The organism is Sorangium sp. So ce296 (assembly GCF_051529605.1).
Lineage (GTDB): Bacteria > Myxococcota_A > Polyangia > Polyangiales > Polyangiaceae > Sorangium > Sorangium cellulosum_D.
On record NZ_CP150325.1, the window covers coordinates 10,765,172 to 10,822,842 of the forward strand.

Below are 57,671 nucleotides of genomic sequence, written 5' to 3' on the forward strand. Positions count from 1 at the left end.
TCGTGTGCGGCTTCGATGACGTCGGCATTGCCCGCTTCACGAAGCCGTCGCTCACCACCGTCCATCAGCCGATCAAGCGCCTCGGGGGGATGGCCGTGAGCACGATCCTCCGCCTGATCGGCGGCGAGGCCGTCCCGGCACTGGAGCTCGCGGAGGTCGAGCTCACGCAGCGCGAGTCCTGCGGCTGCGGCTACCGCCCAGGCGACACGGTCCTCCCGCCGTCGCCGCCGGCGCAGGGCTCTCCGCGCCCGGTCTCCGACCAGCGGGCCTCTCTGGAGAGCGCGCTCAGGAGGAGCGTGGCGATCCCGATCGGCGCCCTCGACGGCTGGGCGGGCGACCTGCTGACGGCGCTGGAGGACGAGCTCGCGGGCGACCGGGGCCGCTTCCTGCGCGCGCTCCAGGCGCTCCTCGACGAGGCGAGGCGCGAGGGCGTGCTCCTCGACCAGCTCCAGGCCGTGATCTCCCTCTTGCGCGAGCGGGTCCGGCCGGCGGCCGCGGCCGGCGACGCGGCGGCCCTGGAGCCGCTCTGGCACGCCGCGCGGATCCTCATCGGGAGCGAGTCCGTGCACGTCGAGGGCGAGCAGCGGCTCCGCGTGGAGCTCGCCGCGATCGAGGTCATCTACGGCGCTCGGGGGTTCGCCGCGTGCTTGAGCCTGCCGGTCCTCAAGGGCCTGCTGGCGTCAGAGCTGCCGCGGATGCAGCTCTCGCACGTGGCGGTGTCGCTCTACGACGACGCCCAGCGCGCCTCGCTGAGGCCGCTGTTCCTGATGGATCATGGCCGCGAGGTGGAGGCGCCGCCCGTGAGCTTCCCGGCGCGCCGCCTCGCGCCGCCGGGGTTCCTCGGCGGCGCGGAGCGCAGCAGCATGATCGTCCTCCCGGTCGCGTTCGGCGACGTGGAGACGTTCGGCGTCGCGGTGCTCGACAGCCGCGCCAGCGCCATGAGCTACGACGTGCTGCGGCTCCAGCTCGGCTCCGCGGTCAAGGCCGCGGCGCTGCACCGGGAGGTCGTGCGGGAGGTGGAGCTGCGCGAGCGCTTGGAGCAGGAGCGCGTGCGCCAGGAGAGCCAGGTCGCGGCGCGCATCCAGACCGCGCTGGTGCCGAAGCAGCTCTCGATCGAAGGGCTCGAGCTCTGCGCGGTGATGCAGCCGGCGGCCGAGGTCGGCGGCGACTACTACGATGTGCTCGCGACGCCCGGGGGCGGTTGGCTGGGGATCGGCGACGTGGCCGGGCACGGGCTCGCGGCGGGCCTCATCATGCTGATGATCCAGAGCATGGTATCGGCGCTGACGAGCAACGACCCGAGCGCGAGCCCGGCGAGGGTCGTCGTCGCGCTCAACAAGGCGATTTACAAGAACGTCCGCGGCCGCCTGGACCGCGACGAGCACGCGACGCTCCTCTTGCTCCGGTACGAGCGCAGCGGGCGCGTGACGTTCGCCGGCGCGCACGACGACATGATCGTGTGTTCGGCGCGCACCCGGCGCTGCACGTGCATCGCGAGCTCCGGGGTCTGGATCGGCGCGCTGCCCGAGATCGGGGCGATGACGCGGGACGCCGAGCTCTTCCTCGAGGACGGGGACGTGCTCGTGCTCTACAGCGACGGCGTGACCGAGGCGCGCAACGCGCAGCACGAGCAGTTCGGGCTGGAGCGGCTGTGCGCCATCATCGAGGCGGTCCAGGCCGCGCCCGTCGACGTGATCCGCGACCGGATCCTCGAGGCGGTCGAGGGCTGGTGCCCGAGCCCGGACGACGACATCACGGTCGTCGTGGCGAGGCATCGCGCGCCCGAGTAGCGCGCCCGAGGCCAGCGAGCGCTCATTCGAGCTCGGGACGGCGTGCGCGAGGAGCACGCCGGTGAGCCGCTCGCGTACGGTGGCCCGCGGGTGCCGCCGGGGAAGCCGGCGCGCTCGTTACGACGCCCGCGTCGGCTTCCGCGGGGTCGGCGACTTACGCCCCTTCCGCTCCGGGACGCGCGAGCGATTCCCCGGGATCGAGCGCTGTGCCGCCCTGGCCGGTTCCGGCGCGAACACCTCGCTCACGGAGGCGGCCGTTGCGGCGCGGGCGATCCATCGATCGAGCTCCGCCGGGACTGTGCAGGCCTTGACGTGAGCGCGCTCCTCAGCCGTCAGCGACAGGCCGCGCGCGTCGAGCACGGCGAGCAGGGCCTCCTGCATGCCCTCGATCTTGCCCTCCGCCTTGCCCGCGGCTCTCCCGCGCTTTTCAAAGAAGAGCCGGAAACGCCGAGACGCTTGGGTTTCAGGGACTTTGCTCGGATCCATGGCCAGCTCCCTGAGCGAGGCGAGCATGGCGTCGCTCAGCACGGCCAGGATCGCACGCGCCTGCGCGTCTCGCAACGGCTCGTCGGTGAGGTGCTGCTCGGTGAGCTCCAAGGCGCGCGCCACGATCCTGCGCGCAGCGGGCCCGTGGCGGTGGTGCACGGCCCAGGCGGCGAAGAGCGCGAGCTCCGGATACGCCGGATCGAGCAGCGCCTCGACGCGCCGACCCGAAAGGAGCAGCACCCGCGGCGTCAGCTCGAAACGCGTGCCGAGCTCGCCCCGAAAGCGCGCGGCCTGCTTCGCCCACGAGGCTACGCGGCGGCTGGCCGTGATCACGATCACCTCGCCCATCGCCTTCTCCTGATGGACGAGCACGCTGACCGCCAGCGGCCAGCTCCTCCGCTTGCGCTCATCGATGGAGTTCTGGATCTCGACCATCACCCACCCCGGCCGCCGGGAACGCAGGAGCAGGTCCGGACGAACCTCGATGGCCCTGGTGAAACGCACGGTGGCATCGACCGCCTCGGCCGGCGTGCCGAACGAGCTACCGGTGAGCCGCTGGAAGAGGTCGGCGAGCAGCGCTGGACGGTCCCGCAGCGCGACGATGAGCACCTCGTGCGGTGTTCCCGGCATGCGCTCCTCTCTACTCGACGCGAGAAGAGTTGGCGAGGCATCAAGTCGGGAGATCGATGCTCGTATGATGAGGCCCGCCGACCCACCGGAGCATTCGTGAGGACCTTTCTTGCTATTCCTGACCAAACACGCCTGGCGCACGTAATGAGGCGCCGAGCGCGCCAGGCGATGCCTGCCTGAGGAACCGAGAGCGGCCGTGTCGACCTGCCGCGAACCCAACGTGGGTGTGCCGGGGAAGGCGCCCGCGAGCGCCTCGGTCCCGGCGCCCCTGGCGGCCGCCACCCCCTCCGCCGCATCCGCCACCCCTGGCTGCCCGTAAGTCCCTGAAATTGCGTGTGTCCCTGCCTGGCACGCCGTTCGCGAAAGGGCTCGGACATGCAGGCCACGGCGCTCACGTTCTCGCTGCTCGGGCTCGACGCCCACCCCATCCGCGTGGAGGTCGACTCCGGCCGCGGCCCCTCGTTCTTCCAGATGGTGGGCCTCGCCGAGGCGAGCGTCCGAGAGAGCCGCGTGCGTGTCCGCGCCGCGCTCCAGCAACTCGGCGTCGAGCTCGACGAATATGTGATCACCGTGAACCTGGCCCCGGCAGACCTCAAGAAGAGCGGCGGCGCGTACGACCTCGCGATCGCCATCGCCGCGCTCGCCGCGCTCGGCAAGGTCCCGGCCGGAGGGCTCGACCAGATCGGCTTGCTCGGCGAGCTCTCGTTGAGCGGCGCGGTGCGCCCCGTGCGCGGCGTGCTGCCGGCGCTGCGCGGCGCGGCGGAGCAGGGGATCCTGCGCGCGATCGTGCCTCACGGCAACGCGCGCGAGGCGGCGAGCGTGGCCGGCGTCGACGTCTTCATCGCCGAGCACCTCGGCCAGGTCGTCGCGCATCTCCGCGGCAACAAGGCCCTCCCCGGCGCCGGCTCCGTGGCCACGGTCGTCGCCGAGCCCAGCGCCGCGGCGGTGGATCTCGCCGAGGTCCGCGGCCAGCACGGGGCGCGCCGCGCGCTCGAGATCGCGGCCGCCGGTGGACACAACCTCATCATGCTGGGCCCGCCGGGCAGCGGAAAGACCATGCTGGCTCGCCGACTGCCCACGATCATGCCGCCCATGTCCTACGAGGAGGCACTCGACATCACCGCGATCCACTCGGTCGCCGGGCTGCTCTCCCCGGACCGGGGCCTCGTCGCGGCGCGCCCCTTCCGCGCCCCGCACCACACCGTGAGCGCCGCGGGCCTCGTCGGCGGCGGCGATCCGATCCGCCCGGGCGAGGTCTCCCTGGCCCACCATGGTTGCCTGTTCCTCGACGAGCTCCTCGAGTTCCGCCGCGGCGTCCTCGAGGCCCTCCGCGAGCCCCTCGAGGAGGGCACGGTCGCCCTCTGTCGCGCGCGCGCCCGCGTCGTCTTCCCCGCGCGTCCGATCCTCGTCGCCGCCATCAACCCTTGTCCGTGCGGCTTCTACGGGGATCGCGGGAATCGCTGCGTCTGCTCCCTCGACCGCGTGCGCGCCTACCGCGCGCGGCTGAGCGGGCCGCTGCTCGATCGCATCGATCTGCACATCGCCTTGCCTCCGGTCGACGTCGCTCACCTGTGCGCGCCGCTCGGGACGGCGATGGACGACGGCCGGGCGCCCTTGCACGCGCCTGAGAGCTCGGCCGCGGTGCGGGCGCGCGTGGTCGAGGCCCGGGCCGCGCAGCGCGCGCGCTTCGAGGCGGGGGAGGTCGCGGCGACGCACAACGCCGAGCTCGGCCCGCGCGATCTCGCGCGCGTGGCCATGCCGGACGTCTCCGGGGCGCGCGTGCTCGCGTCGGCCGTGGAGCGGCTCGGCCTCTCGGCGCGGGCGTACACAAAGGTGCTGCGGGTCGCCCGGACGCTCGCCGACATGGACAGGAGCGCTGCCGTGCGCGCGGCGCACGTGGCCGAGGCGATCGGCGCGCGGCTGTTCGACCGCGAGGCCGCCTCCGGGCCTCCGCCCGTCACCGCCGCGGCGGGCGCCTGAGCCTGCCGCGCGACCCAAGATCATCGTGCCTGCAGCGACGCAGGCGCGATCGCGGCCGCCCCGACGGCCGCGTCGAATCGGCTGTTCGCGCGCTCGGGGGCGCGCACGCGAAGCACGCGACACGCAACGAAGGTACGTTGAAAGGAAGAGACCAAGATGATGACCGAGATCGCTGAGAAGCTCCGCACCGTGAAGACCGTCGTCGGCACCATCGAGAAGCAGTTCGGGAAGGGGGCGATCATGTCGTTGAACGATGAGAACGAGACCAGGGACATCGGCCTGATCCGGACCGGCTCGCTGTCGCTGGACGCGGCGCTCGGGATCGGCGGCTACCCGCGCGGGCGGATCGTGGAGATCTACGGCCCGGAGTCGTCGGGGAAGACCACGCTTACGCTCCACGCGATGCGGGAGGCGCAGCGGGCGGGCGGGGTCGCCGCGTTCATCGACGCCGAGCACGCGTTCGACGTCACGTACGCGCGCTCGATCGGCGTCGACATCGACCGGCTCCTCGTCTCGCAGCCGGACAACGGCGAGCAGGCGCTGGAGATCGTCGAGATGCTCGCGCGCTCGAGCGCGGTCGACGTGATCGTCGTCGACTCGGTGGCTGCGCTCACGCCCAAGGCCGAGATCGAGGGCGACATGGGCGAGTCGCACATGGGCCTCCAGGCGCGGCTGATGAGCCAGGCGCTGCGGAAGCTCACGGGGATATGCCACCGGACGGACACGACGCTCATCTTCATCAACCAGCTCCGGCAGAAGATCGGCGTCGTCTTCGGCAACCCCGAGGTGACGACCGGCGGCAACGCGCTCAAGTTCTACGCGAGCGTGCGGCTCGACGTGCGTCGGGTGGGGCCGGTGAAGGTGAGCGACGAGGCCATAGGATCGAGGACACGCGTCAAGGTGGTAAAGAACAAAATGGCTCCGCCCTTCCGAGAGGCCGAGTTCGACATCCGCTGGGGCGCTGGCATCGACGGCGCGGCGGACCTCATCGACTTCGCGTGCCAGCTCGGGGTGGTGGAGAAGAGCGGCGCGCACCTGTCGTTCGCGGGCGAGCACATCGGGCAGGGGAGGGAGCGCGCCCGCGAGGCGCTGATCGGCAAGCCGACGCTCGCCACGTCGCTCCGCGCGGCCGTCGACGCGGCCGCGCCGGCGCGGCCCGGCGCCAGCGCGGCGATGGATGCGTGAGCCCGAGCGGGCGGCGCGCCGGCGGCCCGGGGCTGCCGGGCGCCGCCCGCTCGGCTCGAACGACGGTTTGCTCGCGGGGAGACACCGCGCCTCGTGGAGAGAGGCGCGAGGCAGCAGGAGATCTCGATGGACGGCGCTCGAGCGATATCGAGCGACGGGTGACAGCGGAATGAGACAGCTAACGACGTAATCGACGGCAAACCACGTAATCGACAGCAAACGACGGCAAACGACGGCAAACGACGGCAAACGACGACAACGACAACAACATCACGAACTGGAGCGCATCATGAACGACGGAATGAACAAGGTGATTCTCATGGGCAATCTCGGCTCGGATCCGGAGCTGCGCTACACCGGCAACGGCACGCCGGTGCTCCAGCTGCGCATGGCGACGAACGAGTCGTTCGTCGACAAGAACAAGGAGCCCAAGGAGCGCACCGAGTGGCACAACATCGTGTTCTGGGGGCCGCGCGCCGAGGCGCTCGCGAAGGTGCTGACCAAGGGCGACGGCGTGCTCATCGAGGGCGGGCTGCGGACGTCGAGCTACGAGAAGGACGGGATCCGGCGCTACCGCACCGAGGTGATCGCGCGGGAGCTCCGCTTCACCGGGCGCCGGTCCATGGCGCAGCCGCCGCCCGGGCTGGAGGACGACGGCGAGGCGACGCAGCCCGGGGCCGCGGTGCCGGCCACCGCACGGCCCGGGAAGAACGGGGCGCGGGGGCGGCCGCCGGAGGTGCCGGCGCTGGATGAGCTGCCGTACTGAGGGACGAGGCGCGATGAGCGAGGCGGGTCGGTGGACCCGCCTCGCGGCGATGCGGCACGCCTCACCGCCCGCCTCATCTCACCCGGTGGGCGCGCGACGATGAGCGCGCCCCGCTGAGCGGGGAAGCTCCCGCGAGAGCCGGGACAGCTCCCGCGCTTGCCGCAGCCTGACCGCTGCGCGGGTCGTCAGCGACTACCTGAAGTCGTTCGGGACGAGCGGATTCGGCGGCTGCGGAGGCCTCGGTGCCCTGGAGCCGGTCGGCGCTGTCGCGCTCGCAGGGGCCGGTATCGACTCCGGCCGCGCGTCTTCCGTTCCATCCTTGCGAGGCGCTTGTGGCAGCTCGAGCTTGGTCGGATGCGCGCCGAACTCCGTCACCGCGACGTCCGCGATGATCTCCACCTCGCCCTTGAAGACGCGAACCCGCCGCATGCTGCCCAGCTCGCCCTCGAGCTCGAGGATGCCGTCCCGCATCGTCGCGGGGCGCCCGTCGATCTCCACCGAAGCGTCGGCGGGCAGCACCACCAGGTTGACGCGGCGTCTGGGCGCGGGCTGCTCGGTTATCGCTTGCGGTGACGCCTGGGAGGCGCCGCCCTGCGCGAAGCCGTTGACAGCTCGAACCACGGTGTAGGCGCCGAGGCTCCCAGCGAGCAACACGCTGACTCCGGCTGCCTGCCAGATGCGACGCCACGCCAGCCCGCTCGGTTGCGGCGCCGCGGCTGCAGCATGGGGCTCAGGGATGGTGTTGCTCGACGTGAGCGTCGTTGTATTCACGTCGCGGGCGGTCACACCGATGGTCGTCGCGATGTCGGGTCGGTCGGCCACCATCGCGCGCTCGGTCTCGGTGAGGGGAACGAGCGTGCTCTCGTCGATGGTGAGATCCCCGTCGATCAGCGGCAGGATCGCCTTGAGCATCGCGGCGGCGCTCGGGTAGCGCCGCTCCCGGTCGTGCTGGAGCGCCGTGTGCACGATCCTGGAGATCTCGGGCGAGACCCACGGCGCGAAGTCCTGCACGGGCGGGGGCGGCTCCTGCACGAGCGCGGCGATGAGCTCGACGAACGCCTCGATATGTTCATGCGGCGTGCGGCCCGCGAGGGCGCGGTAGAGGACGATCCCGAGCGACCAGATGTCGGTCCTGTGGTCCATCTCTCTGCGCCCCCGCGCCTGCTCCGGCGACATGTACCGCGGGGTCCCGAGCATGGTCCCTGTCTGGGTGAGGCCCGTCGACGGGTCCTCGGAGCCGTGGGGCCGCCTGATCTTGGCGATGCCGAAGTCGAGCAGCTTGACCGTGATCGTCGGCTCTCCCTCGCGGCGCGCGAGGAACAGGTTGGCCGGCTTGATGTCCCGGTGCATGACGCCGGCCTCGTGCGCCTTCTGCAGGCCCACGCACGTCTGCGCGACGATCCGGAGGGCGAGGGGCGGCGGCAGCGGGCCGAGCCGGCCGAGGAGCTGGCCGAGGTCTTCGCCGCGGAGCAGCTCGATGACCATGAAGGGCGCGCCGCTCTCCGCGTCCTTGCCGCTGTCGAGCACGCGCGCGATGTGGTCGGTGTCGATGCCGCCGGCGACCCTCGCCTCGCGCTCGAACCGCCCGATGGCGGAGCCGCTGCGCTCCGCGCGCTCCGGGTTGATGAGCTTCACGGCGACGCGCCGCTTCTCGGCGAGGTCCTCGGCCTCGTAGACCGCCCCCATCCCCCCCTCGCCGAGCAGCGAGCCCAGCAGGTACCTACCGTTGAGCGTTCTGGCGTTCATAACCGCAGCGTTCTCGAAGGTGCTCTACCGTGGTGCGGTCGCTCATTCTGCGCCGTACGGGCCGCAGTCGTCCCGCCAGGAAGCTTATATACCACGGGCTCGGCGCGTTCACGAGCCCTCTCACGCGGCGCGCGCGGTCGTGGAGCGCCGGCGCGCCGGCGCGCATGGCGTCTGAAAAAGACGCGTAGAGTCATCAGGTTAGCCGGTCAGTTGGACGCGTGTACCCAGCGGAGGGCGCCTGCGTCCGTGGCGCCTGAGAGCGAGCCGGAAACGGCTGCTAGGCCGCGGGTCGGCCAGCGCGCAGGGGCGGCGGCAAGGTGCCACGAGCGCTCTGCGGGGCTGCGCGGCACCCCGATGAAGCGCTGGAGGAGATGAAGGAGGTAGCCTAAAGGCGTAAGGCGCTTCCTTGCGCTGATGGGTCCGGTCGCGTCGGTGTAGTATCGTTTCGCAAGCGCCGTGATTGATCCGGCGCTGCCGCTGCACTATCGCTTTGCGCTTCACGACGGTTCCGAACGATGCTCCGCCGCTCCGTTTTCGCCTGGGCCTGCGCGGCCCTCTTGACGCTGGAGCTTGTATCGGCGCCGCTCGTCGCCCAGCCTTCCGCGCGTCGCATGGCGCCGCCGACGGTGTCGACTGCAGGCGGCGGTATCGCGGTCGCGGCGCCGAGCGCGCCGGTGCCTGCGCCAGAGGAGGCCGGCGCGAGGGAGGAGGCGGAGGGGCGTTTTCGACGGGGGCGCCGCCTCTTCCTGGAGGGCGCGTGGGAGGCCGCGCTCGCAGAGTTTCTCGAGTCGAGGCGACTCTACCCGACCTGGAGCGCGACCTCGAGCGCCGGTGCCTGCCTGATGAACCTCGGGCGCTTCGACGAGGCGCTCGAGATGCTCGAGGGGCTGCTGGCGACGTACGGGGACGCTCTCCCGGCCGCTGTCAAGACCGCAGCACAAAAGGAGGTGATCGCGCTCCGTGACCGGGTCGGGACGATCGCGCTCGTCAAGGCCGAGCCGGGCGCAGCCGTCGTGATCGACGGCCGAGCTCGCGGGGAACATCCGTCGGCCGCGCCGCTGCGCGTCGTTGCGGGTACCCACGTGGTCCGCATTTACAAGGAAGGGTTCGAGCCGTTCGAGACGGCCGCATCGGTGGCTGGCGGGCAAACGACGAGCGTGGTTGCGCGCCTCGCGCCGCTCGTCGCGTCCGGGCGGCTGCGCGTCGCGGAGCGGAGCGGCAGGGCGCTCGCCGTGATGGTGGATGGTTTCGAGGTGGGCAAGACGCCGTGGGAAGGGCCGATCGCGGTCGGCGAGCACACGGTGGTTCTGCGCGGCGAGGACAGCTTGAAGTGGGTGCTGGTTGGCGGCGTCGATATGTAGATGCCGAATATTGGTTCGCTTCGATGGATCGTTGTTCGTCTGGATTCTGTGTGTTCAGGACTCTTTGCGGCTTATGATGGATGCCATTGGGTAGGATGGGGACTTGCTCCCTGAGTATCGTGAGCAATATGTCGAAGCATTCCGAAGCCCCGAACGCTCGCGTCGACACACTCACCGGAATTGTCCACGCGATGCGGCTCGCGAGCGACGTGGCGCAGCGAGCCCCACAGGACAACCCGGAACCTCGCGCACCGGACGCGCCTCCCGAGCCCCCCTCCGCGCCGGTCACCACCGCTGCCGCGGCGGATCCGGCCGGCGCTCCGCAAGCCAGCAGCACGATCGCGGCGGGCTCCGTCATCCGCCATTACGAGCTCATCCGTGCTCTCGGCAGTGGCGGCATGGGAACGGTGTTCCTCGCCCGGGATACGCGTCTCGGCCGCCTGGTGGCCATCAAGGTCCTTCTCAAGCACAGCGGCGAGCGCGCGCAGCGTTTTCTGATCGAGGCGCGCGCCACCGCGCACATCAGCCATGAGAACATCGTCGTGATCCACGAGCTCGGCGAGCACGACGGCCGGCCCTACATGGTGCTCGAGTACATCAAGGGCAAGACGCTGAGCGAGCTCCTCAACAAACAACGCGATGGCCTGGACGGCGAGCGGGACGAGGAGGACGCCGAGGCGCCGCCCTCGGCGCCGGCCGCCGCCGGCCTGCCGCCGGGGCGCGCCGTCGAGCTGATGATCCCGGTCGTTCGCGCGCTGGTCTGCGCTCACGAGCGCGGCATCGTCCACCGCGATCTGAAGCCGTCCAACATCATGATCAGCGATACGGGCACCGTGAAGGTGCTCGATTTCGGTCTCGCCAAGCTGCTGGGCGCGCGCGACGGGGAGCGCGACGGCGCCGCCGACGTCGCGCTCGCGGAGACCTTGCTCGACGATGACGCCAACGCCCTCGTGCTGACCGGCGCCGGCGCCCGGCTCGGAACCGCGCCGTACATGTCGCCGGAGCAATGGGGCGGGGGCCCCGTGGATCACCGCACCGACATCTGGGCGGCCGGCATCCTGCTGGCGAAGCTCGTGCTCGGCCGGCATCCGCTCTCGCCGCTGTCGCTCTACGAGCTGTCCACGATCGCCCGCCTCAATGTCCCCATGCCGAGCCTCCGCGAGATGCGCCCGGACCTCGGCAAGCTGGCCTCGATCATCGATCGATGCCTGATCAAGCGGCGAGAGGACCGGCTCGGCAGCGCCCGCGAGCTGCTCGCCGAGCTCGAAGCGCTCGCGCCAGCGTGGTCGAGGCCCTCCGCGGGCGAGGAGCACAACCCCTATGCTGGCTTGGCCGCGTTCCAGGAGAGCGATGCGTCGCGTTTCTTCGGCCGCGCCCGGTCGGTCGCCGAGGTGGTCGCGCGGCTCGCCGAGCAGCCGCTCATCGCCGTGGTGGGGCCGTCGGGGGCAGGGAAGTCGTCGTTCGTGCGCGCCGGCGTGATCCCCGCGCTGGGTCGCACGGGCGAGGCCTGGGAGTCCTTCACCATCCGCCCGGGAGCTCACCCCCTGGCCGCGCTGGCCGAGCTGCTGCTGGCCCACGAATTCGAGACGTCGACGCAGGACGCCGCCCGCTCCGCGCGCGACGCGTCCGCCGCGGGAGGCAAGGACCGTGAGGGGCTCATCGCGAAGCTGCGCGCGGAGCCGGGGTTTCTGGGCGCGCAGCTCCGCGCGCGGGCTCGGCGCAAGCTCAAGCGCGCCGTGCTCTTCGTCGATCAGTTCGAGGAGCTCTACACCCTGGCGCGCGGCGGCGAGCGAGAGCGCGCCGCGTTCTATGCGTGCCTCGCCGGCGTGGCCGACGACCCGGGCTCGCCGCTCCGCGTGCTGCTCACGCTGCGCTCGGACTTCCTCGACCTCGTCGCCGAGGCGCACGCCGCCACGACCGGGCTGAACCGCGGGCTCATGCTGCTGTCGCCCATGGACCGCGAGGGGCTGCGCGAGGCGCTGCTGCGGCCGCTCGAGGCGGTGGAGCATCGGTTCGAGCCGCCGGAGCTGGTCGAGGAGATGCTCGACGAGCTGGAGCACACCGCGGGCGCGCTGCCGCTGCTCTCGTTCACCGCGGCCAAGCTGTGGGAGCAGCGCGACCGCGCGCGGCGCGCCTTGACCGAGGCGAGCTACCGGCGGATGGGCGGCGTCGCCGGGACGCTCGCCGGCCATGCCGACGCGGTGCTGGACGCCATGTCGTCCAGCGAGCGGATGCTGGCGCGGGCGGCGCTGCTCCGGCTCGTGACCCCCGAGCGGACACGGGCCCTGTGCACGCTGGGCGAGCTGTGTGAGCTCTCCGCGGTGCCGTCGGACCGGGATCGGGTCCTGAGTCGCCTCATCGACGCCCGGCTGCTGACGGTCGAGGGCGGCGGTGCGGCCGAGGCGACGGTAGAGATCGTGCACGAGTCGCTGATCGAGGCCTGGCCGACGCTGGCGCGGTGGGTGGCCGAGAGCCAGGAGGACGCGGCGTTCCTGTCGCGGCTCCGCAACGCGGCCGCGCAGTGGGAGGCGAGCGGACGATCTGAAGGTCTCCTCTGGCGCGGGCAGGCGGCGGCGGACGCGAAGCGCTGGCGCGCGCGGTACTCCGGCGAGCTCGCGCTCGGAGAGGAGCGCTACCTGAAGGCGGTGATCGCGCTGGCCCAGCGCGCGCGGCGCCGGCGCTGGAGGATCGCGATGGGCGCGATCGGAGCGCTCGCGACGGCCGCCGTGGCGGTGTCGTACCTGGCGGTGCGCGCCGATCGAGCGGCGAAATGGGCGCACGAGGAGGCCGCGATGGCCGCGCGGCAGGCTGCGCGCGCGGACCAGGAGGCGGCGCGCGCGCAGGCCGAGGCGCGGCAGGCGCGCAATGCGACGCGCATCGCGGCGGCGCGCGAGCAGCAGGCGGATCCGACGACGGCGCTCGCGTTGCTGCGCGAGGTGGAGCCGCCGGAGGTGCCGCGAGGGTGGTCCGAGCTCTCGCGCGGAGCGCTGCAGGCCGGGGTCGCCCGGGTGGTGCTCACGCATCCGGAGGCCGTCCTGGGGACGTCGTTCAGCCCCGATGGGAAGCGCATCGTCTCCGCGTGCTTCGACAACATCGCGCGCGTGTGGAACGCCGACGGCACGGGCGAGCCCCTGGCGCTCCGCGGCCACGAGGATCGGGTCTGGTCGGCGGCGTTCAGCCCAGACGGCAAACGCATCGTCACGGCGTCTTTCGACAAGACGGCGCGCGTGTGGAGCGCCGATGGTGCGGGCGAGCCCCTGGTGCTCCGTGGTCACGCCGATCGGGTCCATTCCGCGGCGTTCAGCGCCGACGGCGAGCGCATCGTGACCGCGTCCTTCGACCACACCGTGCGTGTATGGAGCGCCGATGGTGCGGGCGAGCCCCTGGTGCTTCGCGGTCACGCGGCTGGAGTCTACTCTGCGGCGTTCAGCCCGGATGGCAAGCGCATCGTCTCCTCATCGCATGACAAGACGGCGCGCGTGTGGAGCGCCGATGGTGCGGGCGAGCCGCTGGTGCTCCGCGGCCACGCCGGCGCGGTCTACTCTGCGGCGTTCAGCCCGGATGGGAGGCGTATTGTCACCGCGTCGTGGGACAAGACGGCGCGGGTGTGGAGCGCCGACGGCATGGGCGAGCCGCTGGTACTTCGCGGCCACGAGGCAGGGGTCTACTCTGCGTCGTTCAGCCCGGATGGTAAGCGTATCGTCACGACGTCATGGGACAAGACGGTGCAGCTGTGGAGCGCTGACGGTAAAGGTGATCTCCTGGTGCTCCGAGGGCACGAGGATGGTATCTATTCAGCGAAATTCAGCTCTGATGGGACGAGCATCGTCAGCGCATCATGGGACAAGACGGCACGCGTGTGGAGTGTCGATGGCACAGGCGATCTCCTCGTGCTCCGCGGTCACGGGGCCGGGGTCTATGCGGTGGCGTTCAGCGCCGACGGCAAGAGCATCGTCAGCGCGTCGGCGGACAAGACGGCGCGCGTGTGGCGCACGGGCGATACGCGTGCTTCTCTGGTTCTTCGTGGTCACGACGATCGGATCTATTCGGCGGCATTCAGCCCTGACGGCAAGCGGATCATCACCGGGTCATGGGACAAGACGGCGCGTATCTGGAGCGCCGACGCTACGGGCGAGCCGCTGGTGCTCCGCGGTCATGCGGATGGCGTCTATTCCGCAGGGTTCAGCGCTGACGGCAAGCGGGTCGTCACGGCGTCGTGGGACAAGACGGCGCGCGTGTGGAGCGCCGACGGCACGGGCGAGCCGGTGGTGCTGCGCGGTCATGAGGAACGGGTCAACTCGGCTGCGTTCAGCCCAGACGGCAAGCGGGTCGTCACGGCGGCTTGGGACAGGACGGCGCGCGTGTGGAACGCCGACGGCACGGGTGAGCCGGTGGTGCTGCGCGGTCATGAGGAACGGGTCAACTCGGCCGCGTTCAGCCCTGACGGCAAGCGGGTCGTCACGGCGGCTTGGGACAGGACGGCGTGGGTTTGGAGCGCCGACGGCACGGGTGAGCCGGTGGTGCTGCGCGGCCACGACCATTGGGTCATCTCGGCTGCGTTCAGCCCTGACGGCAAGCATATCGTCACCGCATCTCAGGACAAGACCGTGCGGGTGTGGAACGCTGACGGTACGGGTGACCCCCTGGTCCTCCGCGGCGCCGGTATGGCGTACAACCACGCGGTGTTCAGCCCGGATGGGAAGAGCATCGCCGCCGCTTCTGATGACAATAGCGTATGGATATGGGCCGACCTCGACCCACTTCGCGGCGTCGATGATCCCAGGCTGTGGACCGCGACCACCTACTGCATGTCCGTCGAGCGCAGGATCAAGATCCTCAACGTCCCCGAGGCCACCGCGCATGCTCAACAGGATGCATGCCTGCGCCGTGTCGAACAGGCTCGTGGGGCGGACTTCGTGCCTCCGGCGACGCCTTGAGGGCGAGCGTCGCCGTGTGCTTGAGAGGCCGCCCTCGGCGGGCTCTTTGCCTTCTTATTGAGCTCCAACGCGGGGGAGGCGAGCGCGGCGGGCAGCGTCCGGGGGGCGCGAGCCGGCGTCTCGACGGCGGCGCAGCCGGCGGCTTGACGCCAGTAGCCCCATGGAGAGCAGCGCGGCAAGCGACAATGAGTCGCCTACGCCGTCGCCGGGCGGCGCGGCGCTGCATCCCGGGTCGCGCCCGGCGGAGATGCTCGGCGGGGCGACGCAGGTCCCCTCGGAGCCGCAGACCCAGCCGGGCGCGCACTCGTCGACCGACGCACAGCGCTGATAGCACCAGCCCACGGTGGGGTTGCAGCGAAAGCCCTTGCAGTCGAGCACCTCGCGCGCGTCGAGGTCGCACGCGGCGCCCTCGCTCGGGCAGTACGCCAGCCCCTCGGCGCGGCCTTCGTCGATGCAGCGCCACGGGGCGCACTGCGTACCCGGGCCCGCGCCCATGCAGCGGCCCTCCGGCCCGCACGTGCTGAGGCACTCGCCTTCACGTCCGCAGTCGTGGTGGAGATCGACGCCCATCGGCTCCCGCTCGCAGAGGCCGAGGCTGCCTGGCAGCACGCAGGAGAAGCACCGATCGGTGCAGGGCATGTTGCAACACACGCCGCTGACGCAGAACTTGCCGGGCGGGCACTCTCCGGTTTCACCGCAGAAATCGATGTTGGCGGGGATGCCGGGCACGAACTTCTCGACGACGGAGCCTGCGTCGGCAGGCGGAGTGCACTCGGGCGTGACGACGATGGTGCATTTGCCGGTCCGGGGCTCGCACACGCCGTCGTGGCAGGCATCCGGCGCAGGGCAGATGATGGGATCGCCACCGACGCAGGCGCCGGCCTGGCAGGTGTCGGTCCGGGTGCAGGCGTTGTGGTCGTCGCAGGCGGGGCCGGTGAGCGGCGCACAGGTGCCGTCCGAGGGGGCGCCCGCAGCCGCGGAGCATGCGTCGCACGGGCCGGCTTCGCAGGCCGTCGTGCAGCAGACGCCGTCGACGCAGAAACCGGTCTGGCACTCGCCGGGAAGGGTGCACGGAGCGCCGAGGGGCAGGGGGCTGAAGAGCTCCGCGCTCGCGAGGACATCGTCGCCTTTCCCGCCGGCGATCAGCACCTGACCGTTTCCCAGCGGCGTCGCGGTGTGGTCGTAACGACCGGTATGCATGGATGCCGTGGGGATCCAGGTGTCTCTCGCCGGATCGTACAGCTCTGCGCTCGCAAGGTAGGACGTTGGATCCCCTGAAACGCGCAAGCCGCCCGCGATGAGCACCTGACCGTTGCTCAGCAGGTTCGCCGTGTGACCGGTGCGCGCCGTGCCCATGGAAGCGGCAGGTGTCCAGGTGTTGCTCCCTGGATCGTACAGCTCCGCTGCGCTCAGGTTCGCTCCTCCAGCGACGAGCGTTCGGCCATCGCTCAGCAGCGTTGCGGTGTGGCCATCGCGGTCGGGCACGCCCATCGGCGCCGTGGCTGCCCAGGTATTGCTGACCGGGTCGTAGAGCTCCGCGTTCGCCTGGCTGGCCGCAGAGCCGCCGACGATCAGCACCTTCCCATTCCCGAGCAGCGTCGCGGTGTGGCCCGCGCGGTTCGCGCTCATCGCGCCGGCGTTTGTCCAGGTATCATTGGCTGCGTCATACAGCTCCGCGCTCGCGCCGGCGCCTGGGCCGCGCCCGCCGGCAACGAGCACCTTCCCGTTGCCGAGCGTCGTGGCGGTGTGGTCGTAGCGGGACGTGCTCATGCCAGCGGCGCCGCTCCAGATACCGTTGTTCGGGTCGTAGAGCTGCGGGACGAGGTTGGTCAGCCCGTCGGCGCCGACGCCGCCGGCGACGAGCACCAGCCCATTGCCGAGCAGCGTGGCCGCATGATTGGTGCGGGGCTCGCCTAACGAGGCAGCGGGGAACCAGATGTTAACTTTCGGATCAAACAGCTCCGCGCTGGCGAGCACGAGTTCGTCTGCGCCTCCGGCGCCGACGCCGCCGGCGACGAGCACGTGTCCGTTTCCCAGCAGTGTCGCGGTGTGGCCGGCATAGCGAGCCGTACCCATCGACCCGGCGGCTATCCAGGCGGGATCTACCAGCGCCCGCTGGCCTCCCGCGTCCACCCACAGCTCGATCCGCTTGCCGCTCACCACGAGCCTGGCCTGGATAGGCCGGCCTCCCTCCGCATAGGCCCGCGGCGCCGTGACGCGCAGCCTGGGTGTCCCGCCCTCGTCGCAGAGCTCGGCTGCCCGGTCGCGCTGACGCAGCGCTGCGCCCTCGACTTCCCACGTCGCCGCGGGCCGATCACCCGTGGCGACGCCCTCTTCGAGCAACAGCCACTCCTCGTAGCCGCTCGCCGTGGCCGTCCAATACGATGTGCCACCTGGCCGCGCGTATGCCACGGCGCTGCCCGCAACCGCGCCCTCGCCGGAAGCGCCGAGCTCGCGCACGTGGACCTCGAAGCCGGCGGAGAGCGCCGCGCCTCGAGCACCGTCCGAGCCGTGCGCGAGCCGAAAGCGGAACACATCCTCTCCGCGTCTCGGCAACACCGCCTCGAGGCCGCCCCGTCGCTGCCAGACGGCCGTCCCGCTGCTCGGAGCCTGCATGGCGAAGCCCTCGGCCACGGCGACCAGGGTGTCACGGCGCTCGAGGATTTCCGCCGCCTGCCCTGGGAAGCGGTCGCGCAGGGCAGCAGCACCGACCGGCTCGGGTTCGGCGGCGCAGCTGGCAAGGAGGGCGCAGCTGGCGAGGAGAACGAGCTGCAGCCCGCAGCGCGACGCCCTCCGCGGGTCGAAGCGCCGGGCAGGATGCGGCGAGCGCGGCGGCGTCAGCCTCCTGCGCCTCGCTGCCGCCAAGGCCAGCAGGCCCGCCGCGAGCCATGCTGCGCCGCCCCGGCCAGGCACCTGGGCCGTCAGGCTGCACCCGGCGTCCTGCCCACGAGCCCTGTCCGGCGGCGGCACACATCGTCGATCAGCATTGCAGACCGACCCCGGCGCGCAGTCGTCCACCGAGTGGCAGCGCGAAAGGCAGGCGCCGAGCCCTGGCGAGCAGCGGTACGGCCCGCACTCAAAGGGCGCGCCCTCGTCGTCGGGGCACGGAACACCCACGCCCGGGCAGTAGGCCGGGCCCACGCCCCGGCTCAAGCCTGTGCACCGGCTCGGGGCGCACTGCGCCCCTGCGAATGCGCCGATGCACTCGCCGTCTGGCCCGCAGGTGCGCAGGCAATCCTTTTCAGCCGGGCAGCTGCCGCCCAAGTCGACACCTGGCGGCTCTGCCGTGCAGGTACCGAAGTAGCCCGGGAGCGCACAGGAGCGACAGGGCTCGGAGCACTCGGTGTCGCAGCAGACATGGTCGACGCAGAACTGACCGGATGGGCAATCTTCCTGCGCATCGCAGAGGTGAACATCTCTGGGGATGCTGTCCGGTGGCGGCACACAGTTTCCGCTGGCGTTGCAGACTGCTCCCGGCGCGCAGTCGTCCAGCGAGTCGCAACGCGAAAGGCAGGCGCCGAGCGCGGGCGAGCAGCGGTACGGCCTGCAGTCAAAGGGCACGCCATCGTCGTCGGGACATGGAACGCCCACGTCCGGGCAGTGTGCAGGGCCTACGCCCTGGCTCGCGCCGGTGCACCGGCTTGGGGCGCACTGCGCCCCTATGAATGCGCCGATGCACAAGCCGTCCGGACCGCAGGTGAGCTGGCAATTTCTTTCGGCCGAGCAGCTTCCGCCCAAGTCGACACCTGGCGGCTCCGGCGTGCAGGTACCGAAGCTGCCGGGGAGCGCACAGGAGTGACAGGGTTCGGAGCACTGGGAGTCGCAGCAGACATGGTCGACGCAGAACAGACCGGGTGGGCAATCTGCCGGCGTGTCGCAGAGGCGAGCATCTCTGGGAATGCTCGGCGCGCTGTCAGCCCCGCCCGCGAGGTCGGGATCGCAGTCGGACTTTCGCGGCGTGGTACACCGGCCGGTCCGCGGATCACACGTTCCGGCGTCGTGGCACGCATCCACTGGCCTGCAGACCCTGGGAATCCCGGTGCATATGCCGCTCTCGCAGGCGTCGCCGTTCGTGCACGCGTCGCCGTCATCGCAGGACATGCCATCGGCCTTCGCGGGAGTGATGCAGGCCCCGGAGCCCGGGTCGCATACCGCGTCATGGCAGCTGTCGGGCGCGCGGCAGACGCGGGGGTTGTCGCCGATGCAGACGCCGGCCTGGCAGAGGTCGGTCTGCGTGCAGGGATTGCCGTCATCGCAGGCGGCGCCGCTGACCGGAGAACAGGTGCCATTCGAGGAGGCGCCTGAGGCCACCGAGCATGCGTCGCATGCGCCTGCATCGCAGGCAGTCGTGCAGCAGACGCCGTCCACGCAGAAGCCGGTCTGACATTCGCCGGGAAGGGTGCATGCAACGCCAAGGGGGAGGGGACTGAAGAGCTCAGGGCTGGCGCCCTCTGCACCTCCTGTGACGAGCACCTGCCCGTTGCCCAGGAGCGTCGCTGTGTGAAAGCTGCGTTGCACGCTCATGGCCCCGGCGGGCGTCCAGGAGTTGGTCGCCGGATCGTAAAGCTCAGTGTCCGTGCTCTCTGAGCCTCCCGTGACGAGCACGTGTCCGTTTCCCAGCAGCGTCGCAGTACTGAAGGACCGAGCGTGGCGCATAGGGCCCGTGGGTGTCCAGGAGTTGGTCGCCGGGTCGTACAGCTCCGCGTCCGCGCCCCCCGTGACGAGCACGTGTCCGTTTCCCAGCAGCGTCGCAGTATGGTATGCTCGTGCGCGGCTCATAGGCCCGGCGGGGGTCCACGAGTTCGTTGCCGAGTCGTACAGCTCCGCGCTCATGAGCCTACCTACGGCGTTGTCATCGCCGCCGGCAACGAGCACGTGGCCGCTGGCCAACAGCGTCGCGGTGTGCTGCCAGCGTCCCGTGTTCATCATGCCGGCGGACGTCCAAGAGTCTGTCGCAGGATCGTACAGCTCAGCCTCGAGCGCCAGGCCACCGGGGTTAACGCCACCTGCGAGCAGTACCTGGCCGTTCGGCAGTCGCGTCATAGTGTGTAATAATCGACCCGTATGCATTGGCGCGGCGGGGGTCCAGGTATTGTTCATCGGGTCGTAGACCTCGGCGCCTTCGAACGAACCTCCCTCTCCCCCAGCGATGAGCAATTTCCCGTTCGCCAGTAGCGTGGCCGAGTGATTTATGAATGGCATGCTGATCGGTGCGGCAGGCGTCCATGCATCGAGAGCCGTGTGGTATAGCTCACTCTCTAAGATAGATCCTTCCATGGTGCTGCCGCCCGCGACAAGCACATTGCCGTTACCCAACAGCGTTGCAGTATGGGCGCTGCGAGGACGATTCATCGAAGCCGCCGCCGTCCACGCCGGGTCCACCAGCACCGCCTGGCCGCCCGCGTCCACCCACAGCTCGATCTGCGTGTCACGCACGGCGAGCCTCGCCTCGATCGGTCGACCTCCGCCGGTGTACGCTCGCGGCGCACTGACGCGCAGCTTCGAGCGCCCGTGCCCATCGCAAAGCTCCACGACCTCTCCCCGCTCCCGCAGCGCCGCCCCCTCCACCTCCCATACGGCCACCGGACGGTCGCCCGTGGCGACTCCCTCATCGAGCAACAGCCACTCCTCGTAACCGCTCTCCGTCGCGGTCCAATAGGACGTCCCACGTAGGCGCGCATACGCCACCGCGCTGCCGGCGATGACTCCGTTGCCGGACGCGTCGAGCTCGCGCACGCGGACTTCGAAATCTGCGAGGCGTCCCGCATCTCCGCCCATCCCAAAGCCTTCTGCAAAGTAAAAGCGGAGGGCGTCCTCGCCGCGTTTCGGCAGCTCGACCCTGAGGCCTCCCCGACGCCTCGATTCCGCCTCCTCGCCGCCCGTCAGCAGAACGGCAAAGCCGTCCACCACGCCCGCGAGCGCCTGGCGGCGATCGAGGATCTCCGCCGCTTGCGCGGGAAAATCCCGGCGCAGCGCCGCTGCATCGTGCGGCGCCGGTTCGGCGCCGCACCCCGGGAGCGGGCAGGCCAGCAGCAGCGCCATGGAGGCGAGAACAAAACGACGGATCTGAGGCTCGAGACACATGACAGCCCTCCACAGCGCGGTGTCCGGCCCGCGCCCGCCGCGATCAGAAGTCGTATCGAATCCCGGCGCCGGGCATCACTGCGAAGAGCACCGGATCCGTGAGCGTCTCGGCAGCAAAACTACCTTCACCATCGGTATGGGCGAAGATCCGCTGTCCTGCATCCCACCGAGCCGCCGAACCGATCAGCACGAGCACATCGACCCCCGCCGAGAGCTCCACATGGTCCCCGAGGCGCATTCCCACCCGGACCTCCGGATCCAGATAGAACCACGCACGCGGATGCACGTCGATGTACGGTCCCACCTCGTAGCGCTCGCCCCGCCTCGTCGTGAAGGTCCCCGTTCGCGTGTCGGCCACCGATCCCAGCAGGGCTCCTGCGCCAAGCCGCAAGCGCACTGGATACCGCTCGCCGAACCCGAGCCCGGCCCACGCTCCTGCGACAAACCCCCGGACCTGGATCGCGTCATCTGCCGTGCCCACGCCTGGCTCGACAATCCCACGCGCCTCGATGAAGGCACTCCGCCCGCTCGGCGACTGTTGCATCCGGACATAGCCCGTAGCGATCCCGAAGCCGAAGCTCGTCCCGAGATCGATCTCATAGCCGCCACGGAAAACGCCATGACCGCCAAAGGCGACACCGGCGCTGCACGAATCCCCGCAGCTCGCAGCGATGTCGCCGCCGAGCGACGGCGTGAGCGCGATCGCGCCGTCGAGCTCCAGCGTGAACCGCGGCGGCTTGCGCCACCGGCGAGCGCTCGGGTCGCGCGCCAGCGCGAGCGAAACGGCCGCTCGTCCTCCCCGGTCGACCTTCACCTGCCGCGCTGCCTTGACATACCCATCATCCACCGCTTCCACCGTGTGCGGCCCGGGGCGGAGACGCCCCTCCCAGACGCCGCGCCCCACGAAGAGCCCGTCGATCGCGACGCTCGCGCTGGCAGGCACCGGCACGACGCGGATCGCAGCGTCGAGCTCCTCGGCGGCCAGCGCGAGATCGACCGTCTGCTTGGGCCGAATCACCACCTGAGCCGGCAGCGTCCCGAAGTGCTCCTCGCCGCGCAGCATCACCGTGTGCTCGCCGATCGCGACCGGCCCCTCCCAGGGGGTCGTGCCCACGACATTGCCGTCGACCATCACGTCGAGCGCCTTGCCGTTGCGCTCCGAAACACGGAGGCGACCCGCCTGGATCAGCGGCCGCAGCCGCGCTGCCACGCGCGCGATCTGCCCGCCGGCGACGGTAAAGCTGGCCTCGAACGGCTCGAAACCCTCCTTGTAGACCCGGACGACATGGCTCCCCGCGAGCACGTGGTGCGGCGCTGGCGACGGGTGCTCGCCGCGGGAGCGGCCGTCGATCGTGATCGCGGCGCCCGGCTCGGCTCCGTCGAGGACGAGCGTGCCGACGCGCTGGCGCAGCGCGACGACCTCTTTCTGCGCGTACGCCTTGACGGCGGCAGGCAGGCTGCCAGCATATGCCGAGAGCAGACCCTCGAGCATATCGAGCGCCTCGTCCGAGCGCCCGAGGTTTACCAGGCATGCACCAGCGCTCGACGTCGCGCTCCAGGCCGCTGGATAGAGCCTCCTCGCCTCGAGAAACTCGGCGAGCGCCGCGTCCCACTCCTGCCGATCATACAGGCGCCGGCCTTTCTCGAAGTGAGCCGCCGCCTCCTCTCTCAGGCGCGTGTCGTCCTGCGTGCTCTGCGCCGCAGCGGCGGGATCGGTCGCTGTGGACCCGACAGCGGCAGGGTTCGACGGAGCGGCCGGCTCCGGCGGGCTCGACTCCGTAGCCTGCGCGGCGGCGACCGCCGACGCCAGGTGAAGGGCGAGCGCCACCGCACACGAACACATCAAAGGGCGAGTGCAGTGCATTGTCCTGAGCCGGCTGACCCTCTCCACTACAGCAAGGTCGGTGCAGGATCAACAGGGAACCTCGCCGCCTGCGGACGAACACAGCACTCGGCCTCCTGGCTGGTTGAGGCCGGCCTATTCAGCACATCCGGCGCAACGGCCGTCCCTGGCAGTAGCGCCGGTCCACCGAGCCCGATTTATTTCGACGGAGCCGGCCGCGCCTCCTTGTAGGCTCTTGCCGCCGGGACGAGCGCGCCGAGGACCAGATCCGCCTGCTGAGCTCGACCGGGATCCATCCCGGAGATCCCGGTAGGGAACACCGGCGCCAGCATCACCTGATCACCACGCCGGAACCCGATGAACTCGTGCATCAGCGCCGGGACGTCGACGATGAACATGCTCGACGGACTGACCCCGTGCAGCCGTGCGAGCTCCGTCTGAACCCCGTGAATGAGCTTCGCCCTGTTGGCGCCGCCGATGCGTACGGTCTTCCATCGATCCGCCTGCCTGCGCAGGAGGATCGATGACGTGGCATGCCCATCGACGGTGACGATGGCGACCGCGGTCTCCGTATCGGTGAGGACGCTGCCCACGCCGCTGTCGCCTCGATACGCGCGGAGCGCATCCAGCCGGACCATGTACACAGGCAGCAGGGGCTCCGCCCCCGCGCGGTCGAGCTCCGCGGGCGCCGAGAAGCCGAGCGCCTGGCGGATCTCCGGCCTGTCGAGCGCTCGCAGCTCGCTGAGCGAGGCCGCCGTCGCGTGGCGAGCTGCCTCCGCCCGCGATGCCGGGGCAGCGCCGGCAGCCGTGGTTGTCAACGCGAGCGAGATCGCCATCATGTTCATGAGCTTCATGGGTCACCTCCGTTCAGTCTCGAATATCGTAGACGTCCGAGCCGTGCGTGTGGACGCCGGAGACCGCCACGAACGCGTCGTAGGTCTCGATGTAGAAGTCGCCCACGTTCGGCGGCCACGGATCATGGATCACGAGAAAGTCGTCGTCGTCGAACCTCAGGTAGTCCTTCACGACGACCATGTGGCTAGAACCGCCGGTCCAATGCCTTGTGCCGGCGAAGGGCAGACCTTTGGTGAGGAGCTGGTCCTTCACCTGAGCGAGCGTGAGGGCGGTGCCCCAGGCAGTGGTCGCCGACGAGAAACCATAACTCGAGAACTGCGGCCACCCCGGCACGACGCACTGGCTCGGGGTCGGCGTGTTGCAGCAATCCGCCCTTCCAGTATATCGGTTCGCCTCGTCGCACTGAGATACCTGCGCGCCGTGATACTCCATGATCATCTCGCCGGAGGCCGCCCAGCACCACTGAGCGGTCTCCTGCGGGCGGAATGGCACGTGAAGGAAGTCCTGCCAGACCTTGTGCTCGATGGTCGAGTAGTCCGCGCCCCTCGCGACGACATCGATGCGGTCCGGCCCCCAGGAGACAGCGCTCGGCGCGCTGGTGAGGCTACCTCCCAGGTCCTCCTCCCATGACCAGCCGCCGTAATACGGATACCACTTGTGCTTCAGGTGGTTGTCCGTGCCGCGCCAGAAGACGTCGAGCCGCCCTGGCGCCCATGACGCAGCGCCCGGGGCAGACATGAGGTTGCCGCCGAGGTCCTCCTCCCACGACCAGGCGCCGTCGTGGGGGTACCACTTGTGCTTCATATGGTTGTCGGGACCTCTCCAGAAGACGTCGACCCTTCCGTCGTCCCAGGAGACGGCGGCCGGCTCTGATTGCACGTTACCTCCCAGGTCCTCCTCCCATGACCAGCCGCCGTAATAGGGATACCACTTGTGCTTCATGTGGTTGTCCGTGCCCCTCCAGAAGACGTCCAGGCGCCCGGGGCCCCACGAAGCGGCCGCAGGGCCGGATACGAGATTGCCGCCGATATCCTCTTCGGGGGACCAGTCGCCGAGATGAGGGTACCACTTGTGTTTCAGGCGATTGTCGGAGCCCTTCCAGAAGACGTCGATCCTGCCGTCGTCCCACGAGACTGCGGCAGGTGCAGACGCGAGGCTCCCCCCGAGGTCTTGCTCCCAGGACCAGTCCTCGTAATAGGGGAACCACTTGTGCTTCAGGTGATTGTCAGGTCCACGCCAGAAGGCGCTCAGGATGCCGGAGCCCCACGACGTCACCGCGGGGCTCGATTGCGATGGACCTCCGATGGTGTCCCAGCTGGGCGTCCAGATAGGCTGCGCCGTCTCGGATACGGTCTCCGTGTCGGCGCCGGATGCGGCGTCCAGTTCAGGTGGCTGCTGCAGGCAGCCGGTCGTCGTCAGCGTAAGCGTCGTCATTATCATCGAAGCAGCACGTTTCATACGGCCTCCCTTCGGTGTTGCAGCGAGCCCGAGCACGCCAGCGAGAGTCGCCCGCAGGGCGTCGTCCCGGTGCGTCAGCGATGCCCTGGTGATCTCCTCCCGAGCAGCGCGCGGCGCACGGGAGGACCGCGAGGGCGGTCCTCGAAGCATACGCACATCACCAAGATGAACAGTCATGAGGACGGGAAGAGCATCGCTCGCCGCCCGTCACGCCCGGGACCTCCTGCATCGCTGATGCCAATTCCAGGGTCCCCTTGATCCGGCATGACGACGTGTGCGCTCTCCGGGGTCCCGCTAACCGCCATCGCCCAGCGGACGACGACGATCCGGCTGCCTCTACGCTCTTCAGGAGGTCGCGCCGCTCAGGGGCGCGAGCGAGGGTGTGCGGCGATGCGCCGCGATCGACGCCCTCCTGGTCGATGCGCCCGGGTTGCAGGGGTGACACCGGCGTTGCGCTCTGCCGCTCAGCCTATTCAGCGCGACTTCTTCTGGCGCCTGACGCTCCACCCCCCGGTAACCGGAGGGTTGCGGTGTTACGCGTGGGCGTCTCCGGCTCGTGAGCTCCCCCAGGGACGCTGGCGGCGCCGCGCCATGGTTCGCAGCGGCGACACCCGCCGGGCGGTCGGCCGACCCGCGGACGCACGCCGTAATTCCCGAGCCAGCCGCGAGCGCCTCGCTCGGGCGAAGCGCCGCTGCTGCCGATGGGTGCAGGTGGGACGAGGCGTGCGAGGTTCACGTCCGGGATGGCGCGCGGCGCCGGCGGCGCAAGCGGCCGTCGGTCCTCGGGCGCGCCGCGCGCGCGGAGCCGTGAAAGCCGCCGCGGCGCTGGAAATGGCCGTTCACCCGCGCCGTGGCTTCGTGGTGGAAGCGCGCGGGTGGCTCACCGCAATCTGCCGACGACGAGGGCGTGATCCGAGGTGGGATGGTACACGGACGATGCGTCCTCGCTCCAGGTGTACCCCGCGATCTGCCCACCCTCGTCGGCGTAGAGGCGCATGACGCCCGCGCCTGCGCCGTCATGCCACGATCCGTCCGGATTTCGCCTGGTGTCGGTCTCCCCGTGGCCGGAGCTGCTCGAGTCGAGGATCTCGACCGCGTATTGTGCTGTTCCCGGCACGAGCGGCGCCGTCGGGGCGCGCTCCTCGGCCGGGCCCGCGAGGATGCCGACATGCCCTGAAGGCGCGCTCTCGTCCGGATATTTCACGGCGAGGACGTCACCGGCGGCGATCCGGCGCACGTCCCGTATCGCTCGAAACCCGATCTCCGCCGCGATCGTGTCGTGGTATCGAGCAGCGTTCGGGCTCGTGCTCCCGAACCACGCGTCGATGTCCGAGGTCGAGAAGCCATGGGCGCGTCGCAGCGTGTGCGTGACAAAGGTCCCGCACACGCTGCGGTTTCGGTACTCGTCGGCCCCGTCGACGCCCGCCCAGCGGACGTAGCTCGGGTTGCTTCCGTACTCGTTGCGCTTGGGCTCTATGTTATCCACCAGATCCCGGGCCCAAAGGACATGGCTCGGTACGGGGTCCGACCCGACGACGGGCGCCTCGGATGGCGATTCACATCCGATCAAGATGAGCGCGAGCAGGGTAAGGCGGGACTGCAGGCGCGATCGCTCGGAAAGCAGCGGCTTCACGTGACGATTCCTCCGGCTGAGCTGCGTGGTTCTCGCGGCTTCGCGCGACGCGGCCAGGGGCGAGCCATGGGCCGACTGTGCCCGCCAGGGCGAGCGCGCGATCGCCAGCGCCCGGGAGGTGAGCAATCGCCGAGCCACGCGGCTACACGCGGCGTCGGGCCAGCTGCCAGAGATTCGTGCCGCTCAGATCATCGAGGAATACGCCTGGATGTGGAGCGCGGACCCGCCATGGGGAACTTGCCCTCGCAGCAGCTTCGCGGCGGCGCGTCCGACGACTTCCCGACAGATCGACGTCGCCCAGCCAGCTCGTCCCCGTAACTCAGGCGCAACAGGCGTAACAGGCCCAACGGGGGCCGCGGGGGCGCGCGCTGAGCTCCCGGTCAGGGCAGGGGGCTGAGCGGTACGCCGTCTGTCCCGCCGGACACGTCGCGTCAGCTCAGCGATCGTCGCTCGCCCGGAAGCTGTCCGGGTCGATCCCGTACCGCTTCAGCCAGCGGTGGATCTGCATTCGCTCCTTGCCCATCGCGCGCGCCACGGCCGCGATGTTGCCCTCGTGCTGCCGCAGGAGACCCAGGAGCGTATCGCGCCTGGCGTCGTCCTCGCTGCTCCGGGCAGCGGCGGTGCCGCCGAGGGCCTCCTGCAACTTCGACGGCAGGTGATCGAGCCCGATCTCTCGCTCGGCCCTGGCGAGCAGGATCGCCGAGGATACCGCCTTGTCCAGCTCGCGGACGTTTCCAGGCCACCTGTGCTGAAGGAGCGCCCGCACCGCGCGAGGGCGGATCCGGAGCTCCCCGGCGAGCTCTGGATCGGCGCGGCGCAGGAGCGCCGCGAGCAGGAGGCCGAGGTCCTCCCGCCGGGCGCGCAGCGGCGGCAGCTCGACGCGGTGCCCGGTGAGCCGATTCAGCAGATCCGCCCGGAACCTGCCGTCCTCGACCATCCGGTCGAGCGGCTGGTGCGTCGCCGCGACCACCCGCAGATCCACGCGGAGCGCGCGCGTGGCCCCCACCGGGCGCACCTCGCGCTCCTGGAGCACCCGCAGCAGGACGGCCTGCGCCTGCGCTGGCATATCGCCGATCTCGTCAAGGAAGAGCGTCCCGCGATCGGAGGCGCGCACGAGGCCGGGGGTGTCCGCCACCGCGCTGGTAAAAGCTCCCTTGCGATGCCCGAAGAGCTCGTCCTCGATGAGCTCACGCGGCAGCGCCGCGCTGTTGACCGGGACAAACTCGCCGGTGCGGCCCGAGAGCTCGTGGATCGCCCGTGCCAGGAGCTCTTTGCCGGTCCCGTTCTCTCCCTCGACGAGCACCGGGACGGTCGACTGCGCGATCAGCGAGAGCCGCGCGAAGATCCGGCCGAGAGACGGCACCATGGTCGACAACCCGGGGACGGACGGCGGCAGGCTGGCGCCGTCGAGCAGCGAGGGCTCCCCCTCTTCGAGGGACACCGCCTCGCGGTAGATGAAGAAGGTGTAGCCGATCTCGATCACATCGCCGTCGACGAGCTCGGCGCGCGTCCGCTGGACGCCGTTGACGATACAACCGTTCCTGGAGCCGAGGTCCTCGAGCTCCCATTGCCTCGTGGACCGCCGGAGGACAGCGTGCCTCGACGACATCCGTTGATCCTCGGAGCGGACCTCGAGGATGCGGCGCGCGCCCTCGTCTCGGCGCAAGAAGGCTCGCGGCCGGCCCCGGCCGACGACCACCTCGTCGAAGCCGTGGAGAGACATGCGTGCTGGCGGTGCGAGCGGACGATGGCTCTCGAGCACGAGGTAGAGATGCGGGCTGCTCGGGCGCTCCGAGAGCTCACGGGACTCGGACGACGACGAGAGCGTGGTGCTGGTATCGCGAGCGCCGGGCACGAACCACTGCCTACCCAGTCGCGCTCACGCGGTCAATACGCGCGGGAGCATGTGCCGGGGCCGGTGCGCGGGGCGGCTGTCGCGGTCACGGAGCACCGGGCGCCAGACGGCGTATCTGCCGTCCGCCGGCTCTCGCCCGCAGCCGCGATCGCGATCTCGCCCCGCACGGACGCGAGAGGTCCCACGCGAGCGGCAACCGTCCCACTCGGGTGAGCCGTCCCGGTCCATCTCTCCCCCTGGGCCGAGCTCCGTTGCACCGGCCGCAGCGCCCCGCGCCGCTGCGAGACCGCACCGATGCCGCAGCGACACGCCTTTCACATGGCCGCGCCGCACCCCGGCCGCCCCGCCATGGTCCGCCCCCGGCGCGCCCTGGACGCGAGCCTCTCGGCCGCCTGGGGCGCGCGGCTCATCGTGAACGGCCTCTCGCCCCTCTCTCACCCTGGGCCCCACCCCATCGCAGATGCATTGAGCCCCAGCGCTCAGCGAATCGAGTGTTGCTGGATTCCAGCGGGACGAGCTTCCGAGACCGATGCCTCACGACGCCGTCCCTCGCGGTCGCTGGCGCGCAGCGTCAGCCGCGAGGTGGCTGAGTCGATGACTCGGGGTCGCCATCAACGGGTGGACACTATCCGGCGGTGCCGGCCGAAGAGCTCTTGTGTCCTACATGAGCACATGAAAATGAATCAGCGCATCGGGAAATGGTCGAAGCATGTTGACGGATGCCGTGTATTGACAGTAAACATTGGATGCTAGGCTCGACCCGACCAGGTGCGATTCTCTTGCTGTACACGATCGACCTCCTCAACCGAATCTGCTCGGCCTGCGGAACGGCAACGTGGTAACCGTCAACCGAGGTACTTCATGCTCAGCAATGCTGCTCGTCTCCTGATGGTCTCTGCTGCTGCTTCTCTCGCGCTCGGCGCCGCGCCCGCCGAGGCGTGCCAGGACATCGCCGATGAGGCGCTCGCTCTCGCCGCGGCTCAGACGCCGCTCGCCAGCGGCGCATCGCTCCTCACGCTCATCCAGAAGAATATCTGGGGAGTCAACAACACGGACCTCTCCTTGCTCTGGGGGTCATCCAGCCCGAGCTCCGCCGTTTACTACGACAACGCCGTCGATCTGATCGATGTCCCGGGCACTGACCCGGGCGATGATTTCACGCCGGTCTCGAGCGTCGCGGACATCGCCCCGGGCGACGTCCTGGTGATCGACGCGACCGGCACCTACAGCGGGCACACCGCCATCGTCACGGGGCTGCCGCAGCAGATCACCGCGATCAACCCGAAGATCGGCACCTACACGCAATGGGCGTTGCCGATCGTCGACTCCACCACCTCGGTGCATGGGTGCAGCACCATCTATCCCGACGACCGCTTCACCGCCTCGGCGCCGGGCTCGTGCACCGGGACCTTCAGGGGAGGGGTGGGGACGGCCTTCATGCGTATCTACGCCGATGCGACGACGGGAGCCCTGACCGGCCACACCTGGAGCGTCACCTCGGGCGGCACCTTCTACGCGCAGAGCGGGACGACTTACCCCGTGCGCTCCTTCGTGATCGCCAGGGTGCAATCCTGCCCCCTGCTCTGATCCGCCGCTGAGCGCCGCGCCGGCGCGCGCCTGCCGAGCGCCGGCGCGCGCCTGAGATCAACGAGCGCTCTCGTCGCTCCGCACCTCTCCAGCTCGGACGTCCCCGCCTCTCGCGGGCGCGGAGGACCTCGGGCTCACCGCATTCCCTGCTTCTGATCAGCCGCGGGCACGCGGCAGAGCTGCGCGATGCCGCGGCCGCTCAGCCTCTCGCTCGTCAGCTCGAACTGCGGCACATACATGCAGAAGCGCCCGCTCTTCTGGGTCGCGATGCTCGCCCGGCGCGAGATCATTTCCTCGAGCTCCGAGCGCGTGACGGCGGTGTCCGTCTTCAGCGTGTCCGTGACCCGGAGCTCGGGCGTGTTCGGGCAGCTCATCGAGGCGGAGACGGTGAGGTTGGGCTTCACCCTCTCCTGGCCGCCGGCCCCTGGGCCTGCCTGGCCCCCGCCCTGCGCGCTGTCCGCCTGGCCGCCTTGGGCGCCGCCGGCCTGAGCGGCTGCATGGGCCTGGCTGTCGCCCTGAGCGCCGCCGGCCTGGCTGCCGCCTGGAGCACCGCCCGCCGGAGCCTGGCTGCCGCCGGTGTCACGGCTGCGATCCTGAGCGCCGCCGGCCTGAGCCTGGCTGCCGCCGGCAGGGCCTTGCGCCGCGCCGCCGGTCTGGCCCTGCGCGCCCGCGCCGCCTCGCCCCTGAGGGCCGCCGCCCGGCTGAGCGCCCGAGGGCTGCTGCGACTTGCCCGCCGGGGCCGGGTCGATCCGGCCGTTCACGGAAGCGGTGTAGGTGCACCCTTCCTCGACTTTAAATGAGATCTGCTCCTTGAGCGTCATCGCCTTCTTCTGGCGTTGCCCCTGTTGCTGCTGCTGCTGCTGCTGTTGCTGTTGCGCGCGTTGCCCACCGCTCGCGCCAGGCTGGTCGCCCTGCTGCCGCGCGCCGCCCTGCTGCGCGCCGCCCTGCGCCGCCCCGCGGGCGCCGCCCTGGTGCGCGCTGCCGCCCTGCTGATGCGCGCCGCCCTGGGCCGCTCCCGGCGTGCCCGACTCGCGCTGCTGCGGCGGGCTGGTGCTGCCCGTCTGAGCGGCCGAGAGCGCCGGCGCGGCCGCGAGCACGCCCATGGCGAGCGCGAGATGAATGGACCGATTCGACTTCATATTACCCCCCCAGCGTAGAACCTGTTTCCGATCGTCTTCGTCACCACCTCAGGCCGACCGCCCGCCTAGGCGGCCCGCTCCCAGACCTTCCGCGACAGCGCGTCCTTGATCCACGCGAGGTGCCGCTGCTCATCGGCGTAATTGCGCTCGACGATGGCCCGCGCCTCGGTCGTGAGCGACTCGTTCAGCGCCCCCTGGTACTGCCGGTTCGTCAGCTCCTCGTTGCCGCGCATCGCGAGCAGCGCGCTCTGATCTCCCATGCTCGTGATCGCCGTGAACCCTTCGATGAGCTTGCCCTTGAGGTCGCGGCTCGCCGCCGGGGCGCCGCCGAGCGACGTCACGTGTGCGCTCAGATCCACCACGTGGCGCCCGTGATCGTCCCTGAACCTCGCGAGCATCTCCCTGGTCTGAGCGTGCTCGCACGCCTTGATGGCCTGGTCGTAAGCGGCGATCGCGTCGCGATCGAGCTGGATGAGATCGTTGAGCACCTCGATGACGTCTCTCGCCATGATCGACACTCCTTCCGGGGTCGCGCTCCGCGCGGACCCCCCCGCCGACCACCTTGGGCATTTGCGCGGGGACGCAAGCCGCGCGCGGGCTGTGCGCCGAGCCTGGCGTCGCCGTGGCCGCGCTCGGCTCGACGGCCCGCGATGAGCCGCGGCCGGCGGCGGTCGCGAGGGGCTGCCTGGCAGCCCGTTCAGCCCGGCGGCCTCGACCTGGCACGGACCGTGAACCCCGTCGGGAAACCCTGACGACCTCCGCGGACCGGCGCGGCCAGCGCCGGCCACGCGGGGAGATGGGATGTGCCTATGAAACGCTCTTTCGGCTCCTCGATCCGCGCCGCGCTCGCGCTGCTCCTCGTCGCCGCCTCCGCGGCGTGCGCCGAGGGGCTCGCGAACGCGCCGAGCATCAACCGCGAATGGACCTCGGACGACCGCGAGCACGACGCCATCGCAAACGGCCCGCGCTCGTGCCCGAGAGAAGGCCCGGATCCGCTCGCGCCCCCCGGCGAGCAACGCGAGATCTGTCCCAAGGTCTCTCCGCCGACCCTGCCCAACCTCGCTGCCACGCCCTGACCGCCCGATCGAGGCCGTGCTCGCTACGAGACGGCAGAATGTCCCGGCTGAGGCGAACTGCCTCAACCCGCAGGAACGATCCTACGGCTCCGGCGCGCCGTCCTTCGCCGTGGAACCGGCCGCGGGGGGGCGGCTCCGCGGCTCGCCGGCGGGGCACTCGCGGAGCCCGGCGTCCGCGGAGGCGGGGGTGGACCGGTCGGTCCGGCGATGCTGCGGCGCGATCGGGATCGTGACGGGCTCCTCGATGAGCTCCGGGGCGAGCGCGCCGCCTTCGGGGACGAGGCGCGGCTCGCCGGGCCTGCGATCCTCGGCCACCTTCCACGCGCGCGGCACCTCCCGCAGGCCGACGGGGTAGATGGTGAGCCCCTCTCGGTGGACGTGAATCCGCAAGAAGTTCTTGTAGTCCTCGATCTGGAGCGCCGAGAACGCCTCGTTGCCGTGGCGACGCGCCACGTTGAGCGAGATCAGGAGGTAGATGCCCATCAGCGTCGACCCGACCACGGCGCCGGTCACGCCGACGAAGAGCGTCACGCCGATGATGCTCCACATCGACTGGAGGTTCCGGACGTCGACGCCGAGCAGGGCGCCGCCGGCGTAAGCGAGCCCCAGCGCGGCCCCGAGGTGCGCGAGCGCGTGGAGCGAGCCGGCGAGGCGGCGATACCAGGTCTTGTGCGTGTCGGTGAAGACGATGAACACGAGCAGGACGACGAGGACCCACGCGACGGCGCCCGGACCGGGGCGGGGCAGCGTCAGCGACGAGAGCATGTAGACGAACGCCGCGACGGGCCAGAAGCCGAGGTTGTACCGGGCGAACAAGAGGTTGCGCCAGGTGAGGCGGCGCGACTCCGTCTCTGACGGGAATGACGCCTTCAGGGTGTAGGGGCGCTGGTCCGCGCCCGCGCCGGAGCGGACCACGGCGACCGGCTCGCCGTGGGTCGGGTGGAGGAAGGCGCCGCCGCCGCCGGCGATGATGTTCTGCCGGCCGTCCGCGGACTCGTGGCGTCGATAGTGGTGCAGATCTCCGGCGATGCGCGCGACGACCTCGATCCCGGGCCGCGCGTCGGCGAGCTGCTTCTCGAAGAAGGCGAGGTTGCTCTGGAGATCGGGGTTGTAGATGGCGCCCTTCACCCAGTCGGGCTCGGCGGTGCAGAGGACCACGCGATCCCCGTCGCGCATCTCGTGCCTCGCCAGCTTGCAGAAATACTCGATCTGCGGTTGATCGATGTCGGACTCCAGCTGGATGTCCACGCCGAGCAGCCAGAAGCCGTTGGGGAGCCTCAGCGCGAAGTAGCTCCGCGACTGGAGCGTCTTCCACGCGCCGAGCGTGCGCTTCTGGCCGAAGAGGCGCATGAAGCTCATCAGCCCGTCGTACCAGTCGTGATTGCCCGGGATCGCGAACAGGTGAGGCGGCTCCTTCACGTCCGCCTTCGGGAGCGCGGCCGCGTAGGGCTCGACGAGGCGCGTCCAGTACGCCTGCCGCGTGGCCGAGGGATACACCTGGTCCCCGCCCATGATCAGCACGTCTCCGCGCCGCGTCTCCCGGCCGCCGAGCGAGAGCGTCGGCCGGGCGAGCAGGCTCGCGATCGCATAGGTGGGGTTGAAGCCATCGCCCGTGTCCGCCACGTAGTCGATCCAGATCTCGTCGCGCGTGAGGCCGTTTCGGACGGCATAGTCGAAGGGCGGCTGCGGCCCCGCGATCGCCTCGATGAGCCGGAAATCGCCGCGCGCGCCGATCAGGCGGGAGACGGTCAGGTCGAGCGCGGCGCGGGCCAGCTGGAACGGGCTGTACCAGCCCGTCATGGTGCTCCGCTGGAGCGCCTCAAGCCGCTCGCGATCCCGGCGATCGATCATCCATTCCCTCCCGTAGCGCAACGGTATCACCGCCGGAGCGCGGCGTCGCCTCCGCGCCGCGGCGCCGGATCGTGGTCAATCCTGCGCCGCGAGCTCACCGGGGGATGCCGGACGACCCGGGAGGCCGCGCGGGGCGCGCGATCAGGCGCCGTCCTTGAGGCAGTTGGCGAGCTCGCTGAGGAGCTTGTCGGTCGCCTCCAGCCCGCTCGTGAAGACCTCGCCGTCCCTGGGGCGACGGGAGAGCCGCATGTCGGGCGAGATCCGGTAGGGCGAGCCCTTCGGCTGGACCAGCCGGAGCACCTTGGCGTGGTCGAGCGGGGTGTCCTCGCGCAGGTGCAGCGTGACCCCCTTGGCGCTCGCCTCGCACGCGAGCGCCTTCAGCCGGCGCAGCTCGGTCTTCAGCCGCATGAGGTGCACGAACCGGCGCGCCTCGATGGGCGGCGGGCCGAAGCGATCCTCCATCTCGACGGCGAGGTCCTGCACGTCCTCGGCCGAGCCGGCGCCGGCGAAGCGCTTGTAGAGGGAGAGGCGTACGCCTACGTCGGAGATGTACTCCTCGGGCAGGAGCGCATCGGCGTCGAAGGAGAGCTCGGTGTCGACGTCGTGGACCACGGGCTCGCCGCGGAGCTCGTGGACGGCCTCGTCGAGCATTTGGCAGAAGAGCTCGAAGCCGACCTGGGCGACGGTGCCGCTCTGCTCGGCGCCGAGGAGGTCGCCGGCGCCGCGCAGCTCCAGGTCGAGCGAGGCGATCTGGAAGCCGGAGCCGAGCTCGGTGTGGCGCTCGAGGGCCTCGATGCGGGCGCGGGCCTCGTCGGTCATGGCGTTCGGGGGCGGGACGATGAGGTAGCAGTAGGCCCGCTCCTTGGAGCGGCCGACGCGGCCGCGCAGCTGGTAGAGCTGCGAGAGGCCGAACATGTCGGCGCGGTCGATGAGGATGGTGTTGGCGCGGGGGATGTCGAGGCCGCTCTCGATGATGGCGGTGGCGCAGAGGACGTCGTAGCGCCCCTCGACGAAGTCGAGCATGGCCTGCTCGAGGTTTTGCTCGCTCATCTGGCCGTGCGCGACGCAGATGCGGGCGCTCGGGACGAGCTCGGCGAGGCGGGCGGCGCGCTCGTAGAGGCCCTCGACGCGGTTGTAGACGTAGAAGACCTGGCCGCCGCGGCCGAGCTCGCGGAGGACGGCCTCGCGGATGACGGCCTCGTCGTGGCGGGTAACCACGGTGCGGATGGCGCGGCGGTCGACCGGGGGGGTGGTGATGATCGACATGTCGCGGAGGCCGGAGACCGCCATCTGGAGGGTGCGGGGGATGGGGGTGGCCGAGAGCGTGAGGACGTCGACGTTGGTCTTGAGGGCCTTGATGCGCTCCTTGTGGGTGACGCCGAAGCGCTGCTCCTCGTCGACGACGAGCAGGCCGAGCCGCTTGAAGTGGATGTCCTTGGAGAGGAGGCGGTGCGTGCCGATGACGACGTCGACGCTGCCGTCGCGGAGGCCGCGGGAGACCTCGTCCTGCTCCTGCTTGGTCTGGAAGCGGGACATGGCGCGGACCTCGATGGGATAGGAGGCCATGCGGGACTTGAAGCTGAGGTAGTGCTGCTGCGCGAGCACCGTGGTTGGACAGAGGACGGCCACCTGCCTGCCGGCGTTGGCGGCGCGGAAGGCGGCGCGGATGGCAACCTCGGTCTTGCCGAAGCCGACGTCGCCGCAGACGAGGCGGTCCATGGGACGGCCGGACTCGAGGTCGGCCGCAACCTCGGTGATGGCCCGCGCCTGGTCGGGCGTCTCGTCGAAGGGGAAAGTCGCTTCGAAGGCACGGTAATCGTCGTCCGGAGACGGAATGGGCTCGGCCGTGGCCGCGCGGCGCTCGGCGTACAGGCGCAGGAGCTCGTCGGCCATCTTACGGACGCTCTTCTCGACCCGCGCCTTCGTCTTGGCAAAGGTCTGCCCGCCGAGCCGATCGAGCTTGGGGGCGCCTTCGCCGCCGCTGAATTTCTGGATCTGGTTGAGGCGGTAGACCGGCAGGTAGAGCTTGTCGCCGCCGGCGTACTCGACGGCGATGAGGTCGACCGTGGTTGCACCGACCTGCTTGTGGACGAGGCCGAGGTACCGTCCGATGCCGTGCTCTACATGGACGACGTAATCGCCGACTCCCAGGTTGCGGAGATCCTCGAGGAAGGCCTGCGCGGGCTTGGCGGCGGAGGCGGAGGCGCGAGCGGCGCGGCGGTGGGCCCGGGCTCCGAAGATCTCCTCTTCTGTGACCAGCGCTAGCCCCTCGGCCGGAGCGATGACGCCACGCGCAAGGGAGCCGGTGACGACGAGGGCGGTGTCGCGTGGGACGATCGAGCTGCTGCCGTCGAGGAACGCCGGGTCGAACGGACCGAGGTTGGCCTTCACCCGCACGTCTCGGTGGCGGAGCAGCGCAACCAGGCGCTCAACCTGGGTCTGTGCGCGCGCGGCGATTAGCACCCGCAGGCCCGCTTCTTGCCATGCGACGACGCGGCGGACGAGCGGGTCCAGAGCGCCATGCTTGCCCCGTGAAGCGCGGGCCGCCTTGATGGCACGCTCGAGGTCCGACTGGTCCCGCGTGGCGATCGAGGGGGCATCCTCGGGGACGACCTCGAAGCGCTCCAGCGAGTCCTGACTTTCCACAGCGCCTTCGACCCCGGTGCGATGTAGCGCAACCACGGTGCGGTCCCCGAGCCACGACGCGACGTGCGCCTCGTCCTCGTAGAAGGCGCCGAGCGGGAAGTGCGGTTCGCGATCCTTGTGGCTCCGGTCGGCGGCGGCGCGACCGAGCTCGTCGCGCAGGGCGGCGGTGAGGGAGGCCGGATCCTCGAGAACGACGAGCGCGTCGCCGGGCAGGTACGAGCTGAAGGCGGCGAGGTCGATGTACGCCGGCAAATAGCCCTCCGCCCCGAAGAAGGCACGGCCGCTGGCAACGTCGTCGACCAGGGCGCGCGCCTTGGTCGAGGGGAAGTCGATGGCGTCGCACGCGGCACGGACGCGCTGGCGGGCGCGCTCGACATTGCCTGGCGTGAGGATCGCCTCGCGGGCCGGCGGCAGCCAGACCTCCTTCACGTCGGCGACCGTGCGCTGATCGTCGGGGTTGAAGGTCTTGATCGAAGCGATGACGTCGCCGTAAAAATCGATGCGCACTGGCAGCTCGGCCGAGGGCGCCCAGACATCGAGGAGGGCACCGCGCACGGCGAAGGAGCCAGGGTCCTCCACGAGGGGGCTGCGCACGTAGCCAGCGGCGCCGAGGCGGGCGGAGAGCGCGTCGCGATCCATCTCCTGCTCGGCGATGACGAGCTCGGCGTGATCGGTGACCTCGTCCTTGGGAACGACCTTGCGGGCGAGCGCGGCGACGGGGCAGACGAGGACCGACCACGGCAGGTCCATGCCGAGGTGGAAGAGCGTGGCGAGGCGGGTCTGGGCGCCGCGGCGGTCCGGGTTGACGTCCGCGTAGGGGCTGGCCTCGTTGGGCACGTAGAGGAGGACGCGACCAGAGGCCGTGGAGCCGGTGGCCTCGGCGTCGTCGGCGTTTCGGTCGGCGAGCAGGAACGAGGCGTCTGCTGCCAGGGCGCGGGCACTGTCGACGTCAGGGGTGAGGGCGACCATGCGGCGGCCGGCGGCCGCTGCCACGAGGCGACGGATGACGAGCGCGCCGGCCGAGCCGGCTGAGCCCGTCACGTGGAACGTGCCAGGTGGCGCTGAGGCGAGCTCCGCGGCGAGATCGCGGGGGGTGACGATCCGGCGGTCCGAGGGGAGGTCGAACGACGGGAGCGGCTCGTGGTCGGCCGGCGTGGAGGCGGGAGGGCCGCTGGTGGAGGTGTCGTTCGAGGCGGTGTCGTCGAGGCCGCCTGAGAGCTCGCTGAGGGTAGCGGTGAGTGGGGAGCTTGCGGGGGAGAGGAGGGAGCGCTCGGAGGGCATCGGCGCAGCGCGGTCTAGCATGGGCGGCGCCATCCGACCCGACCGGGCGCTATCTGCAGCCCCGGACCGGCTCCGCGACCCTGAGCGCATCCGCGAGAACCCCGACCGCACCTGCGGATCCAGCACGGACCCGACCGCAAGCGGACCCGGGACCGCGCGGTGCTGACCGCACGCGGTCCTGACCGTGGTTGCGGCGCGCGGTCCTGACCGTGGTTGCGGCGCGCGGTCCTGACCGTGGTTGCGGCGGCGGCGGCGGACCGTGGCTGCGGCGGCGGCGGACCGTGGTTGCGGCGGCGGCGGCGGACCGTGGTTGCGGCGGCGGCGCAGCGGCGGCGCACGCGAACACGACCGTGGTTGCGCAACTGCGACCAGACCGACCCGACCGTGATTGTGCAGTCCTCGGTCCCATCCAATCGCGCGCACAGGCGCAGTCCGGTCCTCCTTGGCCGCAGTTGCGCGTCCTCCGTGGTTGCGCCGGTCCTTCATCCATAGAGTAGGTCGATACGCTCCAGCTCATGGTCGTGCGACGGGAGAGGGAGCACCCGTGACCGACGCTTCCTCCTCGTTGATGTTCAGGTATGATCACCCTGTCTATGCTTCAGCGAGCTCGCCGCGATCGACGCTAACCCCGTGGAACACACGCATCCACCATGTCCCGATGGGGAAGATTGTGTCGCGTACACCAGCTCGCCATTGTTCAAGTGATCTGCGATATGCGGTGCGGAAGGCGTACATCGCGGCGATAGCATTGTTTCGCGCATCTGTTCGTCCGCGCCCAACCGCGAATGTTGGGTTGAGGCCACGGATCGGTTCGATAGTTGTCGCGCGTTTGTAAGGGGAAATCTTGCCTGCTCGTGCACGCCCGAGGAAGCTAAGTCCCTGTTGCTTCAGGGTGGCACGAGCCTGCTTTTCCTGCAGATCGATCTGTATTGTGACCTCGCGCCTAAACCGCTCGGCGTCGCTGTCCGCGATCATGGGCGGAAGTGTGATTGGTACGGTGGCTTCTTCGGTCCACTCGGGGTTCTTCGGATTGAAGTAAATCTCAGGGCGTCGGGCGCGCAGTGTGCCGCAGCCGAGTTCGCGGACGAGCACTTTGGCGCCGGGCCATTCGTGAGCATGCTCGACGAGGCCGGCAATCACCGGATTGGCAAGTGTGTAGGCGATCTTCTCCACCAACGCATCCCTTGTTGATAAGTGTACTACGCTCGTTGCCTCATGGTCCCATATTGGACCTTCCCAGGCTCGCAGGATTTTTGCTCCGAGCGCGACAATGCGGTGGAACCGCTGGAGGAAGCGTGGAAGCTCGCCACGCGTATCTGTGACAACAAGATGAAGATGGGTGGACATCACACAGAGTGCGTGCACGAGGACTCCATAGCGTTGTGCCGAGACCGCCAGGCTATAGACCACGAGTCGTGTGATGGCGGAATCGGGTCGGAGGAGGAAGTGCCGTCGCAGGACCCGGCGCGTGAGAAGGTAGGTAGCGCCAGGGACGATCGCTCGGGGCTGACTCATGTTCGTGGGCCATACCAAGAGTCGTGCCACGCTGCGAAAGCGGCTGATTCGGACGATGTTGACGCTCCTCGGGTGGCGGCCGCCACCCTCTCCGCCACGTCTCGCCAGTGGAGCAACGATCTCGTCGATCGGTAAGTGTGATTGACCTAACAAATTTGAAAGCGGGGAGATGTGAGAGGTATTACGTTGTTTGAGGATCCAAAGGTCGAGAGATCCGAGATCCATAGATTCGTCTCAACGTGGTTCGAGGCCATCGCCGCCCGCCCGAACGGACCGTGGTTGCGATTCGGCCCGCTCCACCAACGGACCGTGGTTGCGACCGCCCCGGCGCGCGACCGCCTAACCGACCGTGGTTGCGGCCGCCCGTGGTTGCGGCCGCACGCGACCGAACCGACCGTGGTTGCGACCGAAGCGCGAGCGCGAAGCGCGTCACGCCCGGGTTCTCGTAAAGCGGACTCCGGACATACCGGTTCCGGTACGAGCGGGCCTGGCCGCCCTCGACCGCGATGCCTGGGCCATCCCATCGCCGGCGAATGCGTTGGGCGACCATCCAGTCCGCGGCTTGACCCGTTGCGACCATACCAGCCCAACAGCTCGCTCGGGATCTTTCCGAGCACCTCGCGCGGCTCCACGGTCACCTCCTCGGAGACCGGTGCGTTGTTGCCCAGCAGGTGAATGGGCGGACGGACGCCTGATGCGGTCGTCATGAGCTCTCTCCCGTGTTGCTGCGAGCAACCGACGTGCAGCCCCGACCTTTTTCCTTGTCAGGCTTGTTCTCTCGGCCCCCCTCAGCCGCCCGCCGGCGGTGCCTCGCAGCTGCGTCGCCGCCCAGGCCACCGCCTCCACGGCGCTGCAGATGCGCCAGCGACCTCGAATCTCGACCGGTCGTGACCCCTGCCAGGGACGCGTGAGCCGGACGGCGCGCAGCGCAGCGGAGGAAAGCGAGGTGCGACGGCGCCCCGCGCGTCGCGCCGTGACGAGCCCCGCGCCGCCCCGCGCTCTCTGCTACAGGCGGAGCCCGCCGCCCAGCGACGCCCCCCACACGGTGGCCCCTCGCTGCCCGGCGAGGCCGAACGGCGCATCCACGTTGACCACGCCCTGCGCGCGCACAAAGACCGCCTCGATCTCCGCGTGCGCGTACAGGGTCGCCGACCACTGCGAGAAATTGCGCCCTGCGAGGGGCGCCGACTGCGCGAGCATCTGCACCCGCAGCCCCGGCGTCACCGGCCCGAGCCGCAAGCCCGCGTGCGCGGCGGCCACGATCGCGAGCCGCGATGGAGTGGAGTTCACCGAGACGAGCACCGCAGGATCCAGCTCGGCGCCGAGCACCACGCGCGCCAAGAGCTCCGCCCGGCTGCGGAGCAGGAGCGCGATCGGGATCGCGTTCGGCGCCCACATCCAGGGGTCCGCGAACCCGCGCGCCGCGCTCGCGACCGCGTAGTTGTACTCGACCTCCGTGTTCGCCGGGATCGTCCCAGGGAACGTCGTGAGCGGCGGCGCAGCCCCGAGCCCCGCATGGATCGATCGCCCTCGCCCCTCGACCAGCGCCGCCTGCAGCGTCACGAACGGATTCCCGAACCGGAACGACGAGCGCCGCGCTTCGCCCTCCACCTGGAACGTGGTCCAGGCCGCGGTCACATCCAGGGTCGCGCTCAGCCACCGGTTCAGGCGAGCGCCCGCCGCCACCTGCGGGGCGACGTGCGCCGTCGCCTGCTCGCCGTCCTGCGGCGAGGCCGAAAAGATGCCGTAAAGCGCGACATACCCGCGGTCCTCCGGCCGCATCGGCATGTCGCCCACGCCCTGCGCCCGAGCAGGCGCCACGGCCAGCGCGCCGGCCGCGACCGCGGCGAGCGCGAGCGCCCGCCCTCGCCCCCTCACTTCGTCCTCCGGAACTTCTGCACACCGCGACCCCTCAGGCTGGTCACGTAGACGCTCCCGTCCCGGCCCACCGCGATCCCGTGCCCCCAGTCGATCTCCCCGGGGCCGTCCCCCGAGGTTCCCCACCGGTCCACGATCTCCCCACCGAGGTTGAGCCGCAGCACATGCCCCCGCGGCCGCTCCGGATCCTGGTCGCCACCGTCGACCACGTAGACATGCCGATCGGGCCCGAAGGCGATCGCCCATGGCCGCCCCAGCGCGGCGCTCTTCCACTGCGCGAGGTAGCCGCCGTCCGCGCTGAAGACCTGCACGCGCGCGTTCTCCCGGTCCGCCACATAGACCCGCCCCTCGTCGTCCGTGGCGATCCCGTGCGGCGTATCGAACTGCCCCCGCCCGAAGCCCTTCTCCCCCCACTCCGACAGGAGCTCGCCGCCCGCAGAGAAGCGCGCGATGCGAGCGTGGTTGTAGCCGTCCGCCACGTAGACGTCGCCGTCCAGGCCGAAGGCGACGTTCGTCGGCCGATCGAGCTGCTCCGGGCTCGCCGCGCACCCGAGCCCCGCGAGCGACGCCAAGAGCCACACGCCGCTCCTCTTCTTCACGGCACCTCGCCGAGGGTCATCACCACCTTCCCCTCCGCCGTCAGCTTGAACACCCGGTTCTGCTCGGAGTCCGTGACCCACACGAAGCCATCCCGGTCGACCTCGATCCCGTGCGGATAGACGAACAACCCCTCACCCCACGCGTCGAGCAGCTCCCCCGTCTCCGGATCGAAGACCAGGATGGTCGCCTCCCCGATCGGCGCGTCGTTGCCCGACGCGCGCCCGGCCGCATGGCTCACCAGCACGCGCCCGCGCCCGTCCACCGCCACGTCGAGCGCTGGCCCGAACACCATCCCCTCGGGGACGCGCGGCCACCCGTCCACCACCTCGTACGGCCCCACCGGCGCGTCGTCCGCCGCCGGCGGCCGCGACGTGCACGCCCCCGAGAGCCCGCCCGCCGCGAGCGCGAGCCCCACCGCGAGCGCGCGCCCCCCGCGGGGCGCCCCGGAAGCCACCGCCTCAGCCCAAAGCAATCCCATATCCATCCGGCATAACAGTGTTATGCTGCGCGCGTCAACGGGCGAAGCACGGACATGGCAGGATCGCGGGTATGGGTGTGACGGACGCCGATGAGCCGGTGGAGCGCGTGTTCCAGGCGCTCTGCGAGGGTCGGCTGGCGCGCGACGATCTCACCGCCCGCAAGATCGCCGCGTTCCTCGGCCAGACGACGATGGTGCTGTACCACCACTTCGGCTCGCTCGACGGGTTCCTCATCCGCGTCGACGGCGCCGGCTGGCGGCGGCTCGCGGGGCTCCTCGAGGCGCGGGCGCGCGCCGGCGCCGACGCGCGGTCGCTCGCCGTCGCGTATGTCGAGTTCGCGCTGCGCCACCCGGACCTCTACTGGCTGATGGCCGAGCGCCGCTTCGACCGCGCCCGCCTGCGCGAGGAGGGGCGCCTGCGGCTCGCGCGCCCGCTGTGGAGCGGCTTCGTCGAGCTCCTGCGCCGCTACGGCAGCGCGCGGCCGGCGGAGGACACCCACGTGCTCTTCGCGGGCCTCCACGGCATCGCGATGCTCGCGCTGAGCGGGCGTGCCAACCTCGGTGAGGCTCCCGCTCCGGACGAGGAGGTGGCGTTCGCCGCGGCGCGACGGCTCGCGGACCTCGTGCTCCCCGCCCGCCCCCCGGAGCCGCCCGCACCGCCGCCGATCGGCGACCGGGGCCCGCGGCGCAGCGCCTGATCCGGTCCACCCCAGGCGCCCGCCCGCGCCGAGGGCGCGCGCCATGCTCCGCGCGCGACGCCCGGCCCGCCCGGCTCGCCGCACGGGAAGAACAGGAAAGGGCGTCGAGGCAGGCCTTCGCGCCGGGCGCATCGGCCCCGCCGACGGGCGGCGTGCGTCGGCGTTGCCCGAGAACGACCGCAGCGCATCGGGCCGCTCCGCTGGACGGGCCGTGCCATGTGGGGGAAATCGGCACGTCCTGCGAGCTCGCGGCATCGATCTCCGTTCGGAGGTGCTTATGCGCGCGCGACGCAGGATCGCTTTGTGGCTCGGCGGGGGATTGCTCGCCGCCGGCGCGGGTTGCGGCAGCGACGAACCGGCGGCGCCCGCCGCGGCTCGGCTCGCGATCGCCGCGGGCGAGGACCGCGACGTGCATGCGCCCGACGCGCTCGGCCCCCAGAGCCAGGCGGCGATCGCCGCGAACGCGGACGCGAGCATCCTCGTCGTGACCTACACCGATCCGCGCGGCGCGCTCGCGAGCCCGATCCGCCTGTCCGGCGTCGCGCGCTCCACCGATCGGGGGAGGTCCTTCGACGAGGTGCTCGACCCGAGCGGCGAGCGCGGGCTGCCCTCGGCCCCAGGCGGACAGGTGCTCGGCGACCCCCGCGTCGTCCACGATCCGAGCCGCGACGTGTTCATCAGCGCCTCCACCTACGTTCGCCCCGCCGACGGCGTCCAGGGCCTCTGCATCCACGGCTCGAGCCCCGGCAGCGCGGCCGGGACCTCGTGGTCCGCGCCGGTGGAGGTCGCTCCCGCGTTCGTCGCGGGGGAGAGCGCCGAGCAGGCCTCCATCGACGTCGACGCGGCGACCGGGCGCCTGTCCGTCACCTGGGTCCAGCGCGGCGGCGCGTCGCCCAAGGTCCTCTACAGCCACTCCGACGATCTCGGCCAGACCTGGTCGCCCGCGGCCGTGCTCGCGCAGGCGCCGGCCGGCGGCGACCTCGACGGGCCGAACGCGCGCGTCGTCCCCGGGGCCATCGATCGAGAGTCCATCGTCTATGCCGTCTTCCGCTCCATCGAGCCGGGGACCTCGCTGCGCAACATCGGATGCCGCCGCTCGACCGACGGCGGCGCCACCTGGGAACCGCTCGTCCTCCTCGACGCGGCCGGCTACCCCCCGGAAGACCAGGTCCTCGGCGTGGACCACGCGAGGAGCTCCCCGTCGATCGACGTCGACCAGGCCACGGGCCGCGTCTACGTGGTCTATCCGCGGAGCGGCGACCGGGGGACGGGCGACATCGCCCTGCGCTCCTTCACGGAGGAGTGCGCCGCCGGCGACGCCGTCCTCCTCAACAGCGATCCTGGGCGCGACCGGGCCCAGCTCTTCCCCTTCGTCGCCGTCGACCGAACGACGGGCACCGCGCACGTCGTCTACTACGACCAGGATGTCGCCGGCACGGGCGATCTGACCGAGATCATGCACACCGCGTCGAGCGATCAAGGCGCCTCCTTCAGCCCCCCTGCGCCGATCTCGGACCACCCCTTTCACGCGGGCCACGGCAACGACGTCTCCCGCCCGAACCTCGGCGATCGCATCGGCGGCGTGGCGCTCGCCGGCGAGCTCTACAGCGTCTTCGGCATGACGGCCGAAAAGCCGCGGTTCGATGAGGGACAGCCGACGTCGACCTCCATGATCGCGCCGAACGTCCACCTCGACGCCCTCGACGAGTTCGCGCGCGTCCCGCCGCTGCGCGCCGCGGGCACCCGGATCGCGGACACGGCGTGCGGCGCGCTCGCGAACGAGCGCGTCGATCCTGGGGAGCTCATCGAGGTCGGCGTCTACCTCGAGAACTACGTCGCGAACCCGGTCTCGGGCAGCACCACCGTCTCCGGGATCACGGCCACGCTCGAGACGGAGACGCCCGCCGTGACGGTCGCGCGGGCGAGCGCGACCTACCCCGACATCGAGCCGCTCCGCGTCGCCGCGAGCGACGCGCCGTTCCTCCTCACCACGGCGCGGGACTTCACCCCTGGCGCGCCGATCGATCTGACGCTCACGGTGAGCTCCGCACAGGGCACGATCGAGCTGCCCATCCAGCTCGAAACGGGCGTGCCGGGCGACCCGGAGGTCCTCCTCGAGGAGGATTTCGACGACGCGAGCCCGCCCGCGCTCCCCTCGGGCTGGCAGTCGGTGCGCGAGGGCGGAGCGGCCTCCGCGTCGCCGTGGATCGTCGCGCAGACGCTGACGCCCGGCGACAACGCCGCGTTTCACGATGAGGAGCCGGCGACGTCGCACGTCGCGCTGGTGTCTCCCGCCGTGACGATCCCGGAGCGCTCCGGGGAATCGCACGTCACGCTCGACTTCGATCTCACCTACGAGCTGGAGGACGATCCGCAACGGCTCGTCGAGGCGTTCGACGGGCTGACCTTGCGCGTGGAGGATCTCACGGCCGGCGCCGCGCCGCGCGCGGTCCTGGCCGAGGCGTTCGCCGAGCAGATCTTGACGGGCGCGAGCCACCATTTCCCCAAGCACCTTCCCGCCAGGGACGACCCGGGATACTTCGGCGATCAGTCGGTCTGGTCGGGGAGCTCCGGCGGGAGCAAGCGCGTGTCGATCCGCTTCCCTGGCGCGGGGCTGGTCGGGCGGACCGTCCAGCTCCGGTTCGACTACACGCAGGACGATACCCTCGTCTGCACGGATATCGGGCGCCCCGGGCCGTGCGGCGTCGCGATCGACAACGTCGTGCTCGCGGCGGTGCCGGTCGCGACCGGGGCCTGCGGGGCGGATCTGGCGCTCACGCTGAACGACGCGCCGGATCCCGTGTCGCCCGGCGCGCAGTTCGTCGCGACGATCGGCGTCTCCAACCAGGGGCCGGGCGACGCGAGCGACGTGGTCGTGACGTACGTGCTGCCGCCCGGGGCGAGCTTCGTCGGCGCCTCCGGGGCCGACTGGACGTGCAGGCTGGCCACCGAGGGGCTCGTGTGCCGGCGCGCGTCGCTCGCGGCGCTGGAGACCTCGTCGATCGCGGTCACCCTGACCGCGCCCGCGCTCACGCCGCCCGCGGTCGCCCTCGAGATCGACAGCACGGCGAAGGTCACCGCGCGAGAGCACGACCCCGCGCCGGAGAACAACCAGGGCGTGGCGAAGACGAACGTCTCCGTGCCGACGCGCCTGATCGGCTACCTGACCGTGGTCAGCGAGCGCAAAGCCGGCGACGACGTCTCCTATGCGCTGCTCATCAACAACACGGGCGGTCGCGCGCAGCCCGACAACGCGGGGTTCGAGTTCGTGGATGTGCTCCCGCCGGAGCTCCTGCTCGAGGGCGCGGTCGCGGAGGAGGGCGCGATCACGTCCGATCCCGCCACCAACACGATCGGCTGGGACGGCGTCATCGCGCCCGGGGAGTGGATGTTCATCACGATAGAAGCGACGCTCCGGCCTCGCACCGAGGGGCTCGTCGTGAGGAACCAGGGGAAGCTCTTCTTCGACGCCGACTCGGATGGGGTCAACGAGTCGAGCGTGCTGACCGACGAGCCCCTGTTCGCCGGCGCGGCCGATCCGACGGTCTTCATGGTGCGGCCCGCGATCTGCGGAGACGGCGTGCTCGGGCGGGGCGAGTCGTGCGACGACGGCAACCGGCTCGACGGGGACTGCTGCTCGGCGCGGTGCACCGCCGAGCCCACGACGCTGCTCTGCCGCGTTTCGAGCTCGCCCTGCGATCCCGGGGAGTACTGCGACGGCGCAGGGCGCTGCCCGGCGGACGTGACCCTGCCGGACGGGGACCTCTGCGACGATTTCGACGTCTGCAACGGCATCGAGCGGTGCTTCCAGGGGGCTTGCGTGAGCGACATGCCCCTCGACTGCGACGATGGGGATGAAACGACCACGGACGAGTGCCACCCTCGCTTCGGCTGCCGCAATCTACCGACCTCGGATCCGGGCGCCTCCGGCGGGGGCGCCGGTGGCGGCTCGGGCGGCGGCAATGTCGGCGGTGGGCGCGACGCGGCGGGCGGCGGCGCAGGCGAGGGCGGTGACGCAGGGCAGGGGGGTGACGCGGGCGGCGGCGGCGCAGGCGAGGGCGGTGGCGCAGGCCAGGGGGGCGACGCGGGCGGCGGTGGCGCAGGAACGAGCGGCGGCGGCGGCGCAGGAGCGAGCGGCGGCGGCGGCGCAGGGCAGGGGGGCGATGCGAGCGGCGGCGGCGCAGGAACGAGCGGAGGCGGCGCAGGAGCGAGCGGCGGCGGCGGCGCAGGCGAGGGCGGCGGCGCAGGGCAGGGGGGCGATGCGAGCGGCGGGGGCGCCGTCGGCGGCGCTGGCAGCGCAGGAGAGGGGGGTGGCGGCACGGCCGCAGCCGGGGGCGAGGGGGCTGCCGGGGAGGGCGGCGCCGCGGCGAGCGGAGCGGGCGGCGGCGTCGGCGGAGGCCGGGAGGCGGCAGGCGGGGCAGGGGGAGGGGATCACGCCGGCGGAGGAGCGCCCTCAGACGAATGCAGCTGCTGCTTCAACATCAACATCAACTGCGCGGTCGCCGCCGTGGGCGGCGAGGCAGGGCGCGCGCCGGGCCCGTCCCGCGCGCTCGCGCTCTACGGTCTCCTCCTCGCGCTCGGCAGCGCGCGCCGCGCCCGCCGCCGCTGACGGCGGCGTCGGCGCGCGCCGGCCCGAGCGCGGATGTCCGATCACCGATAGAGGAAGACGCCCTTCAGGTCCTCGGTCTGCGAGATGGGCGTACCGCCCTTCTTCGAGGTGGCCCTGAACTGGTAGATCATCCCAGGCATCAGCGCCGGACCGTCGTACTCGACAGAGACGTTCTCGCTCCCCGACACCCTGGGCACCTCGAGGTTCTCCCAGAGCTTCGCCCCGAGCGCGTCGAACAGCGTCACCTCGTAGAGATCTTCGCTGGAGTCGTCCTCGAAGACGAACGTCGGTGTCCCGCTCACCTCCTCGAGCGAGCTCGCGCCGGGCGAGGCGACGGCGAGCGCGCCCGTCACCTTGAACGACTCCTGCACCGGCAGATCCTCGCCGGAGACCTTGATGCGCACGATCTCGGTCCCGCCGATCGACGTGTCGGGATCCCGCACGAGCGCGTCGTTCTCGAAGGCGGCGAGGATGACGTACTCGCCGTCGGGCACCCCGTCGATCGAGAACTCGCCGGTCACGTCGCCCTGCCGGAGCCCGCGCGGCGTCTCGCCGCGGGCGGTCATCTCGTCGAACGTATCGGCCACGACCAGGATGACCGAGGTCGCGCTCCCGCCGGGCGCGTTCACGATCTCGACCTTGCCGCTCACGACCGCCGTGGCCGCTCCGGTCTCGTGCAGATCCACGCCGGCCGTCTCCTTGCCCGCGCCGACGGTCGCGCTCGCCGTGTCGAGCGCGAGGCCGGCGCCGTAGCCTTTCACCGTGACCTCGCCCGCGGGCACGTTGAAGATCGTGTAGCTGCCGTCGAGATCGGCCGCGCCGGTGGCGCCGCCCGCGACGAGCAGCGTCCCGCCGGGCTGGTCGGCGCGGACGACCCCGGAGATGGAGCCGAGCCCGTCGCTGTCGGGCAGCGGCAACAGCGCGACCTCGGTGGCCGCCGACGCGATCCCGAGCGGCTTGCCCGACGCGGTCGAGAGGTCGATGGGCAGCGCGACCCGCGGCGCCTTCGGGAAGGTCTCGTAAGCGAGCGCGTCGGCGCGCAGCGTGACGACGGTCTCGACCGGCGCCCCGCCGGCGTCGCGCCGCGCGGGCACCGCGAGCTCGTAGCTGCCGTCGGCGCCGGTGACGGCGACCCGGGAGATCACGGCGTCGTTCGCGTCCCGGGCGAGCACGCGCGCGCCGGCGATGCCCTTGTCGTCGAGCGAGTCGTAGACGCGGCCCTTCAGGGTCACCGGATCGAAGCAGGCGGGCTCGGCGCCCTCCACCTCCTCGCACACCTGCGGCGCGGTGCACCCCGTCTGCTCGGCCACCGAGCAGCGCTTCGGCTGATCCTCGTCGTCGCCGCCACACCCCATCCCCAGCGAGGCGCAGAGCATCCCAACAGCCATCGAGCGCATCCTCATCGACTCGTCTCCTTTCAAACGATGTTTCGTCGCCGCAGACACAATGTCTCAGCTCGCGGGCGGTCAGCGCTGCGTCCCCCCCAAGCTCGTCTCCAGCTCGCACGGACGCAATACACCACGGAGGCGCTGCGGGCACAGAGGAGAGTTGTAACAAACCTCCGTGTCTTCAGCGCTCTTCAAGGCTCCCTCCCTGGCCTGGAATCCAGGGAGAGCTCGCGCTTATCGGTGCTACTTCACGATGGGCTGGCAGCAGCCCGTGATGCAGTAGTAATCGGCGGCACAAGGCTCCTGGCCGGCGAGCCCGCACGGCTGGACTCCCGGCGCGCACTGGCCGCCCGGGTCGCCGCCGCCGCTCCCTGCGGCGCCGCCGCCGGCCCCGTCGCCGCCGCTGCCGGCCGCGCCGCCGCCGGTCCCTCCGCCGCCGGCGCCCGTGCCGGCCTCGAAGCAGTCGGCGGGCAGCGTGTCCTTGCCGAGGCACAGCTCGCAGCGGCCGCAATCGTTGAGGCAGGCGTCCACGGGCGTGCACGGCTCGCAGCGGCTCGGGTCGGAGATGCCGTCGCGCGAGCACGAGCCTTGGCCGGTGCCGTCGGCGTCGGAGCCGAGCCAGACGTAGAGGCCGCTGCCCGCGGGCAGCTCGCAGCAGCCGAAGCAGTCGCAGCCGTTCGGCGTGAGCGGACCGCAGACATCGTGGCAGGCATCGGACTGCTCCATCTTGAGCTGGCTGCAGCTCCTGCCCTGGGCGCCCGGCGTCGATGCCGCAGGGTTGTACGCGCACATCGACCCGTTGATCGACTCGGGGTGATAGTCGGGCGCGACCTCGTTCGGATCGCACTGATGGTTCCAGTGGCAATCGTCGTTGCCGGACCCGGAGTCCTGGTCGAAGTAGCAATCGACGGTGCACGCCGGCCCTGCCTGCCCGGGGATCCCGCCGTAGTAGCTGTCCTCGGTGTTGTCGCACGCGCCGAGGCAGTCCGGGTCCTGCGCGTCGAGGAGCCCATCCCCGTCGTTGTCGATGAGATCCCCGCACTGGTACATCTTGCCCTGGCACGTGACGGTGGTCGTCGGGGTCGGGATGACGCCGCCGCCCGCGCCGCCGGTGCCCGCCCCGGCCCCGCCGCCGCCGCCGCTGCCCCCGCCGCTGGCGCTGCCGCCGCCGCTCGCGGCGCCGCCGCCGCTGTCGCCCGCGCCCGCGCCGCCGGACGGGGCGGCGCCATCGACGACGCCATCGCTACAGCCGGCGCCGAACGTGAGCCCGAACAGGGTGGTCAGCAACGAAAGAGAGAGCGGCAGAGCTAGGCGCATGGTGTCTCCAAAGGTGGCTCCAGACGACCCACCCGCAGCGCGGCTGCGGAGCGAGCGTGCCGGCGCGTTCAGTCGGAGCAGTTACATCGCCGCGCAGCCACGGCTCAGAAAAATGCTCAGATCGGGGAAGCGGCCGAGCCCGCCCGGAACCGGCGTGGGGTCATGACCCACCCCGTGCTTGCAGCAATTCCCAGGTAGCCACCGAGCGAGCGCTCGCGTCGTTCGCTCTTCCTGGTTGTACGATGGGGAGGACTTGGAGCCACCGAGGCACAGAGGACACAGAGTTTCTCTGTCCTCTCGTCTGTGCCTCTGTGCCTCCGTGGGTCCGTCTCTCATCCAACCGGAGACAGGATCGAACGCCAGGGTCTTTGTGGAATTCGACGTCAGCCGCCCTCATGTCCGGCTGACCGTGCTGCCGCGCGCCGGCAGCCCTCCACGGCCGCTGCGCCGAAGCTCCGCGCGGCGGCGATCACGCCGCGCGGCCGCGACGCCGGCGGGAGCCCAGGCCGAGCGCGCCCGCGAGGAACGCCGCCAGGCCGACGAGCGCGCCGCCGCCCTCGCCTCGCTGCATCGCGCAGACCAGGCCCGACGAGACCTCCGGCTCCGGGGTCTGCCCGCCGCCGCCCGTCCCGCCGCCGCCCGCGCCGTCGCCGTTTCCGTCGCAGACGTCGCCGATCCCGTCGGCATCGGCGTCCGCTTGATCCGCGTTGGCCGCCAGCGGGCAGTTGTCGTCGCCGTCCTGAACGCCGTCGTCGTCGTCGTCCTCGTCGTCGACATCGCAGGCATCGCCCTGATCGTCGCCGTCGCTGTCGGCCTGGTCGGCGTTCGGGACCGCATCGCAGTTGTCCGCCTCGTCGGGCACGCCGTCGCCGTCGTCGTCCCCGTCGCAGGCGTCGCCCTGCCCGTCGCCGTCGCTGTCGGTCTGCTCGGGATTCGGCTCCTCGTCGCAGTTGTCCGCCGCGTCGGTCAGGCCGTCGCCGTCGGTGTCCTCGCAGGCGTTGCCCGTGCCGTCATCGTCCGCGTCCGTCTGATCGGGGTTCGGGACCTCCGGGCAGTTGTCGGCCTCGTTCGGGATGCCGTCGCCGTCGGCGTCGGCGTCGGCGCCGAGGTCGCAGGCGTCGCCGCGGCCGTCGGCGTCGCTGTCGGCCTGGTCCTGGTTCGACACGAAGGGGCAGTTGTCGCGCTCGTCCGCGATGCCGTCGTTGTCGTCGTCGTCCTCGCAGGCGTCGCCGGTGCCGTCGCGGTCCGTATCTTCCTGGAAGATGTTCGACGCGAGGGGGCAGTTGTCCTCCCCGTCGAGCACGCCGTCGTCGTCGCTGTCCGGATCGCAGGCGTCCCCGAGCGCATCGCCGTCCGTGTTCGTCTGGTCCGGGTTCCGCTCCGCAGGGCAGTTGTCCTCGGCGTTGACGAGCCCGTCGCCGTCGGCGTCGACGTCGGGCTCGCAGAAGTCGCCCACGCCGTCGCCGTCGCTGTCCTCCTGGTTCGGATTCTGCGTCACGGGGCAGTTGTCGCAGACGTCGCCGAGCTTGTCGTCGTCCCGGTCCTCCTGGAGCGGGTTGACCACGCTGGGACAGTTGTCGACCTCGTTGGCTACACCGTCGCCGTCGTCGTCCGGCGCAGAGGTGTTGTCGTCGCAGAGATCTCCGATGCCGTCCCCATCGGAGTCCGTCTGATCCGGGTTTTGCAGGCTCTCGCAGTTGTCGGCATCGTTGAGGACGCCGTCACCGTCGAAGTCGTCGTCGCAGGCGTCCCCGAGCGCGTCGCCGTCGAGGTCCTCCTGATCCGGGTTCGGAACGTACACACAGTTGTCGGCGTCGTTGTCGACGCTGTCGCCGTCTAAGTCGTCGTCACACGCGTCCCCAACATCGTCGGCATCGCTGTCCTCCTGACTTTCGTTTTGCGTAAGAGGGCAGTTGTCGTCAACGTCGAGACGGCCGTCGTTGTCGTCGTCATTGTCGCAGGCGTCGCCTGCTTCGTCTCTATCGGTGTTCCGCTGGTCCGGATTGGGGACAAGGTCACAATTGTCTTCGCGGTCGTGACGACTATCGTTGTCGTCGTCCTCGTCGCAGGCATTGCCGGTGCTGTCACCATCGGTGTTCAGCTGGTCCGGGTTTACGACAAAATCACAGTTGTCAATCGCGTCCGGAATGCCATCCGAGTCGGTATCCAGCGCCTGCGCCCACCCCGCGACCGGCAGCATCACCCCGAGCACCCCCGCCGCGAGCCCCATCGCCAACCGCCGCCCGCGCGACCGCACGCCCTTTTTCCCCGCACGCATCATCGCGCCTCCATCCTTCGCGGCGACCGCCGCTTCACGGCGACAGCTTGGTCACGAACACGTCCGTGCCCTCGCCGCCCTCGAGCTGCTTCTCCCCGAACTCCACCGTCCCGGTGAACGCCCCCGTGACGAACACCTGCCGCTCCCGGTCGATGGCAACCCCCGTCGCCCGGTCCGCGCCCGCCCCGCCGAAGCGGTGGCTCCACCGGAAGCCGCCCTCCGGATCGAGCTTGGCCACGAACACGTCGTCGCCGCCCGCGCTCCTCACGGGCCCCGCCGCGAGCGACGCCTCGCCCCGGAACCCCCCCGCCACGAGCACGTCCCCCGTCCCGTCGACGAGCAGCTGCCCCAGCGTCGCGCCCTGCTCGCCGATGACCCGGCTGTAGAGGTGCCCGCCCTTCGCATCGAGCTTCGCCACGAACACCGCCGGCCGGTCCCCCGCCACCCGCGCCACCCGCGGCCCCCCGCCGAGGTCGATCGCCCCGCGGAGCTCCCCGCCCACGATCACGTTGCCCGCGCCGTCCACCGCCACCGCCCTGGCCCGCTGCAGCCCCGCGTCGCCGAAGCGCTTGCTCCAGCGGTGCTTGCCGAGCGCGTCGAAGCTCGCCACGAACACGTCGAGATCCCCGGCGCTCTCCAGCGGATCGCCGCCCAGATCGAGCGTCCCGGCGAAGTCCCCGACCACGATCGCGTTGCCGCGCTCGTCCATCGCCACGGCGCGGGCCTGCTGATCGAAGCCGTCGCCGAACCGCGCGCTCCAGAGCGGCGTCCCGTCGGCGTCGAAGCTCGCCACGAACACGTCGCTGCCGCCGGCGCTCTGGAGCCGGTCCTTGCCGACGCTCAGCGCGCCCGAGAAGCGGCCGGCCACGACGAGGCGCCCCGCCGCGATCGCCGCCACGCCCGTCGCCGCCTGGAAGCCGATGCCCCCGAGCGGCTGCAGCCACAGCTCCCGCCCCTCGGCGTCGAGCCGCGCGACGTAGCCGTCCCGCCCGCCGGCGCTCGTCCGCGGCGCGCCGCCGAACTCCAGCTTGCCCGAGAACTCCCCCGCCACGAGGAGGCCCTCGTTCCCGTCCGGCGCGACCGCGTTGACGATCTGCGGGTCGAACGCCCCGAAGCGCTTCAGCCCGAGCCCCGCCCCGTCGCTCGCCGAGAGCCGCGCCCAGAAGACGTTCTCCACGCCGATCGGCGTCACGCGCTCGTCGTCGAGGGCCACGCCCTCCGCCGCCGTGAGCCGGCCGAGGAGCGCCGCGCTGCGGTCGTCCGCGACCGCCACGCTCGCCCCGGCCTGCTCCCCGTCGCCCCCGAGCGCGCGCGCCCACTGCACCTCGCCGCCCGCCGGCGGCGCGCCGCCGCCCCCCGCGCCGCCCGTGCCCCCGGCGCCGCCCGAGCCCGTCGTCGCGGCCGAGAGGCTGAGCTCCGGCGCGCAGCCGAGCGCCGCGCCGCAGAGCGCCACGCAACCGAGCGCCGCCGCTGCCGAAGCCGCCATGAAAGGTCGCGCCATCATCAGAACGCCCCCTGCCACACCACGCCCCGCGCCGTGGGGGTCACGAGCGGCACGAGCGACGCCGCCGCCCGCTCGTCGCCCGTCCTGGGCCGCAGGAGGATGCCGCCGAGCGCCGCGCCGACGCCGGCGACGCCGACCGCGCCGAGCGTCACCGACAGCCCGAGGCTCCGGTTCCACCGCGCCCGGAGCGCCTCCATGCTCTCGAGGTCGTACGCGCGCCGATCGCACACGGACCCGGGGCAGTCCCGCTCGACCCGATCGCGCGCGGCCGCGTGGTCGACCGCGAACGCCACGCTCCCCGCGAGCGCCGCGAGCCCGACGCCGCCCGCCGCCCACGCCCACAGCGGCACGGGCGCGCGAGGCTCCGCGGGCGCGCTCTCGGGCGGCGGCTGGCCTGGGGCGCTGGCCTCGGCCGCGGGACCGCGCCCCGGGACGAGGGCGATGCGGACCTCCACCGGCGCGCGCTCCGCCTCCTTCAGCGCGACCTCGCGCCGCTCGGTCTGGAAGCCGGGCGCCGCCACCACCACCTCGTGGCGACCGGGGTTGAGCTTGCGGGGGTACGGGAGCGCCGCGCGGGGGATCGGCTGGCCGTCCACCCGCGCCTCGATCTGGTCCAGCGACGCGCCCTCGACGCGCAGCACGAGCGACGGGATGCGCGCGTCGAGCTGCTCGACCAGCGCCGCGGCCGCCGCCCGCGCCTGCGTGAACGCCGCGGGCTCGTCCTTCCCGAGGGGCAGGTGGACGACCTCGTACGCCGTCTCCCGGGCCTCGAGCAGGTGGCCCAGCGCCTCGTCCGCGCGCGCCAGATCGAGCCCCGTCGTGGGGGCGCGGACGAGCGCGTGGGCGGCCTGGAAATCCGCGCGGGCGGCCGCCACGTCCCCCGCGTCGCGCTTCTTGCGCCCCTCGATGAGGAGCGTCCGCGCGGTCTGTCGATCGGCCGCCGAGGGCTCGGCCCGCGCCGGGAGCGCCACGGCGACCGAGAGGACAGCCAAGGCGATGCCCGCGGCGCGCGGGGCACGAGGGCGCAGGAAATTCATCTCATCACCAAGCCGCCGGGAACCCTCCCGGACCACCCGGTCATGATCGCACGCGGCTCGCGCGGGGGTCAACTGCGCCCTCACGCGGCGCGTCGCGCGCAAGCGCGCATGGCGCTCGCCGATCAGGTGGCCGGGCGACTCTGGGGCAGGCTCACGGCCGACACCGGGACGGCGACGACCTCGGGCGTACCCTTCGGCGTCACCGATTCTCCGGCGCCGGCGGGCGCCTCGCTCGGCGCGACCGGCGCGAGATCGGCCGTCGCCGGGCCGCGCAGGACGCGGCCCATGGCGTCGAACCGGGCGCCGTGACAGCGGCAGTCCCAGCTGCGCTCCGCCGGGTTCCACGACACGATGCCGCCGAGGTGGGTGCACATGGCCGACATCTTGTGGATCTGCCCCTGCGGATCGCGGTAGACGGCGAGCTTCTTGAGGCCCCTGCGCACGACGGCGCCGCTGCCCGGCGCGATCTGCGCCACGTCGCCGACATCGCCCTTGCCGAGCCACGAGGCGTACTGGCAGGCGACATTGACGTTCTCCTTCACGTACTCCGAGACGGCGGCCGCGCTCAGGTTGACGCGCGTGGGATCGAAGAGCGACGCCATCCGGTTCTCCCGGCCCTGCACGAGATCCGAGATCACCAGCCCGGCGATGGTCCCGTGCGTCATGCCGTTGCCGCAGTCGCCCGTGGAGATCAGGATCCTCGAGTCCCGCTTGACGCGGCCGATGTAGGCGAGCCCGTCGACCGTCTCCATCACCTCGCCGGACCAGCGGTGCAGCACCTCGCCGGCCTGCGCGAAGCGCTCCCTCGCCCACGCCTCGAGCCGCGCGTACCGCTGGTCTGCGTCGCTGGCCTGGCCCGTCTTGTGGTCCTCTCCGCCCACGATGAGCACCTGGTCCGGGCCGTCCGCGCCGTCGACGTTCGCCACGCGGACGTAATGGAACGGATCGGCCGTGTCCCAGTAGAGGCCCGGCGCGACGGCGTCCCGGGGCACGCGCAGGCCGATGACGTAGGTCCGGTATCCGGCCTGCTTCATGTGCACGCTGATGCGCGGGATGAACGGCGAGTTCGTGGCGAGCACGGCCTCGCTCGCGACCACCTGGAGGCCCCGCGCGGTCTTGACGACGACCTTGTGCGGCGCCGCGCCCTCGTCCACGTCGACCACGTGCGCCAGCGTGTAGAGCTTGCCGCCGTCGCGCTCGATCGCCCGCGATAGCCCCGCGAGGTACCTGCGGATATGAAACTGCGCCTGATCGGGGAAACAGACCGCGGGCCCCGTGTCGAAATCGACGAGCGGCGCCCGGTCGACGTAATGGACCGAGCCCAGCCCGGCGCGGTGCGCGGCCTGGATCTCGTCGCGGAGCGTCATCGGGAGCGACCCCGGGGCCGCGAAGAGATAGCCGTGGACGCGCCGGAAGTCGCAGTCGATCTCCTCTTCCTTGACGATGCGCTCGATCGTGTCGATGGCCATCGTGTGGCTGCGCGCGGCGAGCCGCAGGTGGCTCACGTTGTGGAGCTTCGCGAGCGAGGCCCAGCGCCGGTCGAGCGCGTGGGTGATGTGCGCGGTCGTGAAGCCCGACTCGCCCCCGCCGACCGCGCCGTTGTCGAGGACGATGACGCGCTTGCCCGCCTTGGCGAGGAGATAGGCCGTCGTCAGCCCGGCGATCCCGGCGCCCACCACGCACACGTCCGCCGTGTGATCGGTCGCGAGGGGGGCCATGGGAGGGAGGACGGCGTGGGTCCAGACGGTGTTCTTATCGTAGGCTCGCTCCGTCATAAACGCTCCGCGTGTGGACGCCGAGGGCTGCATCCCGGCGCTCGGTCTCGGTCATCCATCGTCAATCGATCGTCTCGCCCGCCTCGCGCGAGGCGCGGTGTCGCTCTGCCCCCCGAGAGGCGCGGTGAAGAGGGGCGCCCGGGCGTGTCATGTGTCGCGCCTCGACAGGGTGACGAGCAGCCCGTAATGGTCGGAGAAGCCGCTCTTCACCTTCTTCTTGCCCGCCTCGATCGTGAGGTTCGACCGCATGATCTGGGCCCCGCGCGCGTCGCCCTCGAAGCCGCGCAGCAGCACGTGATCGATCAGCAGCCCGCGGGTGCCCTTCCCCCCGTCGAGGGGGTTGTCGAAGCAATACGTGCACTTCGCGTCCTCCTGGGACGCGTAGGGGTTCACGAAGCCGCGCGC

33 protein-coding genes (2 of these 33 running past the window's edge) are annotated in these 57,671 nt (G+C 71.1%); 10 read left to right on the forward strand and 23 right to left on the reverse strand.

Going from position 1 to position 57,671, the window contains the following annotated elements:
• Nucleotides 1–1,790, forward strand: the 3' portion of a protein-coding gene (locus WME98_RS39980) for a SpoIIE family protein phosphatase (protein WP_437946929.1). 694 nt of this gene lie to the left of the window's left edge; the window shows 1,790 of its 2,484 coding nt (coding positions 695–2,484); its start codon lies off the left edge, out of view; it ends in the stop codon at nucleotides 1,788–1,790.
• Nucleotides 1,791–1,907: 117 nt separating this feature from the next.
• Here WME98_RS39980 and WME98_RS39985 read toward each other — a convergent pair whose 3' ends face one another.
• On the reverse strand, nucleotides 1,908–3,329 hold the full coding sequence (locus WME98_RS39985) for a hypothetical protein (RefSeq protein WP_437946930.1): 1,422 nt from the start codon (nucleotides 3,327–3,329) through the stop codon (nucleotides 1,908–1,910).
• On the opposite strand from WME98_RS39985, the gene WME98_RS39990 reads away from it, so the two are divergent.
• The 3 genes from WME98_RS39990 (at nucleotide 3,282) to WME98_RS40000 (ending at nucleotide 6,837) form a co-directional block, all read left to right on the forward strand.
• Nucleotides 3,282–4,886, forward strand: a complete 1,605-nt coding sequence (locus WME98_RS39990; protein WP_437946931.1) for a YifB family Mg chelatase-like AAA ATPase — start codon at nucleotides 3,282–3,284, stop codon at nucleotides 4,884–4,886. The two genes, WME98_RS39985 and WME98_RS39990, sit on opposite strands and share 48 nt — an antisense overlap.
• A 156-nt stretch (nucleotides 4,887–5,042) precedes the next feature.
• Nucleotides 5,043–6,071, forward strand: a complete 1,029-nt coding sequence (gene recA, locus WME98_RS39995; protein ID WP_437940870.1) for a recombinase RecA — start codon at nucleotides 5,043–5,045, stop codon at nucleotides 6,069–6,071.
• A gap of 289 nt (nucleotides 6,072–6,360) precedes the next feature.
• Nucleotides 6,361–6,837 (forward strand): single-stranded DNA-binding protein, encoded by a 477-nt coding sequence (locus tag WME98_RS40000; RefSeq protein WP_061627762.1) that lies wholly within the window; start codon nucleotides 6,361–6,363, stop codon nucleotides 6,835–6,837.
• Nucleotides 6,838–7,029: 192 nt separating this feature from the next.
• On the opposite strand, the gene WME98_RS40005 is transcribed toward WME98_RS40000, so the two are convergent.
• Nucleotides 7,030–8,583 carry a serine/threonine protein kinase gene (locus WME98_RS40005; protein WP_437946932.1) on the reverse strand — a complete coding sequence of 518 codons (1,554 nt, stop codon included), beginning with the start codon at nucleotides 8,581–8,583 and terminating at the stop codon, nucleotides 7,030–7,032.
• A gap of 875 nt (nucleotides 8,584–9,458) precedes the next feature.
• Here WME98_RS40005 and WME98_RS40010 point away from each other — a divergent pair.
• Both WME98_RS40010 and WME98_RS40015 read left to right on the forward strand, forming a co-directional pair.
• Nucleotides 9,459–9,944, forward strand: a complete 486-nt coding sequence (locus tag WME98_RS40010; RefSeq protein WP_437946933.1) for a PEGA domain-containing protein — start codon at nucleotides 9,459–9,461, stop codon at nucleotides 9,942–9,944.
• Between the two features lie 398 nt (nucleotides 9,945–10,342).
• The gene (locus WME98_RS40015; protein WP_437946934.1) at nucleotides 10,343–14,881 is read left to right on the forward strand and encodes an nSTAND1 domain-containing NTPase; all 4,539 of its coding nucleotides are present in this window, start codon (nucleotides 10,343–10,345) and stop codon (nucleotides 14,879–14,881) included.
• A gap of 54 nt (nucleotides 14,882–14,935) precedes the next feature.
• Here the strand turns inward: WME98_RS40015 and WME98_RS40020 are convergent, their stop codons facing one another.
• The 6 genes from WME98_RS40020 to WME98_RS40045 form a co-directional block, all read right to left on the reverse strand.
• Entirely contained in the window at nucleotides 14,936–20,965 is a 6,030-nt protein-coding gene (locus tag WME98_RS40020; protein ID WP_437946935.1) for a kelch repeat-containing protein, read from the reverse strand.
• A gap of 43 nt (nucleotides 20,966–21,008) precedes the next feature.
• Nucleotides 21,009–22,829, reverse strand: coding sequence for a PEGA domain-containing protein (locus tag WME98_RS40025; RefSeq protein ID WP_437946936.1), 1,821 nt, complete (start codon nucleotides 22,827–22,829; stop codon nucleotides 21,009–21,011).
• A gap of 176 nt (nucleotides 22,830–23,005) precedes the next feature.
• Nucleotides 23,006–23,662: a hypothetical protein gene (locus tag WME98_RS40030; protein ID WP_437946937.1), complete on the reverse strand. Its 657-nt coding sequence runs from the start codon at nucleotides 23,660–23,662 to the stop codon at nucleotides 23,006–23,008.
• A 13-nt stretch (nucleotides 23,663–23,675) separates the two neighbouring features.
• Nucleotides 23,676–25,097, reverse strand: a complete 1,422-nt coding sequence (locus tag WME98_RS40035; protein WP_437946938.1) for a papain-like cysteine protease family protein — start codon at nucleotides 25,095–25,097, stop codon at nucleotides 23,676–23,678.
• 904 nt (nucleotides 25,098–26,001) lie between these two features.
• Nucleotides 26,002–26,607 (reverse strand): hypothetical protein, encoded by a 606-nt coding sequence (locus tag WME98_RS40040; RefSeq protein ID WP_437946939.1) that lies wholly within the window; start codon nucleotides 26,605–26,607, stop codon nucleotides 26,002–26,004.
• Nucleotides 26,608–27,190: 583 nt separating this feature from the next.
• Nucleotides 27,191–28,363: a sigma 54-interacting transcriptional regulator gene (locus WME98_RS40045; RefSeq protein WP_437946940.1), complete on the reverse strand. Its 1,173-nt coding sequence runs from the start codon at nucleotides 28,361–28,363 to the stop codon at nucleotides 27,191–27,193.
• 1,107 nt (nucleotides 28,364–29,470) lie between these two features.
• On the opposite strand from WME98_RS40045, the gene WME98_RS40050 reads away from it, so the two are divergent.
• Nucleotides 29,471–30,196, forward strand: coding sequence for a hypothetical protein (locus WME98_RS40050; protein ID WP_437946941.1), 726 nt, complete (start codon nucleotides 29,471–29,473; stop codon nucleotides 30,194–30,196).
• Between the two features lie 134 nt (nucleotides 30,197–30,330).
• On the opposite strand, the gene WME98_RS40055 is transcribed toward WME98_RS40050, so the two are convergent.
• Together WME98_RS40055 and WME98_RS40060 are read right to left on the reverse strand one after the other, a co-directional pair.
• Nucleotides 30,331–31,335 (reverse strand): hypothetical protein, encoded by a 1,005-nt coding sequence (locus WME98_RS40055; protein ID WP_437946942.1) that lies wholly within the window; start codon nucleotides 31,333–31,335, stop codon nucleotides 30,331–30,333.
• Nucleotides 31,336–31,400: 65 nt separating this feature from the next.
• On the reverse strand, nucleotides 31,401–31,844 hold the full coding sequence (locus tag WME98_RS40060; protein ID WP_020735094.1) for a PA2169 family four-helix-bundle protein: 444 nt from the start codon (nucleotides 31,842–31,844) through the stop codon (nucleotides 31,401–31,403).
• A gap of 300 nt (nucleotides 31,845–32,144) precedes the next feature.
• Here WME98_RS40060 and WME98_RS40065 point away from each other — a divergent pair, with 300 nt between their 5' ends.
• Nucleotides 32,145–32,411 carry a hypothetical protein gene (locus WME98_RS40065; protein ID WP_437946943.1) on the forward strand — a complete coding sequence of 89 codons (267 nt, stop codon included), beginning with the start codon at nucleotides 32,145–32,147 and terminating at the stop codon, nucleotides 32,409–32,411.
• Nucleotides 32,412–32,492: 81 nt separating this feature from the next.
• Here WME98_RS40065 and WME98_RS40070 read toward each other — a convergent pair whose 3' ends face one another.
• The 6 genes from WME98_RS40070 to WME98_RS40095 all read right to left on the reverse strand — a co-directional run bounded on the left by WME98_RS40070 (nucleotide 32,493) and on the right by WME98_RS40095 (nucleotide 42,654).
• Entirely contained in the window at nucleotides 32,493–34,262 is a 1,770-nt protein-coding gene (locus WME98_RS40070) for a metallophosphoesterase (RefSeq protein ID WP_437946944.1), read from the reverse strand.
• A gap of 141 nt (nucleotides 34,263–34,403) precedes the next feature.
• Nucleotides 34,404–38,210 (reverse strand): transcription-repair coupling factor, encoded by a 3,807-nt coding sequence (mfd, locus tag WME98_RS40075; RefSeq protein ID WP_437946945.1) that lies wholly within the window; start codon nucleotides 38,208–38,210, stop codon nucleotides 34,404–34,406.
• 570 nt (nucleotides 38,211–38,780) lie between these two features.
• Entirely contained in the window at nucleotides 38,781–39,704 is a 924-nt protein-coding gene (locus WME98_RS40080) for a transposase (RefSeq protein WP_437954072.1), read from the reverse strand.
• Nucleotides 39,705–40,709: 1,005 nt separating this feature from the next.
• Nucleotides 40,710–41,582 (reverse strand): hypothetical protein, encoded by an 873-nt coding sequence (locus tag WME98_RS40085; RefSeq protein WP_437946946.1) that lies wholly within the window; start codon nucleotides 41,580–41,582, stop codon nucleotides 40,710–40,712.
• Nucleotides 41,579–42,181, reverse strand: coding sequence for an SMP-30/gluconolactonase/LRE family protein (locus WME98_RS40090; RefSeq protein ID WP_061627751.1), 603 nt, complete (start codon nucleotides 42,179–42,181; stop codon nucleotides 41,579–41,581). Before WME98_RS40090 ends, WME98_RS40085 begins: the two co-directional genes overlap by 4 nt.
• On the reverse strand, nucleotides 42,178–42,654 hold the full coding sequence (locus WME98_RS40095; protein ID WP_437946947.1) for a hypothetical protein: 477 nt from the start codon (nucleotides 42,652–42,654) through the stop codon (nucleotides 42,178–42,180). The genes WME98_RS40090 and WME98_RS40095 overlap by 4 nt, the downstream gene beginning before the upstream one ends.
• 77 nt (nucleotides 42,655–42,731) lie before the next feature.
• On the opposite strand from WME98_RS40095, the gene WME98_RS40100 reads away from it, so the two are divergent.
• Together WME98_RS40100 and WME98_RS40105 are read left to right on the forward strand one after the other, a co-directional pair.
• Nucleotides 42,732–43,358 carry a TetR-like C-terminal domain-containing protein gene (locus WME98_RS40100; RefSeq protein WP_061627749.1) on the forward strand — a complete coding sequence of 209 codons (627 nt, stop codon included), beginning with the start codon at nucleotides 42,732–42,734 and terminating at the stop codon, nucleotides 43,356–43,358.
• A gap of 277 nt (nucleotides 43,359–43,635) precedes the next feature.
• Nucleotides 43,636–47,967: a hypothetical protein gene (locus WME98_RS40105; protein WP_437946948.1), complete on the forward strand. Its 4,332-nt coding sequence runs from the start codon at nucleotides 43,636–43,638 to the stop codon at nucleotides 47,965–47,967.
• A gap of 41 nt (nucleotides 47,968–48,008) precedes the next feature.
• On the opposite strand, the gene WME98_RS40110 is transcribed toward WME98_RS40105, so the two are convergent.
• From WME98_RS40110 to WME98_RS40140, 7 genes are all read right to left on the reverse strand, one after another.
• Complete coding sequence (locus WME98_RS40110) at nucleotides 48,009–49,355, reverse strand: hypothetical protein (RefSeq protein WP_437946949.1); 1,347 nt, start codon at nucleotides 49,353–49,355, stop codon at nucleotides 48,009–48,011.
• Between the two features lie 243 nt (nucleotides 49,356–49,598).
• On the reverse strand, nucleotides 49,599–50,672 hold the full coding sequence (locus WME98_RS40115; RefSeq protein ID WP_437946950.1) for a hypothetical protein: 1,074 nt from the start codon (nucleotides 50,670–50,672) through the stop codon (nucleotides 49,599–49,601).
• A 469-nt stretch (nucleotides 50,673–51,141) separates the two neighbouring features.
• Nucleotides 51,142–52,953, reverse strand: a complete 1,812-nt coding sequence (locus WME98_RS40120) for a thrombospondin type 3 repeat-containing protein (RefSeq protein WP_437946951.1) — start codon at nucleotides 52,951–52,953, stop codon at nucleotides 51,142–51,144.
• A gap of 31 nt (nucleotides 52,954–52,984) precedes the next feature.
• On the reverse strand, nucleotides 52,985–54,436 hold the full coding sequence (locus tag WME98_RS40125) for a hypothetical protein (RefSeq protein ID WP_437946952.1): 1,452 nt from the start codon (nucleotides 54,434–54,436) through the stop codon (nucleotides 52,985–52,987).
• Between the two features lie 17 nt (nucleotides 54,437–54,453).
• Nucleotides 54,454–55,491, reverse strand: coding sequence for a hypothetical protein (locus WME98_RS40130; protein ID WP_437946953.1), 1,038 nt, complete (start codon nucleotides 55,489–55,491; stop codon nucleotides 54,454–54,456).
• A 122-nt stretch (nucleotides 55,492–55,613) separates the two neighbouring features.
• On the reverse strand, nucleotides 55,614–57,266 hold the full coding sequence (locus WME98_RS40135; RefSeq protein ID WP_437946954.1) for an FAD-dependent oxidoreductase: 1,653 nt from the start codon (nucleotides 57,264–57,266) through the stop codon (nucleotides 55,614–55,616).
• A 147-nt stretch (nucleotides 57,267–57,413) separates the two neighbouring features.
• Nucleotides 57,414–57,671 carry the final stretch of an endonuclease/exonuclease/phosphatase family protein gene (locus WME98_RS40140; RefSeq protein ID WP_437946955.1) on the reverse strand. 1,038 nt of this gene lie beyond the right edge of the window, so only the last 258 of its 1,296 coding nucleotides appear in the window; the start codon falls outside the window, past its right edge; its stop codon occupies nucleotides 57,414–57,416.

What these genes read in the sequence shown, in the direction of transcription:
- WME98_RS40130 (WP_437946953.1), bottom strand. Translation starts at nt 55,491, where the DNA reads ATGAATTTCCTGCGCCCTCGTGCCCCGCGCGCCGCGGGCATCGCCTTG.
- WME98_RS40110 (WP_437946949.1), bottom strand. Translation starts at nt 49,355, where the DNA reads ATGGCTGTTGGGATGCTCTGCGCCTCGCTGGGGATGGGGTGTGGCGGC.
- WME98_RS40125 (WP_437946952.1), bottom strand. Translation starts at nt 54,436, where the DNA reads ATGGCGGCTTCGGCAGCGGCGGCGCTCGGTTGCGTGGCGCTCTGCGGC.
- WME98_RS40060 (WP_020735094.1), bottom strand. Translation starts at nt 31,844, where the DNA reads ATGGCGAGAGACGTCATCGAGGTGCTCAACGATCTCATCCAGCTCGAT.
- WME98_RS40050 (WP_437946941.1), top strand. Translation starts at nt 29,471, where the DNA reads ATGCTCAGCAATGCTGCTCGTCTCCTGATGGTCTCTGCTGCTGCTTCT.
- WME98_RS40065 (WP_437946943.1), top strand. Translation starts at nt 32,145, where the DNA reads ATGAAACGCTCTTTCGGCTCCTCGATCCGCGCCGCGCTCGCGCTGCTC.
- WME98_RS40080 (WP_437954072.1), bottom strand. Translation starts at nt 39,704, where the DNA reads ATGAGTCAGCCCCGAGCGATCGTCCCTGGCGCTACCTACCTTCTCACG.
- WME98_RS39990 (WP_437946931.1), top strand. Translation starts at nt 3,282, where the DNA reads ATGCAGGCCACGGCGCTCACGTTCTCGCTGCTCGGGCTCGACGCCCAC.
- WME98_RS40115 (WP_437946950.1), bottom strand. Translation starts at nt 50,672, where the DNA reads ATGCGCCTAGCTCTGCCGCTCTCTCTTTCGTTGCTGACCACCCTGTTC.
- WME98_RS40120 (WP_437946951.1), bottom strand. Translation starts at nt 52,953, where the DNA reads ATGATGCGTGCGGGGAAAAAGGGCGTGCGGTCGCGCGGGCGGCGGTTG.
- WME98_RS40100 (WP_061627749.1), top strand. Translation starts at nt 42,732, where the DNA reads ATGGGTGTGACGGACGCCGATGAGCCGGTGGAGCGCGTGTTCCAGGCG.
- WME98_RS40135 (WP_437946954.1), bottom strand. Translation starts at nt 57,266, where the DNA reads ATGACGGAGCGAGCCTACGATAAGAACACCGTCTGGACCCACGCCGTC.
- WME98_RS40000 (WP_061627762.1), top strand. Translation starts at nt 6,361, where the DNA reads ATGAACGACGGAATGAACAAGGTGATTCTCATGGGCAATCTCGGCTCG.
- WME98_RS40020 (WP_437946935.1), bottom strand. Translation starts at nt 20,965, where the DNA reads ATGTGTCTCGAGCCTCAGATCCGTCGTTTTGTTCTCGCCTCCATGGCG.
- WME98_RS40035 (WP_437946938.1), bottom strand. Translation starts at nt 25,097, where the DNA reads ATGACGACGCTTACGCTGACGACGACCGGCTGCCTGCAGCAGCCACCT.
- WME98_RS40005 (WP_437946932.1), bottom strand. Translation starts at nt 8,583, where the DNA reads ATGAACGCCAGAACGCTCAACGGTAGGTACCTGCTGGGCTCGCTGCTC.
- WME98_RS40025 (WP_437946936.1), bottom strand. Translation starts at nt 22,829, where the DNA reads ATGCACTGCACTCGCCCTTTGATGTGTTCGTGTGCGGTGGCGCTCGCC.
- mfd (WP_437946945.1), bottom strand. Translation starts at nt 38,210, where the DNA reads ATGCTAGACCGCGCTGCGCCGATGCCCTCCGAGCGCTCCCTCCTCTCC.
- WME98_RS40015 (WP_437946934.1), top strand. Translation starts at nt 10,343, where the DNA reads ATGGGAACGGTGTTCCTCGCCCGGGATACGCGTCTCGGCCGCCTGGTG.
- WME98_RS40055 (WP_437946942.1), bottom strand. Translation starts at nt 31,335, where the DNA reads ATGAAGTCGAATCGGTCCATTCATCTCGCGCTCGCCATGGGCGTGCTC.
- WME98_RS40010 (WP_437946933.1), top strand. Translation starts at nt 9,459, where the DNA reads ATGCTCGAGGGGCTGCTGGCGACGTACGGGGACGCTCTCCCGGCCGCT.
- recA (WP_437940870.1), top strand. Translation starts at nt 5,043, where the DNA reads ATGATGACCGAGATCGCTGAGAAGCTCCGCACCGTGAAGACCGTCGTC.
- WME98_RS40030 (WP_437946937.1), bottom strand. Translation starts at nt 23,662, where the DNA reads ATGAAGCTCATGAACATGATGGCGATCTCGCTCGCGTTGACAACCACG.
- WME98_RS40045 (WP_437946940.1), bottom strand. Translation starts at nt 28,363, where the DNA reads ATGTCGTCGAGGCACGCTGTCCTCCGGCGGTCCACGAGGCAATGGGAG.
- WME98_RS40070 (WP_437946944.1), bottom strand. Translation starts at nt 34,262, where the DNA reads ATGATCGATCGCCGGGATCGCGAGCGGCTTGAGGCGCTCCAGCGGAGC.
- WME98_RS40105 (WP_437946948.1), top strand. Translation starts at nt 43,636, where the DNA reads ATGCGCGCGCGACGCAGGATCGCTTTGTGGCTCGGCGGGGGATTGCTC.